Raw genomic sequence first — 57,671 nt, forward strand, 5'->3', positions numbered from 1 at the left:
ATGCAATATGCCAGCGCATTCATATCCAGCGCCAGCAGGGCATCCATGTTGTCTTCGAGCCATACAAAGAAGTCGGCATCCAAAATAATGCCGTATTTTATAACCTCTGCCATACCGGAAGACATCTCACGGGCGGGCAGAGTACGCAGGCAGTCGAGATCGACCACAACCGAAGCGGGTTGATAGAACGCGCCGATCATGTTTTTGCCAAGCGGATGGTTGACGGCAGTTTTGCCACCAACGGAGGAATCGACCTGAGATAACAGCGTGGTAGGCACCTGAATAAAGCGTACCCCACGCTGATAACTGGCAGCAGCGAAGCCGGTCAAATCGCCAACCACGCCGCCACCTAAGGCAATCAGCGTGGTGTCACGACCATGAGGTTTTTCCAGTAACGCTGAAAAAACCTCATTAAGAACAGTCAGGGATTTGTATTGTTCACCATCAGGCAGTATCACCTGATCAACACGAACGCCTGCCTGCTCCAGGACTGAGCGAACGGAGTCCAGATAGAGAGGTGCCAGAGTCTGGTTTGTTACCAGCATGACCTGATCACCCGCCTTTACAGGCATAAAAGAAGCCGGATCGTGGAACAATCCGGCAGCAATCGTAATGGGATAGCTACGCTCCCCTAACGTTACGGTAATCCTCTCCATTTCGTGCTCAGTGACCTTCTAAACTTACACTCTCAGGCAATAACAGAATGCCAAAAATCAGTTACTTTCCAACATGTTAATAATTTGGTTGGCAACTACTTTGGCGCTTTGATCGTCAGTACGGATAGTCACATCCGCAATTTCTTCATACAGCGGATTACGCTCTTTCGCCAGTGCTTCAAGCACTTCGCGTGGGGGCGCACTCACCTGTAATAATGGACGTTTTTTGTCGCGTTGTGTACGCGCCAATTGTTTTTCGATGGTAGTTTCAAGATAGACGACAACGCCACGCGCTGACAAACGGTTACGGGTTTCACGTGATTTAACAGAACCCCCGCCGGTCGCCAGAACGATGCCTTGCTTTTCTGTGAGTTCGTTGATCACTTTTTCTTCGCGGTCGCGGAATCCGTCTTCGCCTTCTAAATCAAATACCCAGCCTACATCAGCTCCGGTGCGTCGCTCAATTTCGTGATCAGAGTCAAAAAACTCCATATTGAGTTGCTGAGCTAACTGTCGACCAATAGTGCTTTTGCCGGCACCCATAGGCCCAACCAGAAAGATATTGCGTTTCTCTGCCATGTTTTTTGGTATTACTAAGACAATTCGTTGATGATAACCCGCCCCGCCAATCAAATTAGCGGCGGGACCTAAACTGAAACCTCATGAGCGGTAGTGCGAGATCAGACAAAAATTATCTCAACACTCTTGGTAGTTTGGCAACCGAATAAATTGCATCGCGCGCCGCAGGAGGGAAACCGTACGTTTTTATCGGCGTTTCAGCAGTCATTAAAAATCACGGTGCTCAATTCGGTAACCCTTGTAAGCTAAATCGGCCGCAGCGTCAAACTCAGAAGCCTTTCGTGACACAAAAAGTTGCATAAGCTCAACGCTATTATGCCATTTTAGTCACGCCAACTCCCCGATTAATGGCCGCTAATTAAGGTTGGAGTGATAAAAATCACCAATTCGCGACGCTTCATGCTTTTTGACTGCTGTTTGAATAAAGATCCCACCACGGGAATGTCACCGAAGACTGGAACTTTGTTTTCCGTGTTCTGATTATGGCGCTGAAAAATGCCGCCGAGCACAATAGTTTCTCCATCTTTGACGGTGACCTGCGTTTTAATTTCCTGTTTATCGATAGCCAGCGCTTCGCCTTCGGCCTGTTTGATAGTGCGTCCCGGCATGTTCTGGCTGATTTGCAGCGCCAGTGTGATGCTGCCGTTGCGCTGAATTTTAGGCGTCACCTCCATCCCCAGCACCGCTTCTTTGAATTCAATTGACGTACTGCCGCTGGCACCGCTCGACACCTGATAGGGAATTTCCGTCCCCTGTTTGATGCTGGCAGTCTGCATGTGCGCGGTGAGCAGGCGCGGACTGGCGATAATATCCACCTGATCTTCCTGCTCCAGCGCCGTCAGTTCCAGATCCAAAATCCGACCGCTGATATGCGCCAAATTAAACCCCGCTGTCACTATCGGATTTTCCACCGGCAACCCCATGCTAAAATTATTCATCCTGACCGACTTCGTGATCGGGTTATCGCCATTAAACCCCCAGCGCACACCAAGTTCACGCAGGCTTTCGCTGTTCATGGTGACGATATGTGCAGCGAGCTGTACCTGCTGTAAAGGCAGATCCATCTCTTTCAGCCAGGGCGTGACAATTTCCAGCGCTTGCCGGGTATCACGGATTAAGAGCGTATTGGTTCGCACATCCGCTGAGGCATGTCCTTTTTCAGACAATAGCGAGCCTTTCTGGGCATTCAGGCTGGCGGCAGTTTCGGTAGCGTCGGCGTACTGTAACGCCACAGTCAAACTGTCCAGTGGGCGCTGTTGCAACTCGCGTTCGCTCTCCTCTTTCTGTTTTTGCCGTTGGGCTGCGGGGTCGGCCTGGGGGAAGATCATCAGCACATTGCCCTGTTGCTGGCGGGTCACCTTGCCCATCTGCAGAATGATATCCATCGCCTGCTGCCATGGAACATTCTGCAGCCTGACGCTGAGCTTGCCTTCCACACCCGGCGCGGTGACCAGATTCATCTGCTGATGATCGGCCAAAGCCTGCAAAATCACCGTCAGCGGCGTCTCCTGAAACTCCAGGGTGATCGGTTTGGCGGCGATATCTGGCGCTGCCGACATGCCTGCGCTGCTGACTAACAGGCAAGTAAACATCACCAGAATCCGCCCTGTTTTCTTAAAATACTTCATTTTTTTTCCTTTCCCTGGAGGGTGCCTAACGACAAGTGTTCCGCTAGCGATGCAACGCCAACGTGTGCTGCCTGGCAGCACAAGGCGGCTGCTGTAAGTCGAAACTAATTTGTGCTGACTCAACGGCCACTGCCTGCCAGCCTGATAATTCATCACGCCACCCCACTGCCACTTTTTGCCAGCCGCGACCGGGCCAGAGTACCCAGCCCTGATGATGTTCAGTGTCTCCTACCACCCCACCAAGAATCACCTCGCTAAAAGCATCGTGGGTATCTGAACACGCCGAATTCGACATTGAAGAGAAGGGATCCCGCCCCACTGCATCAGCCGCCAAAAGGGGTAAGAATGCCGCAGAAGTGATGTTTTCTGCGGCTAAAGAGAAGGTGATGTTAAGAAATGACTTTTCTGCGTGGAGCTGTAGTTGGCTAAAAAAAGGCGCGGCAGGGTCGTCCAGTAAGCCGCCCATTAGCGACAGCAGCCCTTTGAAATCTGACTGCAATGTCAGTCGTCCTCTCTCATCTTTTACACCACCCGCACCAACCGGGACGTGTTGTTCAGGCTGCCACTGCACCAGCGTGCTGGCTGACTGGCGCAACGGCCCGGAGATTTTCTCCATCAGCGTCACGTTTACGGTTTGCCCAGATGCAAAAGTGGCCTGTTGCCGTAACAACGCCGCGAGGGAAGGTTGCGTCAGTAGGCGACGCTGCTGACCAGAAACGCTTTCCCGCAGGATGGCAGCCCGTTGTTGTTCCTGTTGCAGCTGCTGTAAGGGGGTTTTGAGCATGAGAAAATAGAGCAGACCCAGCAGGGTCAGCACGCCCGATATCTGCATTCCCCACTGCTGCCAGACGGGTCTTTCCATCATTTGCGTGAAAGCCCGCGAAAACGCAGTTTTCATCGAGATCTCCTTTATAAAATGTTGCGCGATCCGCTAAGCCGTACCTGTACGCCAAAACCCAGGCTTTGGGCTGGCAGACGTTGAATGTCGAGCAGCCGCACCTCCGTAAACAACGCGTCATCTTTCAGTGCCTCCGCGAAGATCATGATGGCCTGATATACGCCACTCTCTCCGCGCAGTTGCAGATCACCGTCCGGCTCTTCAGTGATTTCCGTCAGCCATACTCTGTCTGGGATATTCCCGGCGATAGACCTCAGCAGAGCCAGATAACCGAGGCTTTTCATCCGGCGCTGCTCCCTTTGGCTGGCTGCGCGTTGCAACCCTTGCAGTTGCAGCGTGGCGTCGTGAACTTTCTCAAGCTGTCGGGTAAGTCGCGTCTGGCTATCAGCCAGCGTTTGTACGTCACTCTCCATTGCCCGCACCGAGCGCTGGGTGATCACCATCCAGACGGACATGAGTGCCACCGCCAGCATGAAGAGCAACGTCGTCTGCCGCAGCCAAAAGCGTTGTTGTCGCCGCTGTTGAAGGCCGCGCCATGGCAACAGGTTGACCTGTAGCATCAGCGATCCTCCGGGCGCAGGGCTAAACCGGTGGCGAGAGCAAAAGCGCCGGGGTTGGCAGGAAGAGGCGGTGAAAGTTGCTCTATCGCGGTGAAAGGCGACCATGGGAGAACACCTGCCGGCAATGCCTCAGTATTGACGCTACTGAACAGACAGTGTTCGTCACACAGTTTTACCGCCCGGTATTGTTCACGGGCATAAAGTGCAAGTTGTGCAATATCACCGATCTCCTCTTGGTCGAATACGCCAAATTGAAAAGGTAAGCCATGGGGAGCAGCCCACAACCATCCGTCATCCAGCCGGTGCAGTAAGAGTTTTTCAGCACTAACACCTGCGGCACTGGCGGCAAGTTGCAGCGCGCAGGGGGCGAGTTCAAATACGTCGGCAAACAGTCGTGACTGTGCCAGGCAGTGTTGCCATTGCTGAATTTCGTGCTGCCTCGCTGCAGTGACAATAATATTTTTGTCACCGCAGGGATCGGTCCGGTAATCCATCACCAGTTGCTCAACGCTCAGCGGGAAATGGCGGGCTGCGCTGGCTAAAATAAAAGCGCTGCGTGCGGCGGCACTGAGCCGGGCATCGGGTGGTGAAAGGAGATGCTGCATAACACGCTGGGCGGGAAGGCAAACCCGTAACGAGATCTTGGTAGGCAAGGTATTGCGCCATGCAGATAAAATAGCGGAAAGCGACGCGCTCTCATGTAAAATCCCCCCGCGCAGCGTGAGGGCCGGTAACGGATGGTGCCACCAGTGCCGTAATTGCCAACCGTGGCGACGCCGTTGAACCGCGATCGCCCGGGCAAAACCGGCTTGAATATCCAGGCCTACCTGCCATGCTTGTAGTCGCATTTTCGCCCAATCTCCATATCGTCAAGTTAATAAAAGTACGTATCCATGTCGTAGGCTTGCCTTTATACTACCGCGCGGTTGTTTATAAACTGCCCAATTGACACTAAATGGGAAATCTCAGGTGAAGTTCGTAAAGTATTTTTTGATTCTTGCACTGTGTTGCATTTTGCTGGGAGCAGCCTCGATATTTGGCTTGTACAAATATATCGAGCCGCAGTTACCCGATGTCGCCACGCTCAAAGACGTGCGTTTGCAAACACCGATGCAGGTTTACAGTGCTGAAGGCGATTTAATCGCCCAATACGGCGAGAAACGCCGTATTCCGTTAAAACTCGGCCAGATCCCACCGGAGATGGTGCATGCATTCATCGCAACCGAAGACAGCCGTTTTTATGAACATCACGGCGTTGACCCGATCGGTATTTTCCGTGCGGCTTCCGTGGCACTGGTTTCTGGCCATGCTTCGCAGGGCGCCAGTACCATCACTCAGCAGCTGGCACGTAACTTCTTCCTGAGCCCGGAACGCACGCTGACGCGTAAGATCAAAGAAGCGTTTCTGGCTATCCGTATCGAACAGATGATGACTAAGGATGAGATCCTTGAGTTGTATCTGAACAAGATCTACCTCGGTTACCGCGCTTATGGCGTGGGCGCAGCGGCGCAGGTCTATTTTGGTAAGGATGTCAGCCAACTGACACTCAGTGAGATGGCCGTGATCGCGGGCTTGCCAAAGGCACCGTCCACGTTCAACCCGCTCTATTCCCACGACCGCTCGCTGGCGCGTCGCAACACCGTACTGTCCCGTATGCTTGATGAGAAATACATCACGCAGGAGCAGTACGACGCTGCACGTGCAGAACCGCTGATCGCCAATTACCATGCGCCACACATCGAGTTCTCAGCACCCTATCTGACGGAAATGGTGCGTCAGGAGATGGTGAAACGTTATGGCGACAACGCCTATAACGACGGCTATATGGTCTACACCACTATCACCAAGAAAACCCAGCTGGCAGCACAAGAAGCCTTGCGCACCAACGTTCTGAATTACGACATGCGCCACGGCTACCGCGGCCCGTCTAATCAGATGTGGAAAGTGGGTGAGACACCTTGGGATGAGAACAAAATTGTTCAGTCACTGAAAACTCTGCCCGTTTACGGACCGCTGTTCCCGGTGGTTGTGACACAGGTGGACGCTGAGCAGGCAACGGCAACCATGGCCAACCGCGCGGTGATTTCATTGCCGTTCAGCGGTATGCGCTGGGCGCGCCCTTATCGCTCTGATAACAGCCAGGGCCCGTCACCGAAGAGAGCATCTGACGTGGTGCAGTCCGGTCAGCAAGTCTGGGCACGTAAAGTAGGTGACGTCTGGTGGCTGGCACAGGTTCCCGACGTCAACTCAGCGATTGTCTCCCTGAACCAGAACACTGGCGCAGTTGAAGCGCTGGTCGGTGGTTTTGACTTTAACCAAAGTAAGTTTAACCGTGCAACACAGGCGCTGCGCCAGCTCGGTTCGAACATTAAACCGTTCTTGTATACCGCCGCGATGGACAAAGGCCTGACGCTGGCGACTATCCTCAACGACATGCCCATTACCCGTTGGGATGCCGGTGCGGGTCAGGACTGGCGGCCGAAAAACTCCCCACCAACCTATGTCGGCCCAATCCGCCTGCGTCAGGGGCTGGGTGAGTCGAAGAACGTCGTGATGGTGCGTGCGATGCGTGCGATGGGTGTCGATTACGCGGCGGAATATCTGCTGCGCTTCGGCTTCCCGGCCGCCAACATCGTTCACTCCGAATCGCTGGCATTAGGATCCGCATCCTTCACGCCGTTACAGGTCGTCCGGGGCTATGCCACTCTGACTAACGGGGGTTATCTGGTTGATCCTTACTTCATCACGAAAATCGTGGATGAGTCGGGTCAGGTTCAGTTTGAAGCTAAACCTAAAATTGCCTGCCGCACTTGCAACATCCCGGTGATTTATGGTGATTCGCAGAAATCAGCAGTGCTGTCTGATGACAACGTTGAGAACGTCGCGGTTTCCAGCGAAGGCAATAACAACAACAGCGTCCCTATGCCACAGCTTGAGCAGGTTCCTGCCGGCCAGACGCAGCAAGATGGAGAGCAACAGTACGCGCCACATGTGATCAGCACCCCGCTGTCGTTCCTTATCAGTGATGCATTGAATTCCAACATCTTCGGCGAACCTGGCTGGATGGGAACCGGCTGGCGTGCTGGCAAGGATCTGAAGCGTCATGATATCGGCGGTAAAACCGGTACAACCAACAACTCGAAAGATGCGTGGTTCTCTGGCTATGGTCCGAATGTGGTGACCTCAGTGTGGATTGGTTTTGACGATCATCGCCGTGATCTGGGCCGCTCAACGGCTTCAGGCGCCATTCCTGACCAGATTTCTGGCGCGGAAGGCGGCGCGAAGAGTGCTCAGCCAGCCTGGGATGACTACATGAAAGCCGTTCTGGAGGGCGTACCTGAAGAGAAACAAGTTCCACCACCGGGTATTGTGACGGTCACCATAGACAAACAGACTGGCAAGCTTTCTGATGGCGGTGGCGCAAGTCGCCCTGAGTATTTCATTGATGGCACGCAACCGACTGAACATGCCGTTCACGAAGTGGGTACCACCCTGATGGACAACGGCCAGGCGCACGAACTGTTCTGATGCGCTAAAACCAGAAGACAAAAAAGCCGGTCATGCACATTTCGCAGACCGGCTTTTTTATTGAGAAATTTTCAGGACGTTAAGAAGAGCAAAAACTAGAGCGGGTTATTCAGCAGAAATTCACGGGCAAGGAACAGTGCGCTGATGTTGCGGGCCTCGTTGAAGTCAGGCTCGTTGAGCAGCTCCATCATGCGGGCGATGGGCCAGCGGGTTTGTGGCAACGGTTCCGGCTCATCCCCTTCCAGGCTTTGCGAGTACAGCCCTTTGGCAATGACAATATTCATGCGACTGGAGAAATACGAAGGGGCCATAGTCAGTTGAGAGAGGAAATCGAAGTGCTGCGCGCCATAGCCTACCTCTTCCATCAACTCCCGGTTCGCAGCCTCAAGCACACTTTCTCCGGGATCAATCAACCCCTTGGGGAAACCCAGCTCATAGCTGTCGATACCCACGGCATATTCGTGAATCAACAGCAGGTCTTCGCCGATAACCGGAACAATCAGCACGGCTTCACGGTTCGATGGGCGCATGCGTTCATAGACGCGCTGCACGCCGTTGCTGAAAGTAAGATCGACGGATTCAATGGTGAACAATCGCGAACTCGCGACCGTTGTCACTTTGTGAATCTCAGGTTTTTGCAGGTGCTTATCCATGTGTTCCCCAATTTATTGTTCACCTGATACCGGTGACGCAATGGGTTTCAATTCGTTGTCACTTAATGGCATTGTGCGTTAATGCGAACCTTCATCGCAATATTTGTGCGACATAAATTCGGTATCGTCACCGTCAGCCAGGAAATTTCCGCATGGGAGTTCGGGATCCGCTTCTCAAATCCGAGAAATAACCCTTAACAAAAAGCTTCACGTATAAAAATAGGATTATACCGATACCCTCTACGTTGAGATTATTGGTATGATCGAAAATGGCTGTTTTTATGAAGCAATTAAACGAATAACTCATTCATAAACATGTCTTTCCAACGCGTCGATATCAGTCATCTTAGTCAGGGGATCGGATGAGCACAGTAGTCGTTACACTTTTTTTATTGTGTCTCACCGTCATTGCCGCAGGGGTATTCCTCTGGTTTATCGTCCGGCGCCGTAGTACGGCGACTTCCAATGTGCATTTTTCCAAGCCCAATCAACGCAAGCTGACGCAGCAGGAGCGCGACGCTGTCGAGCAATATCTGCGCCAAAATGAAAAGCTAAGCCAGACCCCGATCACCCATCGCAGTAATTTAATGCTCCAACGCGACAAGCTCACGCTGACGGCCAAAAGCGAAAGTGTCTACACCGTGACCCGCGCCATCACCCGCTATGGGGTTGCCAGCGAAGAACCCAATAAATGGCGTTATTTTCTGGAAACGACTGAAATCCATCTGCCCCCGTTTTGGGAGCAGTACATCGCCCATGAAAACCACGTTGAGCTGATCAAAACCCAAACGGTGCCGCTGGTGATTTCGCTCAACGGGCACTCTCTGGTCGACCATATTTACGAACGTTCTGCCCCCGGCCCCTCAGTCATACCCACACCACCACAAAATGCTTCGATCCGCCATGAAGAAAGTGAACATATTCAGCTGGTGAAGGTTCGCTACGAAACCCGCGAAGAGCATGCCCTTACCCGCTCCAACGGCGTGCGTGAAGCGCTGGCGATTTCCGCAGTGATGCTGTTGCTGTTTATCACCCTGGTAGGGCCGGCGGTGATTTTACCGTGGATGCTGGCGATAGCCGCCCTTCTGCTCGGATGGGTCGGCTGGCGTTTTCTGGCTGAGCGTCTGGGGAAAAACCGTAAAGAGATCCACTGCTTGCGCGGTCAGCCTAAACGCTGGGGCCTGTTTGGTGAATCAAAGCAGGGCGATATCAGCAATATTTCGTTAGGCGCGGTAGATCTGATTTATCCACCGCACTGGCACGCCTATATTGGGCGGGACCTGGGCCAGCCAACGGACGTCGAACTCTACATGAACAGCCAGGTCGTTCGTCAGGGGGCCTATCTCTCACTGCATGACGAAGTCAAAAACTTCCCGTTACAGCTGTGGGGAAAAAATCTGGTACTGGCGGCCAGTGCGTTAGTGTTGTTGGTGATGCTGCTGATTTACGTCCCGCTCGGTCTGCCACTGAAACTCAGCCTTGCCTGGCTACAGGGCGCGCAGAGCACACAGGTCAGCAGTGTGCAGGCGTTGGAGAAAACCCCGCTGCGCGTCGGTGATACGCTGAAAGTACAGGGTACCGGCATGTGTTACGTTCCACCGGCAAATGCCAGAACAGCGCCTACCGGGTTTATGCCGTTTGATTGCTCGGGGATTTACTGGAATGAAGCCGCGCCGCTGCCGATGCCGGAATCAGAATCTATTGATGCCGCGACGGCGCTGCTGACCACGGTCAACACCCAGTTGCACCCGGGTGACACCCTGGAACAAAATATCAACCCTCAGTTGGCAACGGCCATTGAGAAATCAGGCATGATTTTGCTGGATGACTTTTCTGACATCGTGCTGAAAACTCAAACACTTTGCAGCACCAGCGATGACTGTGTACGGCTGAAAAATGCGCTGGTCAATCTGGGCAACGCGGATAACTGGGCGACGTTAGTTAAACGCGCAAAATCTGGCACATTGAAGGGCATGAACGTGCTATTGCGGCCGGTGAGTGCACAATCACTCAGCGAACTGGTTAACACCGCGACCTCCTCCTTTTTCGCCCATGAAACACGCCGTGCAGCGGAAACGTTAAACAGTCCGCCGCCGGGCGGCTTCTTGATCAGTAATGACGAAGGTAAGCAGTTGGTAGAACAGCCTGTTCCGCCTGTGTCGTTATATGCCTACAACCCACTCGGCCAGTGGAAGCAGTTACAGAATTTATCCTCAATGTTGTTGCACACGCCATTCAGTGCGCAGGGCGTTATTACCAACATCAGTACTGATGCTAACGGGACGCGCCATATTTCACTGCACAGCGAGCCAGATATCTCCACTCTGTGGCGTTACCTTGGCACCAGTCTGCTGCTGCTGCTGCTGATTGTCTTCCTGCTGCTCAACAGCATTCTGCTGGTGAAGCGCCGCTTGAAAGATAAGTACCGCATGAACAATATTCAGAATTACTACAACAACTGCTTCAATCCGACACTGGTCACTACAACGGTTCGCAGTCTGGACTGACGACTTTCTGTGTCAGCGGCCCCTGTGCTACCCTGAAACCCTTTCCTGTGATTAAACATTCGCTCCCTGCGGTGGCTGACAAATGCCACCTGGCGGGCGATATGGAGCCTGCATGTCCCCGGATTTCGACTGGAACACTATTGATACCGTACTGCTTGATATGGATGGCACTCTGCTGGATCTGGCCTTCGACAGCCAGTTCTGGTTGCAGGACGTACCGCTGGCGCTGAGCCAGCAGCGCGCTATTGCCTTCGAGGAAGCGCGTCAATATATCCATGCCGAATATCTCGCCGTTCAGCACACCATGAACTGGTATTGCTTCGATTACTGGAGCCAAAAGCTGGATCTGGATATCTACCAGATGACCACCGATATCGGCAGTAACGCCAGATTGCGTGACGATACCCTGCCGTTTTTACAGCAGTTACGCGACAGTGGCCGCACAGCCATTTTGCTGACCAATGCCCACCCGCACAGCCTGGCGGTGAAATGTCAGCACACGGGTTTAGACCAGCACCTTGATTTATTACTTTCCACCCACACATTTGGTTATCCGAAGGAAGATCAGCGATTGTGGGCGGCAGTACAACAGCAAACAAGTTTTAACCCACAGCGCACCCTCTTTGTGGATGATGGTGAACCTATCCTCAATGCGGCAAAAACCTTTGGTATCCGCTATTGTCTGGGTATAGAAAACCCCGACTCCACTCTGGCGGATAAGTCCTTTGATGCGCACCCGTCGATCAGCGATTACCGCAGCCTGCTGCCTTTGATTCAACCGGTTGCAGGCAGGGTCGCGTAAACCTCGCTCACCCCTGGAGAGACGAATGAAGGGTAAAACGGACGAAGATGACAACGCAATCCGCCTCGACAAATGGTTGTGGGCGGCGCGTTTTTACAAAACCCGTGCGCTGGCACGGGAGATGGTTGATGGCGGTAAAGTGCATTACAACGGTCAGCGCAGTAAGCCCAGCAAGCTGATGGAAATGAACGCCGAAATTACCCTGCGTCAGGGAAATGACGAGAAAACGGTCTTGGTGTTGGGTTTAACCCTCCAGCGCCGCACTGCGGAAGAAGCGCAAAAGCTCTATCAGGAAACCGAGGCAAGCGTCGTCAAAAGGGAAAAAGTCGCCCTGGCACGCAAAATGAATACCATGCCTCATCCGGATCGTCGTCCTGATAAAAAGGAACGCCGCGACCTGATCAAATTTAAAAATGGCGACGCGGAATAACCGGCGTTAACCATTAAACAGAGAGAAATTATGTCTAATCACGACCAACTGCACCGCTATCTGTTCACTCACCACGCCGTGCGCGGTGAACTCGTATCACTTAGCGAGACGTTTCAACAGATCGTTGCAGGTCACGACTACCCTGCCGAAGTCCGTACTTTGCTTGGCGAGATGCTGGTAGCCACCAGCCTGCTGACGGCAACGCTCAAGTTTGACGGCGATATCACCGTTCAGTTACAAGGCGATGGCCCGCTGAAACTGGCGGTGATCAACGGCAATAACCGTCAGGAGATGCGCGGTGTCGCGCGTCTGCAGGGTGACATTACCGCAGACAGTACGCTGCGCCAGATGATCGGTAACGGCTATATGGTGATCACCATTTCCCCAACCGAAGGCGAACGTTATCAGGGCGTGGTCGGTCTGGAGGGCGAGACGCTGGCCGAGTGTCTGGAAAACTACTTTATGCAGTCGGAGCAGTTGCCAACGCGCATTTTCATTCGCACCGGGCAGTCTGAAGGCAAACCGGCTGCGGGCGGCTTGCTGTTGCAGGTCCTTCCGGCGCAGGAAACCGATCCCGAAGAGTTCAGTCACTTGTCTCAGTTGACTCACACCATCAAAGCGGACGAATTGTTCAGCCTGCCAGCCAATGAAGTGCTGTACCGTTTGTATCATCAGGAGGAAGTCACCCTGTATGAACCACAGGATGTCTGTTTCCGCTGCACCTGTTCACGTGACCGCTGCGCTGACGCGCTGATGACTCTGCCGGGTGAAGAAGTGCTCGAGATGCTGGAAGAAGACGGAAAAATCGAAATGCATTGCGACTACTGTGGCAGCGATTACATCTTTGATGCCATGGACATGGCGACGCTGAAAGCCAGCGGCAGTCTGCCGGACGCCGATGGCGCAGTCCATTAAGCACCATTAACTCCCCATAAAACGGAGCAATGTCTGACATTGCTCCACCTTCATTGCAGTCTTGTTCTTCTGTTACACCATTCACGTGCACTCTCTCGCAGAATTACCAAAAATCCCGTCACTGATACCATTCTTTGATAGCTATCGCGGATAAAACGCCATAAAACCCTACAATTACAGTCAATTTAATCATAGCGGCTGACTGGCCGTTCAGGTTTAACCATTCGATTGAGGAGCAGGGATATGCCAACACGTCATCTCAGTAAAGAAATATTGGCCACCTACGGCATCAACGACACCAGCGACATCATCTACAACCCGGATTACGACTTACTTTTCAAAGAAGAGACCGCGCCGGGGCTTGAAGGTTTTGAGCGCGGTCAGGTTACTGAGCTGGGTGCGGTCAATGTAGATACCGGGATTTTCACCGGCCGCTCACCGAAAGATAAATATATCGTGCGCGATGATACGACCCGCGACACCGTCTGGTGGGCCGATCAGGGCAAAGGGAAAAACGACAACCAGCCGCTGAGCCAGGAAGTTTGGAGTGCGCTGAAATCCCTGGTGACGGAGCAACTCTCCGGTAAACGCCTGTTCATTATCGACGCCTTCTGTGGTGCCAACCCTGATTCGCGCCTGAAAGTCCGGTTCATCACGGAGGTTGCCTGGCAGGCGCACTTCGTCAAAAACATGTTTATCCGCCCGACCGATGATGAGCTGGAAAGTTTCGAACCCGATTTTATCGTAATGAATGGTGCGAAATGCACCAACCCACACTGGAAGCAGCAAGGGCTGAACTCCGAAAACTTTGTGGCCTTCAATCTGACAGAGCGCATTCAGCTCATTGGCGGCACCTGGTATGGCGGCGAAATGAAGAAAGGGATGTTCTCGGTGATGAACTACCTATTGCCGCTCAAAGGCATTGCCTCGATGCACTGCTCGGCGAACGTCGGCGAAAAAGGCGATGTGGCGATTTTCTTCGGGCTGTCTGGCACCGGTAAAACCACGCTATCTACCGACCCAAAACGCAAGTTGATTGGCGATGACGAACACGGCTGGGATGATGACGGCGTATTCAACTTCGAAGGCGGCTGCTACGCCAAGACCATCAAGCTGAGTAAAGAGGCCGAACCGGACATTTACGGGGCTATCACCCGTGACGCGCTGCTGGAAAACGTCGTAGTCAGCGAAGACGGTAAAATCGACTTCGATGACAATTCCAAGACGGAAAACACCCGCGTCTCCTACCCGATTTACCACATTCACAATATCGTTAAACCGGTATCGAAAGCTGGCCATGCCACCAAAGTGATCTTCCTGACCGCCGATGCCTTTGGCGTTCTGCCGCCGGTATCACGCCTGACCGCCGACCAGACGCAATACCATTTTCTGGCGGGCTTCACCGCCAAGCTGGCAGGTACCGAACGTGGTGTCACAGAACCGACGCCAACCTTCTCTGCCTGCTTCGGCGCAGCATTCCTTACGCTGCACCCGACCCAGTATGCCGAAGTGCTGGTGAAGCGTATGCAGGCCGCTGGCGCGCAGGCTTATCTGGTGAACACCGGCTGGAACGGCACGGGCAAACGGATTTCGATTCAAAACACCCGAGCCATCATCGATGCCATCCTTAACGGAAAAATCGACGATGCCGAAACCTTCACGCTGCCGGTATTCAACCTCGCAGTTCCTACCGGGTTACCAGGCGTCGATACCCATATTCTTGATCCGCGTAACACCTACGCCAGCCGCGAACAGTGGCAGGAGAAGGCGCATGACCTTGCGCAGCGGTTTGTGACTAACTTTGATAAATATACCGATACGGAAGCGGGGGCCAAGTTAGTAGCGGCGGGACCGAAGCTTTAAAAGCTTCATCAAGTTTTTAGGTCAAGGTCAAAACCGTGGGCGTCGGCCCACACCGACCAAGGGAGCCGCGCGCGGCTCCCTTGGAGCCCTGCGCTAATCACTTCGCAGCTTCGCTAGTTGGGTGGCCGTGTTTCAGTTATTTCCGTTATATCCGCAAAATGTCGCCGCTTAGGCGGAGCCCTCACTTCAGGTTCGGCGTCATTTTTGAACGCGGCCTCGACATTTTAAAGGTCAACACCATGCAGGCTTTGAATTTGAATTTGAATTTGAATTTGAATTTGAAGAAGCTTCGGCCGCATTCAAAACGACGTCGAATAAGAGGTGGAAAACCGCGAGTCTTTTCTCGCGGGTTGTAACCCGCAATGAGAGAACCGCGGAGCGGCGGAGTTTGCGGCTATCGCTGTGGCACCTGAAACACGGCCATTGTGACCAGCGCAGCTGCTGTTTTTAAAAAGCTCGGAGTCCAGAGGGCCGAGCGACTGCGGCCCTCTGGTCGGTGTGGGCCGACGCCCACGATCTTGAATTTGAATTTGAATTTGAATTTAAAGATTTAAGCGGGGTAAAAGGGGCAAAGCCCCCCTAAATCAAACTGTTTTTTGCGGAAGGGCTAACGCTACAACCTTCTCCACCGGTAATGGCAGATAAGCACGAATGCGTAACCCACCCCGTGGGCTGCGGCCTATATCGAGGGAACCGGCATGAGCATCGATGATGCGCTGAACAATCGCCAGACCCAGACCTGTACCACTGGTGGTTCGGGCGCTGTCGCCACGTACGAAAGGTTGGAACAGGTGCTTAAGCTGACTCTGCTCAATGCCCGGGCCGTCGTCTTCCACCTGGAACCATCCACGGTGTAACTCTTTGCCGCTGCTGACTTTAATCCAGCCATTGCCATAACGGGCTGCGTTCACCACCATATTCGCCACGGCACGTTTGATGGAGAGCGGATGCACGTTAACCAGGACTTCACCGTCGATCAGGTCACTGTCAATTTCGCGCTCGTAGCCGCTTTCAGCGGCAATCACTTCGCCGAGGATCGCGTTCAAATCACACACTTCGGTCTGCAATTCCTGACCCGTGCGCAGATAATCGATGAATTGCTCGATGATGGCATTACACTCTTCGATGTCCTTGTTGATCGACTCCGCAAGATAGCCATCGCCGTCACTCATCATCTCAGTCGCTAAACGAATTCGGGTCAACGGCGTGCGCAAGTCATGGCTGACACCGGCCATCAGTAGCGTTCGGTCGTCGGCCAGTTGCTTCACACCAGCGGCCATCTGATTAAATGCCCGCGTCACGGAGCGTACTTCAGACGCGCCATATTCCCGCAGCGGTGGCGGAATAATGCCCTTCCCCACCTGCAAGGCGGCATGTTCGAGCTCAACCAGGGGTCGGTTCTGAATACGGATAAACAGCCACGCACCGCCAATCGCCAACAGCATGATGGCCAGCGTGTAGCGGAACAGCGGGGAGAAATCGCCCTGATGGATTTCGGTTAATGGCACGCGGACCCAGATGTCAGGAGACAGCCAGGTTTTGAGCCACACCACCGGGGTATTTTTATTCACTTCAACGCGAACGTCGGTCGGGCCACCAAGTTGCTGGGCCATTTGCTGACTGAGGAATTCGTAATGCTGCGCCCAGCGCAGGCCGCTCTCTTCAGCCGCAGAATTGGTATACAGAGAGATACCCAGCTCGCGATAAATTTCACGACGGAACGCCGGAGGCACGGCCAGCAGTGTGCCATCTTCCAGCTGCAACCGGTCGGTCATCAGCATACGAACTTCGTAAGCCAGCACCTTATTAAACTGTTGCAGACTGGGCAGGATGGCAAAGTTCAGCACCACCAGATAGGTCGTCACCAGGCTGACAAACAGCAAGGTGACGATCAACAGCAGGGTTCGGGCAAACGAGCTACGCGGTGAAAAGCGTATTCGTTTCATGCCTTACTGCCGTCCGGTACAAAGACATAACCCAAACCCCAAACGGTCTGGATATAACGTGGATGTGCCGGGTCTTCTTCCACCATGCGGCGCAGGCGGGAGATCTGAACATCAATAGAACGCTCCATAGCGCTGTATTCACGGCCACGGGCCAGGTTCATCAGTTTGTCACGAGACAGCGGTTCACGTGGGTGGCTCACCAGCGCTTTAAGCACAGCAAATTCACCACTGGTCAGCGGCATAGGTTCATCTTCGCGGAACATTTCGCGCGTTCCCAAATTCAGCTTGAACTTGCCGAAGGAGATAACCGCTTCTTCCTGCGAAGGCGCGCCAGGCAGCTCATTGGCTTGACGGCGCAAAACAGCGCGGATACGGGCCAGCAGCTCACGCGGGTTGAACGGTTTAGGAATATAGTCATCCGCGCCGATCTCAAGGCCGACGATGCGATCGACTTCCTCGCCTTTGGCAGTCACCATAATAATCGGCATCGGGTTGCTCTGGCTGCGCAGACGGCGGCAGATAGAGAGACCGTCTTCACCCGGCAACATGAGGTCAAGCACCATCAGATGGAAGGATTCACGGGTCAGCAGGCGATCCATTTGTTCAGCATTTGCTACACTACGTACCTGGAAGCCTTGTTCGGTCAGATAACGCTCTAAAAGTGCGCGCAAGCGCATGTCATCATCAACAACCAGAATCTTGTGATTCTCTTGCATTTTTATTACTCCCAAAGGCATTAATACCCAAGCGTCTATTGTTAGAAAAATGTGGTAAAACAGACAGCATTTAATGGTATATATTCTAGTCGAAATTGTTACAAAGCTTATGCTTTTCCTAATTTATCAACAATTTTCAAGCAGTATGCAAACTTTACAACCATCACTGGCTTCATCATCGTCATCACTGAGCAAGTTTGCACTCTTCTGTCTGCGCAACCTAACTTAATATCCACAGCACAACGCTCATGCAGCCCAAAGCCGCCGCTTTCTTTTTTGGACTGTGACGCTAACACTCCCCCGTTACCGTAGTTGTTTATTTTTAAAAACCTTAATTTTCCAGAAAATAATAAAACACCCAATAAATAATTTTCGTTAACTTTTAGCGAATGATCAATATTGCGAATATTAAAAATAAATTAATTAATATTTCATATAAATCATTAGATAAATTAATACAAATAATCTCACCCGCCTCGATTTTTTTTAGATAAAACGAACACAATATCGTTTCATCCCGGTCAAACCACTATGCTAGACTTCCTTTCGTGTGGTGCGGGTAATAATAAAATTCGGCACAACTCATCATATTCACTTAAGTTTTCCACTAACTTTAGAATGGATTCTCAGATGAAAAATAAACTTAGTTTTATTACAGGTGGTTTATTTATGGCGCTTTCGGCAAATAGCCTGGCGATAGATGGCATAATAAATTTCCACGGAAGTATTATTACGCAGGCCTGTGAAATAAATGGCGGTCAGGACGTTGACGTTCAACTGGGCACCTATTCTGCAGCTCAGTTCCGTAGCATTGGTGATAAATCCCCTAGCATTCCATTTACTTTACCCTTAACTAACTGTCCGGTGGCTACAGCAGAAGACCCTACCGTTCCACAGTTTCGTATCTGGCTCGAAGCTCCCACCGTTACCGACCACCCGGACCTGGTTCAGGTCACCTCCGCGTTTGATGATGACACCATCGCCGACGGTGTTGGGGTTAAAATTCTGGATGGCCAAACCAAAGCGGTTATGCAGCTCAATACCCTGCCAGAAATTATCTACAAAATATCTAAAGCAAGTATGAATGTCGATTTGATTGCCTACTACGAATCGTATAAAGCCCCTACAGACATCAAGGCTGGGCCGGCAGAAGCCAGCGTCAATGTCACTCTTGATTATCGTTAACAGGTGACTTATCACAGGCCGGGATTCTGGCCTGTGAGCCTCTTGGTTAACTCATGTAAGACACATATTTATCGTCGGCTTATTACAGGATGTAATATGAACATGCGTAATACAGTAAACTTTTTAATTAAAGGTTTAACATTATTGCTTATCACTACGCAGATAAGTCATGCGGGGGGCATTGTCATTGGCCAAACGCGAGTCATTTATGATGCCGATAAAAAAGAAGCGGCACTTTCTATCACGAACAACTCGGAGAGCAATCCTTTTCTAATTCAATCATGGGTTGATACCGGAGAGAGTAAAACGCACGGCCCCTTTGTAGTGACCCCACCGTTATTTAGAATTAATCCGCAGGAAGAGCATACGCTACGCATTTCATATACAGGTGCTCAATTACCCAAAGACAAAGAATCATTATTTTATATAAATGTGCGTGCTATTCCTTCGTCCAAAAAAGGGTCGACCAATGAACTGAAGCTGGTCGTTAAAACACGCCTCAAACTCTTTTACCGGCCGAAGGGCTTAGCAGGCTCCGCCGCTGAAGCCTATAAATTGCTGACATTCACCCGCTCAGGCGGGCAGTTGCATATCCATAACCCTACGTCCTTCTACGTCACCTTCAGCAGCCTCAAAGCCGGGAACAGTGTGCTTTCGCAGGTTGAAATGATCGCACCGCAAAGCGCAATCGACATTCCTCTTGATCGCAATAACAGCGGTAACACCGTCAGATGGAGTGCCATCACCGACTATGGCGGCGGCAACGTTGTCCAGCAGCGAACGTTATGAATCTAAATCAATAGATTCATCAACACCCTTTCCCCGAAAGCGACGGCCCCTCCTACAGAGACAGATGACGATGCTTAATAATAAAAATAATAAGTTAGCTGAATGGGAATCTGCATGTGCCCAACACGTCAGAAGCCCCGTCCTTTTAAAATGGTATCTTGCCTGCGCCATTCTGCCCGCTATCTGTTCCATCAGACCATCGTCTGCGGACGAAGTTTACTTTGACCCCAGACTGCTCGAATTAAATGACCAGACAAAAAGCCAGGTTGATCTCTCGATTTTCTCCAAGGAAAAGGCACAAATCGCGGGAACCTACGACACGGCTATTTTTGTGAATATGAAGCAGAAGCTGCAACAGAACATCCGATATGACGCAGCCCCCGACGGCAGGTTAGTTCCTGAGTTAACCCCCGATCTCCTGCGTGCGCTGGGTGTCAAAGTGGCAGCTTTCCCGGCTTTGATGAATCAGCCACAAGACAGCCCGCTCGGCGATCTGGCTCTCTATATCCCGGCGGCATCCGCCAAACTGGACTTCAACCTGATGCGTCTTAACATCAGTATCCCCCAGGCCGCGATGGAGACCAATGCGCAGGATTATGTCGACCCGGCAAGATGGGATGACGGTATCCCCGTGCTGTTTTCCAACTACTCGTTCTCTGGCGCACAGCGGAAAAATAACAACGGCAGCGACGACAACAGCCAGTATCTGAATCTGCAAAATGGTCTCAACATAGGGCCGTGGCGCTTACGTAATTATTCTACCTACTCTAACGGTGAGGGCGGGCAGCATTGGGATACTGTATCGACCTACATTGAGCGCGACATAAAATCGCTCAGGTCGAAGTTGTCGGTCGGGCAAAGTGCAACGAACGGCGATGTTTTTGACAGCGTGCAGTTCACCGGTATGCAGGTTGCCTCCGACGACAATATGCTGCCCAACAGCCAGCGCGGATTTGCCCCGACTATCCGTGGCATCGCCAATACCAACGCTGAAGTCACGGTCAGGCAAAACGGCTTTATTATCTATCAAAGCTATGTGGCGCCTGGCGCCTTTGAAATCAACGATCTCTACCCTTCATCCTACAGCGGTGATCTCGACGTCACGGTGAAAGAGGCCGACGGCACGGAGCGGCATTTTAACCAGCCATTTTCCGCCGTACCTATCATGCAGCGCCCTGGCAGGCTGAAATACAGCGCGACGCTGGGCCGTTACCGCGCCACCAACAGTGGGGACAAGGAACCAGAATTTGCACAGGGCACTGCAATCTATGGTGTCTCCAACGATGTCACCGCCTATGCAGGCTTACTCATGTCGCAGGATTATCAGTCCGGCGTCACAGGCGTTGGCTACAGTCTTCACGCTCTGGGTTCTCTCTCCCTCGATATGAGCCATGCCCGGACTAAGCAGGATCAAAGCCAGAGTCAGTCTTCCAGCGGTGAATCCTACCGGCTGCAATATGCGAAAAATATCGAAGCTACAGAGACCAATGTCACGATGGCGGCTTACCGTTACTCCTCCAAAGGCTACTATGATTTTGACGAAGCCAACCAGCAGCAAAACAGCGCAAATCAGAGCGAGCAGCAGGGGCATAAACACAGTAAGCAGCAGATCAACATCAACCAGTCAGTGACCGACAGTACAAGTCTGTATTTATCGGCTTATCAGCAAAGCTACTGGAACAGCCGGCAGACGGAAAAAAATCTCTCTTTTGGCCTAAACAGCAATGTAGACCGAATTAACTACAACCTGACTTACTCCTACAGCAAGCTCAGTGACACCAATGATCAGCAAATGGCCCTCAGCGTCCGCATTCCCCTGAGCCGCTGGTTACCCCGGGGCTGGGCGACCTACAACATCAGCCACGAAAAAAGCGGTGATACGGTCCAGCAAGTGGGGCTGACTGGCACCGCGCTGGACGATAACCGTCTGAGCTATTCATTAAGGCAAAGTCACTCTGATGGCAGCGGTGGAGACAGCAGCAGTCTGTACTCCTCCTACCACTCCGCGATGGCAGATATGAATGCGGGCTATTACTACGACAAAGAGTCCCAGCAGATAAGTTATGGACTTTCCGGTGGCATCGTTGCCCATCATCACGGCGTCACGCTCTCACAGCCGCTGGGTGAATCTTTCGCTCTGGTGGATACAAACGGTGCCAGCGGCGCACGCATTCGTAATATCCCAGGCGTTAAAACGGACTGGCGCGGCTATGCGATTGTGCCGTACCTGACCGCCTATAGCGAAAACCGGATAGCCCTCGATACCACCACCCTGCCCGCCAATGTAGACAGTAACAACACGGCCGAAACGGTTATTCCAAATAAAGGAGCGATGGTCAACGTGCATTTCGATGCCCGTACCGGCTACCGGTTACTGATCAAACTGGTGGGTAACAATGGCGCTCCCGTGCCTTTCGGGGCCATGGCGGTCAGTGAAGATCAGACGCTGGAAAATATTGTCGATGACGGCGGGATGCTTTATTTAAGCGGCGTGAAAAGCGGTGACAGGTTGCGCCTGCACGTCAAATGGGGAACGGCGGCCAGCCAGCAATGCTGGGCGAATTTCTTCGTAACGCCAACCGACGCCCCCATTCTCACAGGAACCAGCCAATGTATTTAAGGACTAACCATGAATAATCAGAACAGCCGGGTGGTAGCCGTCATGTATTCCGCTCACCGTAAGCCCCTTATTTACACCCTGTTGTGTGGAGCACTGCTTTGCTTTTCTCCCTACACATTTGCCGACTACGCGGCCTGTGAACCCGTGAGTTCCCCCGGTAGCTATGACAATAACCGCCATGACGATCTTCAGACATCACAAAATATCATTGGCTATAACTACGCCTCAGCATTCAATGCTTCACCCGAGACATACCAAATTACCTGCAGTTGCTCTGCGACAGATGCCTTAAGCAGCGGCGGCGTGGTGGTGATGTATAGCGTCAAAACACCGCTGCCTTCCGGCGGCGTCACTAACCAATACAAAATTAATGACCATTTGAATGTTTCAATGAAAGTCGACCTGCCCGACAGCGGCGGGGAAATGCAGGTGCCGATCGCCGCAACCAGCGACAGACAACATCACCGGGCCAAAGACGGTACCGGCGTGTGCGAACAACAAGAACCCAAAGCCAATATTAATGCGGGTTCTCAGGGTACGATCACGCTCTACATTACCCGGCCGTTTATCGGCCAGATTGAGATCCCCCCGACAGTGATTGCCGAGGTGTATGCCAGCTCAGGTAACAATGCCACCAGCCTGCCGCCTCTGGGCTCACCGGTGGCGAAAATCATCCTCAGCGGAACCCTGACTGTCCCACAAAGCTGTGAAATCAATAAAGGAGAGACCATCTCAGTCGATTTTGGTTATATCCCCGTCGGTAAATTCACCACCCGATCGCAGCCGCCGGAGGGATTCCGCCCCAGCTCATTCGACATCATTTACGATTGCACCCAAAACGGCATACCGACGATCCCTGTCGGCACGCGTCTGGCGATGACACTCGAGGGTAACGATGTGAAAGATCAATATGACCTGATCGCCAGACGCCGCCCGTCAGACAACGTTCCTGATATTGGTATCAAGGTGTATAACGCCTCGGGTACCGCCATCCCTTTTATTGCCGGCGATTTACCGATGGACCAGCTCGGCAGTGGCCGCATATCGCTCAAAGCCTATGTGATTAATCTGGTGGGCGGACCGCTGGATACCGGTGAATTTGATGCCACCGCGACCTTGAAAATCGATATCCGTTAACCTTTACGCCAGGCAGCGCAGGTCTCTCCAATTGAACGGGAATACCTGCGCTGCTATGTTGTCTGCTGATAGACTATTGCCACGCATCATCTGAATTCGTCGTGATTCTCGAAAGATATTTATTTCAAGGCAGGCATCGTTGAAAACCAAACTCATTACCCGCGAAGGCTATAACAAGCTTAAACAAGAACTGGATTTTCTCTGGCGCGACGAGCGGCCTGAAGTGACGAAAAAAGTCACCTGGGCGGCTAGCCTGGGCGACCGCAGCGAAAATGCCGATTACCAGTACAACAAGAAACGTCTGCGTGAAATCGACCGTCGCATCCGCTATCTGACCAAATGTATGGAAGAGCTGCGCATTGTTGATCACTCGCCGCAGCAGGATGGCAAAGTGTTCTTTGGCGCCTGGGTGGAAGTGGAAAATGATGACGGCGACGTTAAACGTTTTCGTATCGTCGGTTATGACGAAATTTTTGGCCGTAAAGATTACATCTCGATTGACGCCCCGATGGCGCGGGCCTTGCTGAAAAAAGAGGTGGGCGACAGCACCATAGTACAGACGCCTGTGGGTGACGCGCTGTGGTACATCAATGAAATCCATTACGGTGAAGAGCATCCAGATTCATAAAGCGTTCATAACTCTCAAAACGCCGGTCAGAAGGCCCGCAGCACTGGCATTTCTGACCTTCAAAACGTATAACTGTCCCCCTGCTTTTATGTCTCTTAACTAAAGAAAAACAGATACCAGACCTATGAATGATCAACTGAGCCGCATTATCGCAACTGAATTGCAGGTTCGCCCGGAGCAGGTTGCTTCCGTGGTGCGCTTGCTGGATGAAGGTAATACCGTGCCATTTATTGCACGGTACCGTAAGGAAGTCACCGGTGGGTTGGATGATACCCAACTGCGTCAGTTGGACACCCGTCTGAGTTATCTGCGTGAGCTGGAAGACCGACGCCAGACCATCCTTAAATCCATTGAGGATCAGGGCAAGCTAAGCGACGAACTGGCCAAAGCCATTACCACCACGCTAAGTAAAACCGAACTGGAAGACTTATACCTGCCCTATAAACCCAAGCGCCGCACCCGCGGACAGATCGCCATGGAAGCCGGGCTGGAGCCGCTGGCTGATCTGCTGTGGAACGAACCACAGCACGATCCTGACACCACCGCTGCCAAATTTATTGATGCCGACAAGGGCGTAGCCGACACCAAAGCGGCCCTCGACGGTGCGCGCTATATTCTGATGGAGCGTTTCTCTGAAGACGCCGCCCTGCTGGCAAAAGTCCGCGACTATCTGTGGAAAAATGCCCATCTCGTCTCACGCGTGGTTGAGGGTAAAGAGCAGGAAGGCGCCAAATTCAGTGACTATTTCGATCATCACGAACCCATTGCCAAAGTCCCTTCGCACCGCGCACTGGCGATGTTCCGTGGCCGTAACGAAGGCGTGCTGCAACTGTCGCTAAACGCTGATCCACAACAAGATGAAACGCCGAAAGAGAGCTACGCCGAACAGCTGATCATCGACCATCTGAAGCTGCGCTTAAACAACGCACCGGCTGACGTCTGGCGTCGTGCCGTGGTGAACTGGACCTGGCGTATCAAAGTGCTGCTGCATCTTGAAACCGAACTGATGAGTACCATCCGCGAACGCGCCGAAGATGAAGCCATCAACGTGTTTGCCCGTAACATGCATGACCTGCTGATGGCCGCTCCGGCCGGTATGCGCGCCACCATGGGCCTCGATCCGGGCCTGCGCACCGGTGTGAAAGTTGCCGTTGTGGATAACACCGGCAAACTGGTGGGTATTGATACGGTTTATCCACACACCGGTCAGGCAGCTAAAGCCGCGCAGCAGGTTGCCGCGCTGTGCATCAAACACAACGTCGAACTGGTGGCGATTGGTAATGGCACGGCCTCACGTGAAACTGAGCGTTTCTTCCTCGATCTGCAAAAACAGTTCCCGGAAGTAAAAGCGCAAAAAGTCATCGTCAGCGAAGCCGGGGCTTCGGTCTATTCCGCTTCTGAACTGGCTGCGCTGGAGTTCCCGGATCTCGACGTGTCTATTCGCGGTGCAGTGTCTATTGCACGCCGCCTGCAGGATCCGCTGGCAGAACTGGTGAAGATCGACCCTAAATCGATCGGCGTCGGCCAGTACCAGCATGACGTCAGCCAGACCCAACTGGCGAAGAAACTCGATACCGTGGTGGAAGACTGCGTGAACGCCGTTGGTGTGGATCTCAACACCGCCTCAGTACCGCTGCTGACCCGCGTCGCCGGTCTGACCCGTATGATGGCGCAGAATATCGTTAACTGGCGCGATGAAAACGGCCAGTTCCGCAACCGCGAACAGCTGCTGAAAGTCAGCCGTCTGGGGCCAAAAGCCTTCGAACAGTGTGCGGGCTTCCTGCGTATCAACCATGGTGATAACCCGCTGGACGCCTCCACGGTTCACCCGGAAACCTATCCGGTAGTTGAACGTATTCTGGCGGCGACCCACCTCGCGCTGAAAGAACTGATGGGCGATTCCAACGCGTTGCGTGGCCTGAAAGCCAGCGAGTTCACCGACGAACGTTTCGGTATGCCAACCGTCACGGACATCATCAAAGAGCTGGAAAAACCGGGGCACGATCCGCGCCCAGAGTTCAAAACCGCCACCTTTGCCGATGGCGTAGAGACCATAAACGACCTGATGCCGGGCATGATCCTCGAAGGCTCAGTCACCAACGTGACCAACTTCGGTGCGTTCGTGGATATCGGTGTTCATCAGGACGGTCTGGTACACATCTCCTCACTGGCGAACAAGTTCGTCGAGGACCCGCATACCGTGGTGAAAGCGGGTGACATCGTCAAAGTCAAAGTGATGGAAGTGGACTTGCAGCGCAAACGCATTGCCCTGACCATGCGTCTGGACGAACAACCAGGTGAAGCACCGGCGCGGCGTAACAGCAACTCAGCGGCACCGACGGCAGATAAAGGCCGCGATCAGCAAAAACGTGGCGCATCGAACAAACCTGCCGCACGCCCGTCGTCAAACAGTGCCGGTAACAGCGCCATGATGGATGCCCTGGCTGCCGCTTTGGGTAAAAAACACTAAAAACTCTCTGTGATCTGTTGTGCCGAAGCCGCTGAAATTCAGCGGCTTTTTATTTTCGTCTACTAACATCCATTTGCTGAATGATTACTAATCACATGATCACTGAGGTAAATCAATAAAACGGCAGGGATGACGGCATAGGATAGCCCTGCGATGAAGGCTATCGCGTGGGGTCTTTAGGGAAATGTCCCTTTTTTAATTCCACATTCACGTACTAATTATGATAACTATTCTCGTTTTTACTTCCGCGGATAGTTGATTTAATATTTAGTCAGCAGGCGCTTTCAGCGTCAGATAAAGATACGCAGTATTTCGCAACGACAAGTGGGAATCCGGGCACGGAAGCGCGGCGCATGAAATCCATGCCGCCCTTTTAACGCCTGAATGCTTCGCGAGGATCTATGCAACTTCTCTCTCAACGTGCTTACAAAATCACCGGTTTCTCCTCTGAGATAAGCCCGGCATATCGCCAGAAACTGCTGTCTCTCGGCATGCTGCCTGGCTCACTTTTCAATATTATCCGCGTAGCGCCGATGGGCGATCCGGTTCAGATTGAAACCCGCCGTACCAGTCTGGTCGTGCGTAAAAAAGATCTCGATCTGCTAAAACTTGAAATTCAGGCCTGTTGATTTTCCAGTGCGGGCCGTTCCGCTTGCCCGCCTCCCTTTACGTTATTCCCACGCAGAAACAAACGAATGAAAGCACTGACCATTGGGTTAATTGGTAATCCAAATTCCGGCAAAACGACACTTTTCAACCAATTAACCGGGGCGCGCCAACGCGTGGGCAACTGGGCTGGCGTCACGGTTGAGCGTAAAGAGGGGCAGTTCGCTACCCAGCAACATCAGGTCACGCTGGTGGATTTACCCGGCACCTATTCCCTGACCACCATTTCAGAACAGACGTCCCTCGACGAACAGATTGCCTGTCATTACATCCTCGGCGGCGAAGCAGACCTGATGATTAACGTGGTCGATGCTTCCAATCTGGAACGTAATTTGTATCTGACGCTGCAACTGCTGGAGCTGGGCATTCCGTGTATCGTCGCGCTGAACATGCTGGATATCGCCAAAACTCAGAGCATCACCATCGACATTCCGGCCCTGGCCAAACGCCTTGGTTGCCCGGTGATCGCCCTGGTGTCTACCCGCGCCAGCGGCATTAACGAACTTAAAGCCGCTATCGACCAGCGCCCGGCAGCTTCAAACCTTACCCGCGTGATCTACCCGCCAGTTCTGCAACAGGCGGTTGACCAACTGGCCGATGAGATGCCCGCTGGGATGCCGTTGCAGCAACGGCGCTGGCTGGCTCTGCAAATTCTCGAGGGGGATATCTACAGCCAGACGCACGCCGGTAATGCTGAAGCTCTCCTGCCGCAGGTCCGTGCCCGACTGGCCGAACAGCAGCATGAAGACCCGGCACTGCTGATTGCCGATGCCCGCTATCAGAGCATCGTCAGCCTGTGTGAAGCGGTAAGCAACGCTCACCTGACTGCACCGAACCGCATGACGCAACGCCTCGATCAGGTGATCCTCAACCGTTTCCTCGGTGTGCCTATTTTCCTGCTGGTGATGTACCTGATGTTCCTGCTGGCCATTAACATCGGCGGTGCGCTGCAACCGATTTTCGATATCGGCTCGGCGGCTATTTTCATTCAGGGTACCCAGTGGCTGGGCTTCACCCTGCACTTCCCGCAGTGGCTGACTATTTTCCTTGCTCAGGGCGTCGGCGGCGGGATCAATACCGTTTTGCCGCTGGTACCGCAAATCGGCATGATGTATCTGTTTCTGTCGTTCCTGGAAGACTCCGGCTACATGGCGCGTGCCGCCTTTGTGATGGACCGTCTGATGCAGGCGCTGGGCCTGCCGGGCAAATCCTTCGTTCCGCTGATCGTAGGTTTTGGCTGTAACGTGCCGTCAATTATGGGTGCACGCACACTGGATGCCCCACGTGAACGGCTGATGACCGTCATGATGGCGCCGTTTATGTCCTGCGGTGCACGTCTGGCGATTTTCGCCGTATTCTCCGCCGCGTTCTTCGGACAGAGTGGCGCATCGGTGGTCTTTTCTCTTTACCTGCTGGGTATCGTGGTCGCCATTCTTACCGGCCTGGTGCTGAAGTACACCATCATGCGCGGTGAAGCCTCGCCGTTCGTCATGGAGTTGCCGGTTTATCACATTCCCCACCTGAAAAGTCTGCTGTTGCAGACCTGGCAACGCCTGAAAGGTTTTGTACTGCGGGCCGGTAAAGTGATTGTCATCGCCAGTATTTTCATTGGCGCACTCAACAGCTTCTCCTTCAGTGGCAAAGCCGTCGACAACATTAACGACTCAGCGCTGGCGACCGTCAGTAAAGTGCTGACGCCAATCCTCAGTCCGATGGGTGTGCATGAAGACAACTGGCAGGCCACCGTCGGGCTGGTCACCGGTGCGATGGCAAAAGAAGTGGTGGTCGGTACGCTCAACACCCTCTACACCGCCGAACACATCACCAAGCAACAGTTCGACGCTGCCAATTTCGATCTGCCGGGCGAACTGAACGGCGCAATGCGTCAGACCTGGCAGGGACTGAAAGACACCTTCAGTCTGAGCGTGCTGTCCAACCCGATCGAAGCCAGTAAAGGCGACGGGGAAATGGCCGCGACCTCAATGGGCGTGATGAGCAGTAAATTTGGCACCGCCATTTCGGCCTACAGTTATCTGATCTTCGTGCTGCTTTACGTTCCCTGCGTCTCAGTCATGGGGGCTATCGCGCGTGAAACCAGCCGTGGCTGGATGACATTCTCCATCTTCTGGGGGCTTAACGTGGCCTACTCACTGGCGACGCTGTTCTTCCAGGTCGCCACCTTCAGCGACCATCCGGGACGCAGCGCGGGTATCATCCTGACAGTGATTATTTTCAATACGCTGGTACTGCTGACCCTGAGAAAAATGCGCAGCCGCGTCAGCGTCACGCTGAAACCGCGCAAAGCTGCTGCCTGCTGTAGCTCACCTTCGGGCGACTGCCACTAGGAGTAAAGGATGACCTCATTGATTGCCGTTCGCGACGGCGTAGCGCTGGCGGGTAGGGTTGATGCCCGACAACTGAGCCATCAGTTACAAGCTCCGCAGCCCCTGGTACAGGCGATGCTCGACCGTCTGGTTGCGATGCGCAAAGTGGAAGCCATAGAACCCGATAACAGCTGCCTGAGCGGCAGTTGTAAAAGCTGCGCCGACGGTCAAAAGTGTCTGACTGTCAGCTACCGGCTGATGCATGATTGATAGTGAAATCACCTTCCGTAAGCTGGAAATCTTCATCGCTTACATGGAAAAACTCAACATCACCCGTACGGCTGAACATCTGGGCCTGAGCAGCGTCAGCGTTCACCGTGCACTGCATTCACTGGAGGAGGGTTTACGCTGCCCGCTGTTTATTCATAAAGGCCGTAACCTGCTGCCACTTCCCGCCGCCAAAGCGCTGCTGGAGCACGCCGCGTTAGTGACTGAGCAGATGGAGCACGGCATTGAGGCCACGCGCCTTGCCGCCGGATTTGGCCAGAAACGGCTGAAGCTGGGCACACTCTATTCCCTCACGCTGCAAACTATTCCGCGTCTGATCATGGGCCTCAAACTGCGTCGGCCCGAACTGGAGCTGGAGCTGGTGATGGGGTCAAACAGTCATTTACTGGACAGAATGGAAGAGGGCCAGTTGGACGCCGTGCTGATCTCCACCAGCGACTCTGCGGTGGATCCCCTGCGCTATGACCAGATACCGCTGTTTCAGGATGATATCTTCCTCGCCGCCCCCGCCAGTTCAGTGATAGCCACAGAAGGTCCTGCCGATTTACGTGATTTCAGGCATCAGAAATTTGTGGCGCTGGCCGAAGGGTTTGCCACCTACCACGGTTTTCAGGAAGCTTTTCAGATAGCGGGTTTCGACCCGGACATTGTCACCCGGGTGAATGATATTTTTTCGATGCTCAGTCTGGTGCAGGCGGGCGTGGGCTATACGTTGATTCCGGGCCGCATGAAAGGGGTGTATGAAAACACCGTGCGCCTGATGCCGCTGGCCGAACCTTATCAGATGCGACAAACCATCGCGCTGGTCTATCCGCACAGCCGCGAGCGCGACCCGAATCTGCTGGCACTGGCGGCTGAATGCCGGATGTATGCGTTAGGGAATGCGGCTGGCTGACGTTTTGTCGCGGTTTTGAGCAATAAAGACGACTGAGCTGTGCGTTTTATCCGGGTGCGGGCTCCAGATAGCTGACTCGGGAATACTGACGCCGTCGTAACGCATTTTCGTACCATCGTATGGGTAGAACTGCCTTTTATCAGTATCCAGCACAAAAACGACTAATTCGCTCGAGTCCTGCGCCAGGCGCTGCCACAAGGCCTTACCGCCAGCATAGTGGTCATTGTCACTCATTAAAGTCAGTTTCTTTTTAATCACTAATGTTTCATACAGTAAAGTTGCCAGGCGGAAATCCCGCATTTCAGGATTAACGACTACGCCTTCAATTTGAAACACCTGCTCGTCTTCCCAAAGCTGACTCACATCCAGAATCTCATCATCATTTTTTCGGCGGGTAAGTTCCAGCGTGGCAACCACGTGGTGTCGTTTTTCACCCCGGTTGTCGATTCTGGTTTCTGCTTCTGCGATAGCGATAAACGGAATTTTTTCATCATAAATGATTAACATATCGATATTGTTGAATCGTATCTCATCAATGATTTCAAACCGTCGGGCCAGAGTAGCTGTGCTATAAGATCTTTCGAGCACGATCATTTGTGAATCCCCGCGAATCAGAACTGGCATGATATCCCTTCATACTAAAAGATAACTCATCAGATACCGCTGATGAGTGGCTGGATTAAAGCATAGTGCTCAATATACCAACAAAATAGAAGAGCAATTTTGCTTCCCTGACGCTGCCACAGTGTTCGCATTACATGAACATATAATGCCTGCCGGTCATGCGTTTGCGGACCAACCTACCACGCCTTTTATTGCCGTTCCTTTTCCCGTAACCGCATTGCGAGAGTCCTCGCAAGCTGTATGCCTGACTGGCACAGCGACAGCGCTTCGCCCTGATCCATCGCACGTCGGGTCAGGCCGGTGAGCACGCTGCCCGGCGGCATTTCTATCGCCAGACGCACGTCCCGCTGGTAGGCCGCCACCATGGCATCGCGCCAGTTAACGGTACGCGCCATGTTCATCGCCAGATCGTCGGCAATCTTTTCCGGCTGCCAGTAAACCCGGCCAGTGGTGCCGCTGAGATAACCGCAGGTTGGGCGCTGTAACGTGACGGACTCGAAGGCGTTAACCAGTCTGGCGGCAGGTGCATCCAGCAAAGCGCAGTGAGAGGGTACGCTGACCGCCAGCCGGTGGGTTTTCTGCGCTCCCTGCGCTTTGGCTAAATTCAATACCTGCTGCATAGCGACGTCGCTGCCGGCGATCACCATCTGATCTTCCGCATTGATATTGGCCAGATACACCGGCGTTTGCGGACTGTTCACCTGCTCCAGCAGCGCGGAAACCTTATCCTGGCTCAGTCCGGTGATGGCCGACAAGCCAAACCCCTGCGGATAAGCCTGCTGCATCAGCTCGCCGCGCAGCGCCACCAGCCGCACGGCATCGTCAAAGCCTAAAGCACCGGCTATCACCGCCGCCGGAAACGCACCAATCGACAGACCACTGCAAAAATCCGGCTTCACCCCTTCGGTTTCCAGCTGCTTTGCCCAGACTACCCCGGCAATCAGCAGGCACAGCTGCACCGCACGGGTGGAACGCAGTGCATCGGCAGTATCCAGCAGATAGATATCTTCACCCAGCGCGGCACTGGCCTGGGTTAGCAGATCATGGGTAAGAGCGTTTTCCGGCAGGCGGTGCAACATATCAGGCACCTGTGGCCCCTGGCCGGGAAAGGTAAACAAGATGTTCATAACACTCCTCAGACTGCAGGCTTGCTCCACGGGTCAGTGATCAGAACCGGGCCTGAGTCAGTTTTCAGCATAAATTCCCCGCCGCGCAGCCATTCCGTCAGCGAGAAACCGCCCTGCGGCGTGGTGATTTGCACATCGACGCGGCACGGCATCTCTTCAAGGCGGGTGTGGAAAGCGGAAAATTCAATGGAATCCACCGGCTGGTCACAGCGGATGAGTAAATCGAGATCGCTCTCTGCGTGCATGACCGGAATATCGCTGGCCATGGCATAGGCACAGCTACCGGTCACGCCCCACTGCCAGGGCAGTTTCAGGCTGGCGAGAGTGATCAGCGCCTGCATGGGTTGCAGGGAGATAAAGCGTGAATGCAGCAGCGTAACCGGGTCGGCCACCAACGATTCTGGCGTCACCACGCGCAGCACGTCTTCGGGTTTTATCCAGGCGGCGGCGCGCTGAATTTTGGTCATGCCGCGTATCCCGACCGGGATGGCGCCATCGTCGCGCCGGTCACGACGCACCACCAGCGGCAGATGCGGCCGCCAGTTGCTCACCCAGTCAGGTAAGCCCTGGGCGTTTTCCAGCGAAGCTCGGTCGGCAATCCAAATCAGATCATGGGCACGCGGCAGACTCATCGTTACGGTTCCTTATTCATCAGTGCAGTGAAGCGGTCAGTGTTATAAACAGCGGTAACGTAATGATACACAACACTGAACTGATCAACAGTGACGCTTCTGCATCTGGCGACTGCACGCCGAACCGATTACCGAACACGATGCCGAAGAAACCGGCTGACAGTGCAATCATCAGAATGGCCGTCACCGCCATCTGGCCACTGAGGCCAAAGGCCAGCACCAGACCCCAGGCAATAAATGGCTGAATCAGGTTTTTCGCCACGCAGGAGACCAGCACCGGTCCGTTGATTTTCAGCTGACGCGCCGACAGGATCACACCGGTCAGGAACAGCGCTGATGCCGTGGCGGACAGCCCCAGCGGTTTAATCGAGGCCAGCACAATTTCCGGCATTTTGATGCCGATGGCTGACAGCACCACCCCCAGCAGCGGACCCCAGACAATCGGTTTTTTTACCGAACGCCACATCAGTACCGGCAACAGCGCCAGCGAAGAACCCTGGCCTTCACCGCCGAGACGCGCTTTTTCACGCTCGAGGATCAACAGACAGAACGGCGTCATCAGTACCGAACCGCAGGCAATCGCCACCGCGACCGACAGCGAGGTGGTGGAAGACTCCCCCAATACGCTGCCGAGAATCGGCAGACCGAGTGCCGCATAGTTTGGCAGCGCGACGGTCAGCGTCAGCACCGCGGCGTCCTGCGGGGACTTGTGAAAGACCCGGGTGCAGGTGAAGTAAATCGCCGCATAGGTTATCCACATCGCCAGAACCAGCACCACAATCAGCGGCGTCTGTTCAACAATCCCGGCCCACGGGGTCTGTACGGTGGCAGCAAACAGCGTAGCGGGCAGAGCAAAATCCATCACAAATACGTTCAGTAACGAGACGTTTTTGTTATCCACCATTTTCGCCTTCCCGGCAAAATAACCGAGCAGCATGATGACGAAAATCGGGGCGAGTGCGTGCAAAATTACATAAGTCATAGCGATGTACCTGAGGTAAATAAAAAGGAATTACCCAGCCCGCCGGTTACGATGTTTTTTATAAATTCCAGTCGGATGCAGCACGTTGAACTCTGTGCCGCATCTCGCTGTATGCAGGTGCCTTTACCGGCTGAAAGACTGAAAAGTTAGCGAATTACCACGCCTGGCGCATACGCTCACGAACGTGTAGCGAACTGGCGCGGTTGTCGGCGCCTAAGCGATTTTTAAGGCCAACCCCCTCCTGACGCGCTTGCTGGATGTTGTTCCACAGCGCCGACTGCACATTGACGATATCGTCCGGCGTCGCGCTGTCGGGATTGCCGATCTCCATCAGTTGCGCCAGCAGACCGAGGGTGGCGTAGTTTTCGATGTCATAGGCCATCGGCGGGATGGTCGCCGCCAGTTTCTCCAGCGCCTCGACCGAGCGCAGCGTAATGCGCGCCGCCGATTCTTTGCCCATCGCGTGGATCATCACATCCGGGTTATTGAAGGCGATAAGCTTATTGGCCTGATAGCCGTGGGCCAGAAACGCGCCGGACATGGCTTTGCCAACAATCAGTCCAATCACCGGATGCCCGGCCAGACGCGCATTGGCATAAGCCCCGGCCGCCCCGGCCAGCGCCTGATGAATACCAAAAGCTTCTTCGCGGCGGCCATAAGCCTGACTCGGCACGTCAATCACTGCCACAATTGCCCGCTTGGTAGATTTTCCGGCATCTTCGGCGATGGTCTGGCTGACCACTTTGGCCAGCGTCCAGCCCTCGAGCAGGCCGACTTCGCCGCCCGCCGCACGTGGATAATGGTTATTGGCATCAGGCACCACGACGATATAACGCACGTCCTGATCGTTGATTTTCCCGTCTGCCGCTTTCACCGACGGGCACAATCCGGTTAACGGCGTGGCGTCTTTGGTCAGCTCTGCAAACCAGTAATCACCGCGGCTGACGGCGTTTTTAGCAATATTTTCAAGCGTGCTCATGCGAGGTCCTCCCGTTTGAACAAGGTTTGCGTGACGTCTCGGCTGGCCTGCTGAGTGGTATCAAAGCCGGTGAGTTTTGGCAGGTAAACGTCGAATTTATCGGAACGATGCTGCGCCGGAACACCTTTGGCGATAAACGCCAACAGGTTGCTTTTCACTTCACTCAGCGAATCTTTCACCAGCGCGTCAACAAAACCGGTGTGATAGCGTACGTCGCCACCGGTGATACTCCAGATAAACGGCCGGTCACGGGAGTCATACTCTTCGATACCCGCTTCCTGCTCGATAACTTGCGGGCCGTTCAGGCCCAGACGCGCTTCACGGGTCACGATGAGGTAACTGCACAGCGCAGCGGCAATCGACATGCCACCAAAGCAACCGACGGTACCGGCAACCACGCCAATCACCGGCGTATAGCGGCGTAAATCTACAATCGCGGCGTGAATATCGGCGATAGCAGCCAGGCCGAGATTGGCCTCCTGCAAACGCACACCGCCGGTTTCCAGCAGCAGCACGGCCTGCGTCGGGATGCCGTGGCGATTATCTTCGGCCGCCAGCTCTAACGCCGCGGCCATTTTCGCACCGGAGACTTCCCCCATGCTGCCGCCCTGGAATGCCCCTTCGATAGCCACTACCACTGCTGGCTGGCCTTCGATAGTGCCTTTGGCGACCACCATGCCGTCATCGGCCTGCGGCACGATGCCCTGCGGTTCCAGCCACGGTGACATAATGCGTTCGAACGGCCCCAGCAGTTCGCGAAACGTCCCGGCATCGAGCAGGTTGCACGCACGCTGGCGGGCATTCAGCTCAATAAAGCTTTGATCAGTTGGCATAACCCGCCTCCTCAAATACCTGTTCAATCCGCAGACGCGCCACGCCAGGCGTAGCGCCGAAGTCATTGATGTCGAGCTGGCCTGCGGGCAGTTCACGCAGTTGGCTCAGACGGTCAAAAAAACGTTGCCACAAGGTGTGGCTGCCATCGACGGAGGTCGTGACGGTGACGTGCAGCTTGTCGCCATTTTTCGGTTCATACAGCGCTTCTAAATCGCCTGAGCCGACCACGCCAGCCTGCGCGCATCCGGTCAGCGATGTTTGCGCCGGGTAAGTAAATTCAAAACGTTCCATAACACCTCTTTATACCCATCATGATGTTAATAATCGGACCGGTCACGCCAGTGAGACGCGATCGAGAAACAGCGTGGCAGCCAGTAAATCCGCAGCGCCGCCGGGTGAGGCGTTGTCGCTCAGCATGCGGTTTTCCAGCGCCTGAAGATGCCTTCGTCCGGCAGCCGTTTGTGTACCGCCGGCATTCAGCACCGCGCGGGAACCGCCGTGCATCGCCTGCAAAGCGGGCAGCCCGCCACGCGACAACACGCAGGTATCCGCCAGCCGGGTCATTACCGCCAGCAGCGCATTGAGCTGCGACTGGCTCTCCGTCGCCCCGGCCTTGCGGCTGCTACGCAACTGCGGCAAGGCGAGCTCCAGAATGTGCGGAAAACCGCCCTGCGCTTCTTCCCGTGCGCCCGGCACCTGATAGCGCTGAACAGCATGCGAACCTTTGCTGAAACTTTTCGGGCTGAAGGCATCGGGCAGCGCCGCCAGTTTTGCCGCCCGCCGGGCAATGGTCTGCGGGCTGAGGGTTTCAGGCTGCATCGCGACGGCGCTGACCAACAACCCCAGCGCCCAGATAGCGCCCCGGTGAGTGTTCACTCCGCCGGTGGCCGCCATCATGCGGGCCTCTCCTTCGCGCCCCAGACGCCCCACTTCCTGACGCAGCGCGACATCCGCCGGGCGCTGAAAACTGTGCAGCGCCAGAGCATAAAAGGTGGAAGTCAGGCTGTGCGCCGAACGCTCCATCAGCGCCAGCGTCAGGTCCTGATGCGCCCCTGAACCCCGTCGGTCCACCAGACCCGGTTTCGGGCTGAGCCGCGCTTCATCGATCAGCGCCTGCGTCGCTTGTTGCGCCAGCCCTGCGGCCAGCTGTTCAGCGGCGCTTTCGCCCCTGATCGCATGAATCTGCGGCATCGTCATTACCAGCTCCTGAATTTGGCTGGCGGGTTGTACAGACCGCCAGACCAGTCAACCAGATCGCTGACGCTGCCGGCGGCCAGCAGTGAACGGGTGGCATCGGTACGGCGAATACCCATATCTTCCGGGAACACCACCAGCTCCTGACGGCGCAGTTCGGCAACGCGTTTGGCGTCAACGCCCAGCCCGATGTCCGTGATACCGGCGACAGCGGCCACCATGGCGCGACGCTCTTCCAGCGTTCGTGCCCGGTGCAGATAGGCGATGCCCTCTTCGGTCAGCACGTGGGTTACGTCATCGCCGTAAATCATCACCGGTGCCAGCGGCATACCGGACTCTTTACCGACGTCCACCGCTTCGAGTTTCTCCACGAAGGTCGGTTTGCCACCGGCCTGATAGGTTTCCACCATCTGCACCACCAGCTTCTTACCGCGCGCCAGCGGGTCCGGCTCTTCAATCATGTCGAGCCAGGCGGGTGTCGCGTGACGGCGGCCGTGCGGGTCATGGCCCATATTCGGTGCACCGCCAAAACCGGCCAGACGCCCACGGGTCACGGTGGAAGAGTTAGCCAGACCGTCGACCTGCAACGTCGAGCCGATGAACATATCGACTGCGTACTGACCGGCCATCTGGCAGAAGGCGCGGTTGGAACGCATCGAGCCGTCCGAACCGGTGAAGAACACGTCCGGACGGGCGCGGATATACTCTTCCATCCCCAGTTCACCGCCGAAGCAGTGCACGGTGTCGACCCAGCCGCTTTCGATGGCCGGGATCAGCGTCGGGTGCGGGTTCAGCGTCCAGTGTTTACAGATTTTTCCGCGCAGACCGAGCTGTTCGCCGTAGGTTGGCAGCAGCAGTTCAATGGCCGCGGTGTTGAAACCAATGCCGTGATTGAGCGACTGCACGTTGTGTTTGGCGTAAATGCCCTTGATCGCCATCATCGCCATCAGGACGTGAACCGGTTTGATCAGGCGCGGGTCGCGGGTGAACAGCGGTTCGATAAAGAACGGACGGTCGGCGACCACCACAAAATCAATCCAGTCGCCGGGAATATCCACGCGCGGCAGGTCGCAGCCCTCTTCGACCAGTTCATTGACCTGCGCAATCACAATGCCGTTTTTGAAAGCGGCGGCTTCCACCAGCGCGGGCGTATCTTCAGTACTCGCGCCGGTATAAAGATTGCCTTTGCGGTCAGCTTTGAAACCGGCAATCAGCGCGATGTTGGGCACTAAATCCACATACAGGCGGGAATAAAGCTCGATATAGGTGTGAATCGCGCCGATCTCCATCTGCCCGTCTTCCAGCAACTGCGCGATGCGCAGACTTTGCGGACCGGAGAAGGCGAAATCCAGTTTGCGGGCGATACCCCGTTCGAAGAGATCCAGATGCTCAGCGCGGCTGACGCTCGGCATGATCATATGCAAATCATGCAGCTTTTCAGGATTCACTTTTGCTAATGAACGGGAAAGAAAATCAGCCTGCTTTTGGTTATTCCCTTCCATGACGACGCGGTCGCCGGGAGCAATCAGCGTTTCGAGGATCGGGATAATCTGGTCGGTGGGTAACACTTTGCCCTGAGCCACGGCCCGGACACTCTCTATTCGCCGTTGCTTTTCAGTGCGGCGGGTGTCCCAAGCTCTGGTGGACTGCGGATGTTGCGTCATGCCTGAACCTCCCTGGGTTAACTTGCTGAGCGGCAGGTGGCTATCAGTACAAACGCGGGCTCAGACAAGTGGCGGTGCATCATAAATGCGTAGGATAGTTAACCCGTTAAGTGTAGGAAGGGAGGCGGATTGCATCAATCAAGGGCAGCAACCGATCGTTACCCTGAGAGTAATGATTGATTTTTTAATCTTAAAAACAGAGAGATAGAGAATAATAAAGTGATGGGACGCACACAATTAGCATAAAAAAGGGACGCCCGCAGGCATCCCTCTTCTATGATTTATTCACGATATACCCACAGCCATTCGAGTTGCCGAATAACGGGTATAAAGGATGTTATTTGAAGACTTCAGCCGTTGCGCTGATCTTCTTCTTCTCCTGGCCACCGATGATCACGAAATACTTGCCGCCTTTCTTATCAGCCAGCTTGGACAGCTCTTCACGGGCATCCATCGGTGCAGTGAATTCACCGCTGGTGCTGACCGTACCGATGCTGGTGTAGCCTTTCTCTTTCGCTACTTCTTTGGTGATCATTTCAGCTGACATTGCGCTCACTGAAAATAAGCCAGCCACCAATGCCACTGCCATAATTTTATAAGATTTCATGAAGTTACCTCTAAAGAGTGATTATTATTAATGAAATTCCCGCGACAGTAACGCCAGTGAAGCCCGCGCTGGCGTGAACCTTCCCGGTCAGACACCAAAGTTTCCCCAGAAACGCAGCTTTTATCGCAATGGCCGGAACGCAACCATTCAGTCACTAAGCGGTATTATCCTCTTCAGTATTAATCACTTCTAAAAATTAGCCAGCCGAAATGTGCAAAATAATTACATTACATTTCAATTTGTGACCATGAACCGCATAATTTCTTCACAAAAGGCATCCGGATGAGACACAAATGGCGCGTGTGCGGCTTTTTCCATTATCCGGGAGGTGGAATCCGGCCATAACACATCAAGTAATCCCGCCACCTTGCGTGGCACCAGACCGTCCAGCGCGCCATAAATGCGCAGTAAAGGCATCGGCAACTGGCACATCGCCTGACGTAAGTCAGCCTGGCGCAGGATCTCCAGCCCGCCGTTCAGCACCTCCACCGGCGGCATTGGCAGTTCAAGCACCACAGCCTTCAACATACGGGCGTCCTGACGGGCACTGTCGCTGCCCAGGGTTTGCAGCGCCAGAAAGCGCTCAACGGTGCGCTGAAAATCTTCGCTGAGCTGATGCTCAAACCCGTGCAGCACTTCCGGGCGGATACCCGGCCACTCATCCTGCGCGGCAAAACAGGGCGAAGAGGCCACGGTGATCAGTTTCTCCACCCGCTGGGGTGCGGTCAACGCAATCTGGCTGGCCACCAGCCCACCGAGTGACCAGCCAAGCCAGACCGCTTTTTCCGGTGCTGCAGCCAATACCGTATCGGCCATCTGTTCAAGGCTCATAGGCCCAAAGCCTGCGCTGCGCCCATAGCCAGGCAAATCCACTAAATGCAAACGAAATTGCGGCGCAAGTCGCTCCGCCGTGTAACGCCATACCTCAGCATTCAGCCCCCATCCGTGAAGCAGCACAAGATTGCGATCGCCTTCGCCAAAGGTCTGCCAGTAGAGCCTGTTCATAAGGTAATGTCCGTTAGATTTCACAAATTCAGGGGAAGTGATAGATATGACGTTAAGGATAACAATTCGCGGCCTTTGCTGGCTATGCCAACAACCGTTACATCTTGCCCGCCACGGCATTTGCAGTGTGTGCGTCAAAAATTTACCCCAGCCGCCCCCGTGTTGTCCGCGTTGTGGATCACCCAGCGCCAGCCAGAAATTCGAGTGCGGACGTTGCCTGAACAAACCCCCGCCGTGGGATGCAATGATTTATACCACTGATTATCTGCCGCCGCTGAGCGGGCTGGTGCTGCGGCTAAAGTTTTCCCGTCAGCCTGAACTGGCCGCCACGTTGGCGCGTCTGCTGCTGCTGCGCTGGCTTGCCCGTTTTCGCGCCGGTGACGTGGTACGCCCCGAGATTGTGCTCAGCGTGCCGCTACACCGGCGGCGCTATTTTTCACGCGGCTATAATCAAAGTGAGTTACTGGCCACACCGCTGGCGCGCTGGCTTGGCTGCCAGTATCGCCCGCACGCCCTGCGGCGTATCCGTTCCACCCCACCGCAACAACGGCTGTCAGAAGCGGCACGGAAACTGAATTTACGTAAGGCATTCCGGTTCACAGAGGACTTCCGTGGAAAACATGTCGCGCTGATCGATGATGTGGTGACCACCGGCAGCACATTGCGTGAAATCAGTAAACTGTTGCGCAATCAGGGTGTTGCATCATTACAAATTTGGTGTATCTGCCGGACGCTGTCGCGTTGAGCACATGCTGCTAACTCTGCGGTAACGGGAAGGATGACGGGTAAAAGCAAAGGGCGTATTATAACCAACTGAAGTAGTCAACTATTGAGCCAATACTATGATCCTTATTACCGATGCTGCCCAAGAGCACTTTGCCAAACTGCTGGCAAACCAGGAAGAAGGCACCCAGATCCGCGTATTCGTGATTAACCCCGGTACGCCTACCGCCGAATGCGGTGTCTCCTACTGTCCACCTGACGCGGTGGAAGCGACCGATACCGAACTTAAATTCGAGAAACTGTCCGCCTACATCGATGAACTCAGCAAGCCGTATCTGGCTGAAGCCGAGATCGACTTTGTGACCGACCAGCTCGGTTCACAGCTGACGCTGAAAGCCCCGAACGCCAAAATGCGCAAAGTGGCCGATGACGCGCCGTTGATGGAACGCGTTGAATATCAGTTGCAGTCACAAATTAACCCGCAGCTCGCCAGTCACGGCGGCCGCGTGTCATTGATGGAAATCACCGATGACGGCATCGCCATTTTGCAGTTCGGCGGCGGTTGTAACGGCTGTTCTATGATCGATGTCACCCTGAAAGACGGCATTGAAAAAGATCTGCTGAAAAACTTCCCGGAACTGAAAGGCGTTCGCGATCTGACCGAACACCAGCGCGGCGAGCACTCATTCTACTGATCAAACCTTGATTGGCTTGAATGCAAAAAGCCCCCCTTTAACCGGGTGCTTTTTTTATTGTTTATTCATTCGTTCAGGCTTTTCTTCTGCGGCCCAAATCCTTAATCAGCCGGTTTACCCAGGCGTCGCTGAACATCTCATCCAAAGTGTGAGTCAGTTTTCGCTGCCAGTTTGGGTATTCGGTGTTGGTACCGGGAACATTCACCGGCGTCGCCATATCCAGCCAGTCTTCCGGTTGCAGGCCAAGTAAGGCGCTGGCGCTGTCGGCCAGATAGCGTTGCAGGCCACGGTTGAGCGCAGGCGTCATCGCCATTTTATCCGCCCGATGCCCGACACTTTTCGCCACGCAGCCATGACGGTGCAGTGCGTCAAGCAACGCTTGTTTATTGGCTTCCCGCGCACCACGCAAGGCCGCCAGCACGGTTGGGTCAGGGTAAATACCCAGCGTTTCACCGAGGGTTAAATCCCCGGCCTCCCAGTAACCGCGCAGCGTCGGTAAATCGTGGGTCGTGACGGTCGCCATCGCCTGCACCACATAGTCCTCCGGCGCACGGTAAACACCGTTTTTCTCCTGCTCGAAATAGAGCACTTTGTAGGAGTAAACGCCGCTGTCATGCAGGCTGGCAACAATCTCTCTCGGTACCGTACCGAGGTCTTCACCAATCACCATGCACTGATGGCGCTGACTCTCCAGCGCCAGCACGCCGAGCAGATCGTCGAGCGGATAACGCACGTAAGCGCCCCTGCCCGCGTGTTCATGCGCCGGGATCCACCACAAACGCAGCAATCCCATTACATGGTCAATGCGCAGCGCACCGCACTCCGCCATGTTTGCCCGCAATAAATCGATAAACGGCTGATAGGCGCGCTCTTTCATCACATGCGGATCAATTGGCGGCAGCCCCCAGTTTTGCCCCTGAGGCCCAAGAATATCCGGCGGCGCGCCAATGGTGGCCTTAAGACAATAAAGAGCAGGATCAGACCAGGTTTCCGCCCCTCCCTCAGCCACACCGACCGCGAGATCCCGGTAGAGTCCGAGCGGCATGCCGAGCGCAACGCTGGTCTGATAACAGTCGGAAAACTGCACATGGGCCAGCCACTGCAACCACAGATAGAATTCGATTTCGTCAGCATAGCGTTGGCAAAACTCGTCGACGTCCGGGCTTTGAATATCACGATAAGCCTCCGGCCAGACCGGCCAGCCCCACAGACCTAAATCGAGATCGCGCAGATGGACATGCAGCGCATCGAACACGCCCTGCTGTCGCAGGCTGTCGCCGCCAAGCAACACGAAACGGCGAAAATCTCGTTTACGCTGGCTGGCTTCGGGCACATCGCAAAAGGTTTTCCACGCCAGTTTCAGCGCGTCGGACTTCAACTGCATCACCTGCGGGTAATCGACATACTCCACACTTCGCGCCTGATGCAATGCGTCGCGGGTTTGCGGCAACTGCCACCAGCGCTGAGCCTCCTCACTTTGGGCGAACTCCTCCACCTGATTAACGTCGATATAGGTGACGTTCAGCCAGCGGCGCGATGACGGACTGTACGGACTGGCACTCAGCGGATTCGCCGGATAGAGAGCGTGAATCGGGTTGAGGCCGACAAAGGCTCCGCCGCGCAGACCGACTTCTTCCACCATCCGCTTGAGGTCACCGAAATCACCCACGCCCCAGTTATGCTCAGACCGCAGGGTGTAAAGCTGCACGGTTGCGCCCCACAACTTTTCTCCTGCCTGTAATTGAGACGGTTCATAGCAGCGGCGTGGCGCAATAATAATGCGGCACCCGCACTGTTTTTCGCCCCAGTTCAGGGTCAGATGGTGATAACCCACGGGTAAATTGGCCGGCAGCTTCAGTTTTGCCTCCGCTGCCAGCTTGCCTTCCAACTGGTCGCCATTTTCCTGCGTCAGCTGCCAGCGAAAGGCCTGACCACCCTGCGGCGTGAGCACCACCGGCTCAGCCAGGTAAAACACCTTCACGAAAGGCAGCGGCAAGGCCTCGTCAGTGCTGGCCTCCCCGCGCCCCATCGCGGCTAAAAGTGCCTGTTTGGTATCGTCGGAAACCGACTGAACCTCATCCCGCATGTTAATAAAACTGTCTAAAATTCCTGCCTGCTGTGCTGCCTGTTCGAGTTGCTTGCCCTCCATGCCTGCTCCTAACGTTTGGCCTGCCAGATACGCTGCTGGTAATCGCGGATTGAACGGTCTGCGCTGAACATCCCCACGCGCGCGGTATTGAGGATCGCCCGGCGAGTCCACTCTTCGGCATCGCGGTACAGCGCATCGACTTTCTTCTGCGCTTCGCAGTACGCCGCAAAGTCCGCCAGCACCAGATAAGGGTCACCGCCCTCTTTGAAGCTGTTGAGCATGAGATCGAAAGCGTGCTTGTCGCCATGGCTGAAAAAGCCGCTGGCCAGTTCGTCCAGAATCGCTTTCAGGTGTTTATCTTTTTTCACCACGCTTTGCGGCTTGTAGCCTTTCTTTTGCAGCGCTTTGACGTCATCAACATCGAGACCAAAGATAAAGATATTCTCATCACCGACCTGTTCGGCGATTTCGACATTCGCGCCGTCAAGCGTGCCGATGGTCAGTGCGCCGTTCAGCGCCAGCTTCATGTTGCCGGTTCCCGAGGCCTCTTTGCCGGCGGTGGAAATCTGCTCAGACACGTCAGCCGCTGGGATCATCATTTCCGCCACGGACACGCTGTAATCGGGGATAAATACCACTTTCAGACGATCGCCGACGATCGGATCGTTGTTGATCTTCTCGGCGACCTGATTGATCGCATAGATAATATTTTTGGCCAGGTAGTAGCCCGGGGCGGCTTTGGCTCCGAACAGGAATACGCGCGGCACGATATCCAGTTTCGGGTTATCGCGGATTTGCCGATACAGCGACAGAATATGTAGCAGGTTGAGGTGCTGGCGTTTGTATTCGTGCAGGCGTTTGATTTGTACATCGAAAATAGCCTCTGGGTTGAGTTTAATCCCCATGCGATGCCACACGTATTCCGCCAGCCTGATTTTATTTTCATGCTTGATTTTGCGGTACTGTTTACAGAATTTTTTGTCTTTTACGCCGCTTTCCAGCCCTTTAAGCAGGTCGAGATTTGTCACCCAACTGTCGGTTTTCAACCGTTCATCAATCAACGCTGACAGCGCCGGATTGCACTGTTTAATCCAGCGGCGCGGCGTAATGCCGTTGGTGACATTATGGAATTTCTCCGGCCACAGCTGGTGATATTCCGGGAACAGATCTTTGACCACTAAGTCAGAATGCAGTGCGGCGACGCCGTTGACCGCAAAACCGGCCACCACGCACAGGTTGGCCATGCGCACCTGTTTGTCATGATGCACCGCCAGTTTTGCCCAGACTGCGTCATTCCCCGGCCACTGTTTGCTGACCAGCTTCTTAAAGTTGGTGTTGATCTGTTTAATTATCTGGAAGTGGCGCGGCAACAGGCTGCGCACCAGTTTTTCATCCCAGGTTTCCAGGGCTTCCGGCATCAGCGTGTGGTTGGTGTAGGCGAAGGTGCGGCTGGTAATGTGCCACGCATCTGTCCAGCTCATCTGATGTTCGTCGAGCAATACACGCAACATTTCAGGAATGGCGATGGTCGGATGGGTGTCGTTGAGCTGAATGACCTCATAGTCCGGCAACTCAGCAATTTTCCGCCCGAGGAAGTGGTGGCGGCGCAGGATATCGGCCACCGAGCAGGCACACTGGAAATATTGCTGCATCAGGCGCAGGCGTTTACCGGCCTGATGGTTGTCATTGGGGTAGAGTACTTTGGTCAGTTTGGCGGCATCCACGCCCTGCTGTTCGGCTTTGAGGAATTCGCCGTCGTTAAACTTTTCCAGATCAAACGGGTGCGGATGGGTGGCTTCCCACAGGCGCAGCGGCTGAGTGATACCGTTGCGGTAACCGAGCACCGGCAGATCCCAGGCTTCGCCGCGCAGGGTAAACTCTGGCTCCCAGCGCAGTGTTCCGTTGTCATTCTTTACCACTTTGCCGCCGATACCGACGCTCACCGCCAGCGAACTGTTGTGGCGAAACCACGGGTATTCACTGCGGTGCCAGTCGTCCGGCGACTCTTTCTGATGCCCGTCAACAAAGCGCTGGCGGAACAGACCGTATTGATAATTCAGACCGTAGCCAATACCCGGTTGGCCGACCGACGCCATAGCATCCAGGTAACAGGCAGCCAGACGCCCAAGCCCGCCGTTGCCGAGCGCGGGGTCAATCTCTTCTTCGAGCAGATCCGTCAGATTGATATCAAACGGTTCCAGGACGCTGGCAATTTTCTCATACCAGCCCAGGTTAATCAGGTTGTTGCCGGTCAGGCGCCCGACCAGAAATTCCATCGAAATATAGTTAACATGGCGGGTAATTTTTTTGCTTTTACTGCTGACGGTATCGCTTTGCGGCGGCAGTTGTTCTGCGACGGCGGCGCTGACTGCATGCCACCATTGGTGCCGGGTCATGTCCCTGGCTGAAGTGAGTCCAAACGCTTGCCAATGGCGAGCTAACGCCGCCAAAAAAACATCCTGCTTGAGAGTGGGCTTGGTCATAAGGCAGCTCTTTCCTTTTCGTTAATCAACCGGGAGAAGAAGTCTGTTCTGGCTATATTCAGGGATCAAAGCGTGATCTGTGATCACATATAGGTATAAACCCTATAATGCAAAAAAGCTCATCATGTGAATACGATGAGCTCGGGGATTTGTCGATATACCCGTCATCTTTCAAGTGGCCTCTTTGTTGGCTGCGCTCACTCACCCGACAAATCTGCTGTAAGTAGATTTGACCGCTGCTAGCAGCGGTCCCGAAGGGGTTAGGCCCATTAATGGGCCTAATAATCACTTACTTGAGTAAGCTCATCGGGATTTGCTCTCATGCCGCCTCAATGCAACTTGAAATCTTTTGGGTATAAATAGTAATGATATTGGGCTTATTTCTGCCCGTAATAGGCATCCGGCCCGTGTTTACGGCTGAAGTGTTTATGCAAAAGATAACCGTCCATCGGCGACATCTGCCGGTTAAGTGTGCCGGTGATCCACGCCATTTTTGCCACTTCTTCCAGCACCACGGCGTTGTGTACTGCCAGCTCCGGTGTACTTCCCCAACAGAACGGACCGTGTTGCGACACCAGAATCCCCGGCATATGCAGCGGGTCCGTTTCACCCAACGTTTCGGCGATCACTTTGCCGGTTTCCAGTTCGTACTGACCGGCCACTTCTTCACGGCTCAACGGACGCGTGCAGGGAATGGCCCCTGCAAAGTAATCCGCATGAGTTGTGCCCAGCGCCGGAATAGGCACACTGGCCTGCGCCCATGAGGTCGCGTAGGTCGAGTGGGTATGCACAATGCCGCCCAGTTCGGGGTACCGCGCATAGAGTTCGAGGTGGGTTGCCGTGTCGGACGAAGGTTTGAAGTGCCCCTCCACCACTTCGCCCAATGCGTTAACCACTACCATGTCGTCGGCAGTCATGGCTTCATATTCCACACCGCTGGGTTTGATGACCACCAGTCCCGAGGTTCTGTCGATGCCGCTGACGTTACCCCAGGTGAACGTCACCAGTCCACGGGCGGGAAGCGCCATATTGGCGGCGAAGACCTGCTGTTTGAGCTGCTCTAACATACGGACTCCTTCATGTTCAGCCCGGCTTTCTGCATCTTGTCAATCACCCATGCACGCGCCTCACGCACCTCTTTTAGCGGGTCAGCCGCGGTTTCGCTCCACATTTCGATCAGGTAAGGGCCGCGATAGCCGCTTTTAAGCAAGGTGCTGAAGCAGCGTTCGAACTCCACCACGCCGCTGCCAAACGGGACATTTTTGAACACGCCAGGTTGGGTATCTTTGATATGTACGGCGACGATATGTCCGGCGCCACTTGCCAGTTCCATCTGTACGTCGTTGTCCCAGGCGGACAAATTGCCAATATCAGGATAGAGCTGGAACCACGGATTATTCAGGTAATGGGCATAACCCAGCGCCTTACTGATGGAATTCATCAGCGGGTAATCCATGATTTCCATCGCCAGTGTGACCTGCGCACGGCTGGCCATTTCGACCGATTCCTGCAAACCGTCGCGAAAACGTTCGCGGGTATGGTCGTTGGCATCCTGATAATAGACATCGTAACCCGCTAACTGAATCACCCGGATACCGAGGTCTTGCGCTAATACGATGGCCTTGCGCATGATCTCAAGACCCTGAGCACGGGTTTTGTCATCTTCAGACCCCAGCGGGAACCGGCGGTGCGCACTGAGACACATCGACGGAATGCGGATCCCGGTGCGGGTGACGGCGTCAACCACCGCCATCCGCTGCTCGCGGCTCCAGTCAAGCCGTGCCAGCCGGTTATCGCTCTCATCAACTGACATTTCGACGAAATCAAAACCCAGCTCTTTCGCCAGACTCAGGCGTTCGAACCAGTCTTCGCCCGCAGGCAGGGCCTTTTCATAGATACCGAGTGGCACGGCTTTATGCATCATTGCGCGTTCCTTAGCTCCAGAGCTGGCTGATTGATTTTTTGAACTGACGGGCGGCGTCGACGGGATCTTTGGCATCGCGGATGCTGCGACCGGCGATAAAGACGTGGATCGGAATGCCTTTAAACAGCGGCAAATCTTCCAGCGCCAGGCCACCCGTCACGGTCACTTTGAAGCCCATATCAGACAGACGTTTGATGGCGGTGATATCGGCGACGCTCCACGCTACGCCTGCCGCCTGTGCGTCACGGCTGCGGTGATAAACCACCTGCTGAATACCCGCATCCCGCCATTCCTGCGCCTGTTCCCAGGTCCAGTACCCGGTGAGTTCAATCTGCACATCACCGTTGAACTCTTTGGCAACTTCCAGCGCGCCTTTGGTGGTATTGATGTCAGCGCAGCAAATCACGGTTACCCAGTCAGCATTGGCTTCAAAACACATGCGCGACAAAATCTTGCCCGCATCAGCGATTTTGGCGTCAGCCAGCACGATTTTTTCCGGGTACAGCGCTTTGAGGTCACGCACCGCGCGCACCCCTTCGGCAACGCACAAAATGGTGCCGACTTCGATAATGTCCACTTCGTTAGCAATCAGACGGGTGGTTCTGTAGGCGTCGTCCATGGACTGGTTATCCAGTGCGACCTGCAACATCGGTAATGAGTGAGACATAATGCCTTCCTTATTGTTAATGGGCCGCGGCCGCAGAAGTTTGATCAATCAAATCCAGTACCTGTTGAGATGTCGTACAGGCACGCAGCCGGTCAAAGTTCTTTTCATCTTCAAACAGGTTCACCACCTGCATAATGCCGACTTCCTGATGCGCGTTAGCGTCAACGGCGGCCAGGGTGATCAGGATATCTACCGGGTCGTTATCTTCATGGTTGAAGACCAGCGGTTTTTTCAGGGTTACCAGCGCAAAACCGGTTTTCAATACCCCTTCCTCCGGGCGGCCATGTGGCATCGCCAGGCCGGGTGCGATAACAAAATAGGGGCCAAAACGCTTAACACCCTCCAGAATCGCCTGGTAATAACGTGGTTCCACCACACCGGCATCCGCCAGTAAATCGACGCCAATTTTCACCGCATCCTGCCAGGTTTCAGCTTCAGCATTCAGGCAGATCGACTGGTTTTCAGCCAAAGAGTCACGCAGTTTCATGGAGAGATCCTTATTTCTTCAGGTCTTTGGAGAAGTGCGCGTTAATCACTTCCATCACTTTCGGGCCAAAGTCGGCGGCGGAGAGCATATTGCGCACACCCACTACGTATTTGTTGCCGCTAACGGTGATCTCGTCCGCCACGTGAGTCGAAGCGACAATAATGTCTGCCCCACTCAGTTCAGATTTGTACTCGCCCACTGCGCAGCTGTTCATGGTGTGATCCACCCCTTCCTGGGTCAGGAACTGGCCGATCTTCATCTTCATGATCATCGAACTGCCTTGCCCGCAACCGCATACCGCCAGAATTCGTACTGTCATGGGAACCTCGTTGATTAGTGAGACGTGGATTGATTAAGTGCTTGTTTTTCAGCGTCCTCTTCGGCACGCAATGTGCGCCCCGCAAAGAACATATAAAGCAGTGCAATGACCACGATGACGCCCATAAAGGCCATGCCTATGCTGAAGAAGCCCTGCATCATCGGTGGTGCGAGAATTGACCAGTCCGCCATGCCCATCCAGGCACTGAGGCCAGTAAGTTTAATGGCCCAGACGCAGCCGAAGATTTCGATCATCCCCATAACCAGACAGATTTTCAGCGCAGCACGCCAGCCGCCGAAGTGGTTGGCAAAGACGCCAATGGTGGCATTAGAGAAGAACATGGGGATAAAACCAGGAATGATCATGATAGAAGAGCCCATGGCGAACAGAATGCCGACGGCAAGCAGTTGACCAATGGTGCCCCACATAAAGCCCCAGACCACGGCGTTCGGCGCGAAGCTGTAAATTGCCGCGCAGTCGATAGCCAGAACGGCACCGGGTATTAAGCGCTGAGAAATACCGTTAAAGGCTTCGGTCAGCTCGGCGACGAACATGCGCACGCCCTGAATGATGATAAAGATCGCCACCGCAAACATCAGACCGGTTTGCAGAATGTAGATAGTCCAGTGCGTTTTACCGGCCATCTTTTGCAAGGTATCCAGACCAAAGGAGCAGAGGATGATGCCAAAGAAAACGGTCATGACAATAGCGGTGGAGACTATATTGTCATGGAAAATGTTCAGCCAGCCCGGCAGCTTGAGGTCTTCCACGCTCTCTTCTTTTTTACCCAGATACGGCGCAATTTTATAGGCGACCCACGAAGCAAACTGCTGTTGGTGGCCAATAGAGAAACCGCTGTTTTCGGTGACGGCTTGTGTCGGTTTGTACATCATGTTGGAGGTGATCCCCCAGTAGAGCGACACCAGAAACGCCGTCGACCAGATAGTGGTCCACATCGGGTAGCCTAAGATGTAGAAGAACACGGCAATGATCCCGGCTTGTTGAAACATAATGTGGCCAGTGAGCATGATGGTGCGGATACCGGTAATGCGGCGAAACACAACGTAAAGAATATTGAGGCCGAGGGCGATCAGCACCGAATATCCGACCCAGCTATAGGCATCGCCCATGCGCTCAACCGTTGCCATCATTGAAGCGTAGGTATCAGAAATGGCGCCGTTAATGCCATACACTTCCGACAGTTTGGCCACCACCGGCTTGAATGTTCCGGTCAAAATACCCGACCCTGCCTGCAGCAACATAAAACCAATGATGGTTTTGATGGTGCCTTTGATGATCACACTCGCGCTTTTCCTCAGCAGGATGTAACCCAGCATCGTGACAATGCCCAGCAACAGCGGCGCGTTGGTCATCACCTGATTAAAAAATACGGTAAATACGGTGTAGAGGAATTCCATAAAACTCTCCGTTAACCTTCGAGAGACTCGCCCGGACTTTCCACCCTGATGGAACAGCCACAAACGATGTAGGGACGTAAGAACTCTAATGCTCACGACAAATCAGTAAAAGATTCAAAATGATTATTTGTGAGCGCACTCGCAAGATATCGTCTGACGTTGCAATGATGACTTATAATATCCAGATAAATATCTGAATAAATTCATGCAAATAAATGAAATATTCTTTCATATCTGACATCTAAAAAAATGACTTACTGATTATCTCTCTGCGTTATACACGTGTTTTTGTGTCAATTTTGGCATTGTGCATCACTAAAATCAGTGCTAATTTCCTCACAACAAAGTCATAAACAATCATTTAATGATCGAATGTGATTTGAATTCGCACTTCAACACATAACGAGGGAAGATCATGAGCAAAGTAGAAACCATCAGCCGCGAGTCCTGGATCCTCAGCACCTTTCCTGAATGGGGCAGTTGGCTGAATGAAGAAATTGAGCAGGAGCGTGTCGTCCCCGGCACCTTCGCTATGTGGTGGCTGGGCTGCACAGGTATTTGGCTAAAGTCTGAAGGTGGCGCGAACATTTGTGTCGACTTCTGGTGTGGCGTGGGCAAACAAAATCACAGCAGCCCGCTGATGAAAAACGGCCACCAGATGCAGCGCATGGCCGGTGTGAAGAAACTGCAACCAAACCTGCGCACCACGCCGTTTGTGCTGGATCCGTTCGCCATCAGAGAGATCGACGCCGTACTGTCGACTCATGATCATAACGATCACATCGACGTCAACGTGGCCGCGGCGGTGATGCAAAACTGTGCCGCAGACGTGCCGTTTATCGGCCCGCAGACCTGTGTGGATTTATGGATGAGCTGGGGCGTTCCGGCGGAGCGCTGCATCGTGATGACGCCAGGGAAAGTCGTGCGGATTAAGGATGTGGAAATTCACGCGCTGGACTCGTTTGACCGCACCGTGCTCATCACCTTGCCAGCAGACCAGAAGGCGGCGGGCGTACTGCCGGACATGATGGACCAGCGCGCCGTGAACTACCTGTTCAAAACGCCAGGCGGTAATCTGTACCACAGCGGCGACTCCCACTATTCCAACTACTACGCCAAACATGGCAATGAATATAAAGTCGACGTGGCACTTGGCTCTTATGGCGAAAACCCACGAGGCGTGACCGACAAAATGACCAGCGTGGATATGTTGCGCATGGCCGAATCGTTGAAAACACAGGTGGTTATTCCATTCCACCATGATATCTGGTCAAACTTTCAGGCCGACCCGCAGGAGATCCGTGTGCTGTGGGAAATGAAGAAAGATCGCCTGAAATATGGTTTCAAACCGTTTATCTGGCAGGTTGGCGGCAAATTTACTTACCCGGATGACAAAGATAATTTCGAGTACCACTATCCGCGCGGTTTCGATGACTGCTTCACCACCGAAACGGATCTGCCTTTCAAATCATTCTTGTAGTGCTAAATATTTTTCCCTAAATCATCCGAGCCGCATCCAGGCGGCAAGCGCTGGCCCGAAGGGTGAGCCTCAGGGAGGAGGCTCATAATCCCCGGGAGCATACACAAGTATGTGACCGGGGTTGGCGATGGCAGCCAACGCAGAGGCAGCTTGAAGGATGACGGGAAAATGATGATTGAATGCTATAAATGCTCGTTTATAATCACGCGGTAATCATTATCCCCGCGGAGACACCATGACAGAACCACAACGCCACAATGCGATCCTTGATCTTTTACAACGTCAGGGTCAGATTTCTGTCTCGGATGTGATCGACAGTTTTGATATTTCGCCTGCCACGGCGCGCCGTGATATCACCAAACTCAATGAACTTGGCAAGCTGCGTAAAGTGCGTAACGGTGCCGAAGCGGTGAGCTCCCCACGCCAGAACTGGACGCCGCTCAATATTCACCAGACGCAAAATCTCAATGAGAAAATGCGTATCGCCCAGGCCGCTGCGCAACTCTGTCAGCCGGGTGAAAGCGTAGTGATCAACTGCGGTTCCACCGCTTTTCTCCTGGGCCGTGAAATGTGCGGCAAAGATATTCAGGTGATCACCAACTATCTGCCGCTGGCCAATTATTTGATTGAGCAGGAACACGACAGCGTGGTGATCATGGGCGGTCAGTACAATAAAAGTCAGTCGATAACGCTGGCCCCGCAGGATGGCGATGCCAGTTTGTATGCCGGTCACTGGATGTTTACCAGCGGCGCAGGGCTGACCAGCGATGGCCTGTATAAAACCGATATGCTCACCGCCATGGCCGAGCAGAAGATGCTGAATTACGTCGGAAAATTAGCTGTTTTGGTAGACAGCAGCAAAGTCGGCCAACGTGCCGGTATGCTGTTTAGCCGTACCGAGCAAATCGATGTGCTGATCACAGGGCTGGACGCCGACGAAGCAATCCTCGAACAGTTACGCAGCAAAGGCGTGCAGGTGATATTGGTTTAAACGTTATCCCTAATGTTTGTCTGGTCTTGACTGACGAATAATTAGGTAGAATGCGCGGATAACTGATCAACGAGGCCTGCCCTAATGGAACAATTTGAAGCAATCAGCGTAGAACTTGCGCATACCCGCCTGAAATCAGGCGACGCGGTCATGGTCGATATCCGCGACCCGCAAAGTTTTGGCGCCGCACACGCGCCGGGCGCATTCCATCTGAGCAATGCAAGCATGGCGGCTTTTATGCAAAACGCCGATGCCAAAACGCCGGTATTGGTGATGTGCTATCACGGCATCAGCAGCCGGTCCGCAGCACAATTTCTGATCGGGCAGGGTTTTGAGTCAGTTTACAGCGTCGACGGCGGTTTCGAAGCCTGGTCAAAAACCTTTCCTCAGGACATCGAAGCCTGATTTCAGGTGTTTCCCCTCCCTGTTTACCCCAAATCCAGCTGACATCAGCTTGCAGTTATAACCATTGGTTTGGTCTGGGCGTTAAATGTTCTTAAGCGGAATCAGCTGCACCTTTTAAGTATTGGTATAATTTATCTCTAATATTTATAGGATATGAAGATGAAACACCTGGAAAACTCCCGCCCGCTGGGCATGCGTACACTGGCGGTTCACGCTGGCCAGCAACCTGATAAGTTAACCGGCGCGATTGCCACGCCGATCACAGCCACCTCGGCTTTTTCCTACGACGATTTCGACAGCGGTGCACGGCGTTTTAGCGGCGAAGAACCGGGCTACTCCTACAGCCGCTTTGCCAATCCGACCGTCGCCGTCGTCGAGCAAAAAATGGCAGCCCTCGAAGGCGGAGAAAGCGCAGTAGCCTGCGCCAGCGGCATGGCAGCCATCAGTGCTGTGCTGTTTGCCCTGCTGTCGCCGGGCGATGAGATTATCCACGTCGGCACACTGTACGGTGGCACCGAAGGGGTGATCCGCAATCTGTTGCCACGTTATGGCATCAAACCGGTGTTCGTGGCAGACACGAAAGATTTGCAGGCGGCGCTGACGCCACAAACCAAAATGGTGTTCGTCGAAACCCCGGCTAACCCGGTGCTGGGCATTGCGGATATCGCTGAAATCGCGCGCATTGCGAAACAAGCCGGTGCGGTCAGCGTGGTGGATAACACCTTCGCCACCCCTTATCTGACCCGCCCGCTGGATCTGGGCATCGATATTTCCCTGCACTCTGCCACCAAATACATCAGCGGTCACGGTGATGCGACCGGCGGCGTAGTGGTTGGCAGTAAAGCGCTCATTGACCCGATCCGCACCCTGTGCCTGAAACAGTTTGGCGGCTGCCTGAGCCCGTTCGAAGCCGCGCTGCTGACCCGTGGGCTGAAAACCCTGCCACTGCGCGTAGAGGCCAGTTCGCTCAGCGCGGCGCACATTGCAGAAGTGCTGAACACGCACCCGGCGGTGTCGCAGGTATTTTATCCGGGGCTGAAAAGTCATCCTGGCCATGAGATTGCGGCGCGTCAGATGAAACTGTTCGGCGGCATTATGGCGATTGAACTGCGCGGCGGCCGCGATGCGGCACGTACCTTCCTCGATAAACTCACGATTATCACGCAAGCCGTGTCGGTCGGTGACACCGACTCGCTGGCCTGCCACCCGGCCACGACGACACACAGCGCGGTATCACCGGAAGTACGCCGTCAGAGCGGCATTACCGATGGTCTGGTGCGTATCAGCATCGGCATCGAAGATGTGGAAGATTTGGTGGACGATATTCAGCAGGCGCTTGAAGGGCTGTAAAAACCGCTGTGACTCTTCTTTTAGGGTATTGAACGCCAGGGCGTCAGAGAGCATTAACGCTTCTGCCGCCCTTTTTTGTTTTATAGCGCGACGGTGATCGGTTTTTTCACAAACAGGCCGTAACTAAACGCCCCCAACATCAAGAGTCCCGCGCCCAGCAAGAACACATTGGTGAACTGCCCCGTCATATCGAGGATCACCCCGGTAATGATCGGGGCCATTGCGGCGCCCAGGAAGCCGCCAAAATTCTGGATAGCCCCTAGTGAAGCAACCTGATCTTTCGGCGCGATATCCGTCGCCAGCGTCCAGATCACTCCTGACGGTAATTGCGAACAAAAATATCCCAGCGATAACAACAAAATACACAAGGGTGTACTGTCTACAAACGGGATCGGTGCAACGAAACACGCGGCCAGTGCAGCACCACCGACGATCGGAATCTTACGCGCGGTAATGGTCGCCACACCACGGCGGATCAAACGATCGGAAATCGCTCCGCCACACAGTACCCCCAGAATACCGGCAAAGAAGGGGATCGAGGCGATCCAGCCCGTTTGCTTCAGGCTGAAACCGAGGGAATTTTCCAGATAACTCGGCAACCACGTCAGGTAAACCCAAATGGTAAACATGATGGAGAAATTACCCAAAATCATAAACCAGGTGGTTCTGTGCCGGAACAGAGATCCCCAACTGCCTTTTGATGCATTACCGGCGATCGCTTTCTCAGCAGCACGTTGCTCGGCATGAATTAATGCTTCTTCACGCGCTGTCGGATCACGATAAAACTTCAACCACGCCAGCAACAGCGGAATACCGGCCAAACCAATAGCAATAAACATCCCACGCCAGCCAAGCGTCAGCAGTAACACGGTCAGAATAGGCGGTGCGACAGCATTAGCGATCTGCGAACCCGTATTGATGATTGACGTCGGGAGGCCACGCTCTTTTTCTGAGAACCAGCGATGGGTGATCTTAATTCCTGAGGTAAAGAACGGCGATTCCGAGACACCCAGCAGCATGCGCAGTCCATAAAACATCGAATAGCTGTTAACAAATGCGGCCATCATGGTGAATGCCGACCACAGGCCCAGGGCCCAGGAGAACATTTTTTTCGGTCCAAATTTATCGACCAGCCAGCCTGCGGGCAGGTTAGCCAGCGCATAAGGCCACAGAAAAGCTGAAAGCAGTAAACCCATTTCGGTAGATGAGAAACCAAATTCCCTCGCGATCGTGGTGTTGGCGATACTTAAGTTGGCGCGATCGAGATAATTCACAACGGCAGCCAGGAGCAGGATCAGAATGATCCCCCACCTTATACGGGAAATGGGTGTGGCCTGTGCAAGCGTATTTGGACTCAGAGGTGCCACTATATCTTTCATAATGGTTCCTCCCTATAGAGGTTGATTTCTCCGGGTTGCAGCGTAGAAAAATCCGTGCATTCAATAAACGTAATAGCCTGGCGGTGCGCGTTTTTCGCGCGAATCCAATCCTGTAGATTATAAATCATCATGATGTCGTTTCTTCCCGTGTAATGATTGTTTTAGCGGGTATTTTAGGTACAGCGGTATTGTGGTACGACGATGAAGCGGTGCGGCAGGAGAAGACGGCGCCTTATCACCGCAACCAATCAGCCTGCAATTTTTCCCTGATAGAACTCAGTCCCGGTACGGATTTGCTCCAGCAGCACACCCAATCCCCAGAATTTTTCCAACACGTTATCTTTATTTACCCGGCATGCTTCGCTGTCAAAAGTGCCCAGACGCTGGTGATAGATCTTGGCATTTTTCGGGTAGCCCAGTGTTTCGGTGACTGCGGCCAGGGACAGGAACGTCGCCAGTTCATCCGCCAGCTGTGGAGCGTGGGAAGCATGGTGGTATAACCAGCTATACAGTTCAGGATGGAAGTTGGTAAATACGCCACTGAAACCTTTCGAGCCGGCTTTCATTGCCGGATAAGCAATCGCCGCATTCGCGTTAATGATGTTTAACGGCGTGTGGGCAACCAGTTTCACCCGGCGCGTAACCGTCGGCAGATCACAACTCACATCTTTCAGCACGACGAAACGGCCGGTATTCGCGCAATAACTGAGCTCTTCGTCGCTGAGTAAACGGCGATAAGGTGCCGGACATTCGTACAAACCGAGCGGCATGGTGACTGGCAATGCTGCCAGCAGAGTTTCCAGCGTACTAAAAAACGTGGCACTGCCCTGGTTGTGCGGATCCAGATGATTGGTGACCAGCACCAGCGCATCGACACCGGTTTCAGCCATCGCTTTCAGCTCGTGAACTTGCTGATCAATATCGTCACTG

General features: G+C 53.9%; 53 protein-coding genes (2 of these 53 running past the window's edge). 22 read left to right on the forward strand and 31 right to left on the reverse strand.

Annotated features, from left to right (window positions below; all coding sequences use genetic code 11):
• The 6 genes from aroB to pilM all read right to left on the reverse strand — a co-directional run.
• Positions 1 to 656, reverse strand: partial view of a 3-dehydroquinate synthase gene (gene aroB / locus EAH77_RS17760; RefSeq protein WP_140474150.1) — the 5' portion only. The gene continues 427 nt to the left of window position 1, outside the view; the window shows 656 of its 1,083 coding nt (coding positions 1–656); it begins with the start codon at positions 654 to 656; the stop codon falls past the left edge of the window.
• Positions 657 to 713: 57 nt separating this feature from the next.
• The gene (gene aroK, locus EAH77_RS17765) at positions 714 to 1,235 is read right to left on the reverse strand and encodes a shikimate kinase AroK (RefSeq protein ID WP_104923635.1); all 522 of its coding nucleotides are present in this window, start codon (positions 1,233 to 1,235) and stop codon (positions 714 to 716) included.
• A gap of 344 nt (positions 1,236 to 1,579) precedes the next feature.
• Positions 1,580 to 2,863, reverse strand: a complete 1,284-nt coding sequence (hofQ, locus tag EAH77_RS17770; RefSeq protein WP_140474151.1) for a DNA uptake porin HofQ — start codon at positions 2,861 to 2,863, stop codon at positions 1,580 to 1,582.
• Positions 2,864 to 2,906: 43 nt separating this feature from the next.
• Positions 2,907 to 3,761 carry a hypothetical protein gene (locus EAH77_RS17775; RefSeq protein ID WP_140474152.1) on the reverse strand — a complete coding sequence of 285 codons (855 nt, stop codon included), beginning with the start codon at positions 3,759 to 3,761 and terminating at the stop codon, positions 2,907 to 2,909.
• A gap of 11 nt (positions 3,762 to 3,772) precedes the next feature.
• The gene (locus EAH77_RS17780; RefSeq protein ID WP_161985821.1) at positions 3,773 to 4,321 is read right to left on the reverse strand and encodes a PilN domain-containing protein; all 549 of its coding nucleotides are present in this window, start codon (positions 4,319 to 4,321) and stop codon (positions 3,773 to 3,775) included.
• Positions 4,321 to 5,169: a pilus assembly protein PilM gene (gene pilM, locus EAH77_RS17785; RefSeq protein WP_140474154.1), complete on the reverse strand. Its 849-nt coding sequence runs from the start codon at positions 5,167 to 5,169 to the stop codon at positions 4,321 to 4,323. Before pilM ends, EAH77_RS17780 begins: the two co-directional genes overlap by 1 nt.
• Before the next feature lie 121 nt (positions 5,170 to 5,290).
• Here pilM and mrcA point away from each other — a divergent pair, with 121 nt between their 5' ends.
• Positions 5,291 to 7,849 carry a peptidoglycan glycosyltransferase/peptidoglycan DD-transpeptidase MrcA gene (gene mrcA / locus EAH77_RS17790; RefSeq protein ID WP_140474155.1) on the forward strand — a complete coding sequence of 853 codons (2,559 nt, stop codon included), beginning with the start codon at positions 5,291 to 5,293 and terminating at the stop codon, positions 7,847 to 7,849.
• Between the two features lie 95 nt (positions 7,850 to 7,944).
• Here the strand turns inward: mrcA and nudE are convergent, their stop codons facing one another.
• Positions 7,945 to 8,502 carry an ADP compounds hydrolase NudE gene (gene nudE / locus EAH77_RS17795; protein WP_140474156.1) on the reverse strand — a complete coding sequence of 186 codons (558 nt, stop codon included), beginning with the start codon at positions 8,500 to 8,502 and terminating at the stop codon, positions 7,945 to 7,947.
• Between the two features lie 362 nt (positions 8,503 to 8,864).
• Here nudE and EAH77_RS17800 point away from each other — a divergent pair, with 362 nt between their 5' ends.
• From EAH77_RS17800 to pckA, 5 genes are all read left to right on the forward strand, one after another.
• The gene (locus tag EAH77_RS17800; protein ID WP_140474157.1) at positions 8,865 to 11,009 is read left to right on the forward strand and encodes an intracellular growth attenuator family protein; all 2,145 of its coding nucleotides are present in this window, start codon (positions 8,865 to 8,867) and stop codon (positions 11,007 to 11,009) included.
• Between the two features lie 112 nt (positions 11,010 to 11,121).
• Positions 11,122 to 11,811 carry a GMP/IMP nucleotidase gene (yrfG, locus tag EAH77_RS17805; protein WP_140474158.1) on the forward strand — a complete coding sequence of 230 codons (690 nt, stop codon included), beginning with the start codon at positions 11,122 to 11,124 and terminating at the stop codon, positions 11,809 to 11,811.
• 25 nt (positions 11,812 to 11,836) lie between these two features.
• On the forward strand, positions 11,837 to 12,241 hold the full coding sequence (gene hslR / locus EAH77_RS17810) for a ribosome-associated heat shock protein Hsp15 (protein ID WP_140474159.1): 405 nt from the start codon (positions 11,837 to 11,839) through the stop codon (positions 12,239 to 12,241).
• Positions 12,242 to 12,271: 30 nt separating this feature from the next.
• On the forward strand, positions 12,272 to 13,156 hold the full coding sequence (gene hslO / locus EAH77_RS17815; RefSeq protein WP_140474160.1) for an Hsp33 family molecular chaperone HslO: 885 nt from the start codon (positions 12,272 to 12,274) through the stop codon (positions 13,154 to 13,156).
• A gap of 243 nt (positions 13,157 to 13,399) precedes the next feature.
• Positions 13,400 to 15,019: a phosphoenolpyruvate carboxykinase (ATP) gene (gene pckA, locus EAH77_RS17820; protein ID WP_140474161.1), complete on the forward strand. Its 1,620-nt coding sequence runs from the start codon at positions 13,400 to 13,402 to the stop codon at positions 15,017 to 15,019.
• Positions 15,020 to 15,603: 584 nt separating this feature from the next.
• Here pckA and envZ read toward each other — a convergent pair.
• From envZ to EAH77_RS25390, 3 genes are all read right to left on the reverse strand, one after another.
• Positions 15,604 to 16,965 (reverse strand): two-component system sensor histidine kinase EnvZ, encoded by a 1,362-nt coding sequence (gene envZ, locus EAH77_RS17825; RefSeq protein WP_140474162.1) that lies wholly within the window; start codon positions 16,963 to 16,965, stop codon positions 15,604 to 15,606.
• Positions 16,962 to 17,681, reverse strand: coding sequence for an osmolarity response regulator transcription factor OmpR (gene ompR / locus EAH77_RS17830; protein WP_009635740.1), 720 nt, complete (start codon positions 17,679 to 17,681; stop codon positions 16,962 to 16,964). Before ompR ends, envZ begins: the two co-directional genes overlap by 4 nt.
• 107 nt (positions 17,682 to 17,788) lie before the next feature.
• A complete protein-coding gene (locus tag EAH77_RS25390) occupies positions 17,789 to 18,043 on the reverse strand; it encodes a hypothetical protein (RefSeq protein ID WP_140474163.1) in 255 nt (84 codons plus the stop codon).
• A gap of 268 nt (positions 18,044 to 18,311) precedes the next feature.
• Here EAH77_RS25390 and EAH77_RS17840 point away from each other — a divergent pair, with 268 nt between their 5' ends.
• From EAH77_RS17840 to EAH77_RS17885, 10 genes are all read left to right on the forward strand, one after another.
• On the forward strand, positions 18,312 to 18,866 hold the full coding sequence (locus EAH77_RS17840) for a fimbrial protein (RefSeq protein ID WP_140474164.1): 555 nt from the start codon (positions 18,312 to 18,314) through the stop codon (positions 18,864 to 18,866).
• Positions 18,867 to 18,968: 102 nt separating this feature from the next.
• On the forward strand, positions 18,969 to 19,655 hold the full coding sequence (locus EAH77_RS17845; protein WP_140474279.1) for a fimbrial biogenesis chaperone: 687 nt from the start codon (positions 18,969 to 18,971) through the stop codon (positions 19,653 to 19,655).
• Positions 19,656 to 19,725: 70 nt separating this feature from the next.
• Positions 19,726 to 22,275, forward strand: a complete 2,550-nt coding sequence (locus tag EAH77_RS17850; RefSeq protein ID WP_140474165.1) for a fimbria/pilus outer membrane usher protein — start codon at positions 19,726 to 19,728, stop codon at positions 22,273 to 22,275.
• A gap of 9 nt (positions 22,276 to 22,284) precedes the next feature.
• Complete coding sequence (locus tag EAH77_RS17855) at positions 22,285 to 23,412, forward strand: fimbrial protein (protein WP_140474166.1); 1,128 nt, start codon at positions 22,285 to 22,287, stop codon at positions 23,410 to 23,412.
• A gap of 139 nt (positions 23,413 to 23,551) precedes the next feature.
• On the forward strand, positions 23,552 to 24,040 hold the full coding sequence (gene greB, locus EAH77_RS17860) for a transcription elongation factor GreB (RefSeq protein WP_140474167.1): 489 nt from the start codon (positions 23,552 to 23,554) through the stop codon (positions 24,038 to 24,040).
• A gap of 124 nt (positions 24,041 to 24,164) precedes the next feature.
• Entirely contained in the window at positions 24,165 to 26,510 is a 2,346-nt protein-coding gene (locus tag EAH77_RS17865) for a Tex family protein (protein WP_140474168.1), read from the forward strand.
• Between the two features lie 401 nt (positions 26,511 to 26,911).
• On the forward strand, positions 26,912 to 27,139 hold the full coding sequence (gene feoA, locus EAH77_RS17870; RefSeq protein ID WP_140474169.1) for a ferrous iron transporter A: 228 nt from the start codon (positions 26,912 to 26,914) through the stop codon (positions 27,137 to 27,139).
• A gap of 66 nt (positions 27,140 to 27,205) precedes the next feature.
• On the forward strand, positions 27,206 to 29,521 hold the full coding sequence (gene feoB, locus EAH77_RS17875) for a Fe(2+) transporter permease subunit FeoB (protein WP_140474170.1): 2,316 nt from the start codon (positions 27,206 to 27,208) through the stop codon (positions 29,519 to 29,521).
• Positions 29,522 to 29,530: 9 nt separating this feature from the next.
• On the forward strand, positions 29,531 to 29,770 hold the full coding sequence (locus EAH77_RS17880; protein WP_140474171.1) for a FeoC-like transcriptional regulator: 240 nt from the start codon (positions 29,531 to 29,533) through the stop codon (positions 29,768 to 29,770).
• Positions 29,763 to 30,683, forward strand: a complete 921-nt coding sequence (locus EAH77_RS17885) for a LysR family transcriptional regulator (RefSeq protein ID WP_140474172.1) — start codon at positions 29,763 to 29,765, stop codon at positions 30,681 to 30,683. Before EAH77_RS17880 ends, EAH77_RS17885 begins: the two co-directional genes overlap by 8 nt.
• Here the strand turns inward: EAH77_RS17885 and EAH77_RS17890 are convergent.
• The 11 genes from EAH77_RS17890 to bioH all read right to left on the reverse strand — a co-directional run bounded on the left by EAH77_RS17890 (position 30,663) and on the right by bioH (position 40,331).
• Positions 30,663 to 31,277: a hypothetical protein gene (locus tag EAH77_RS17890; protein WP_241673486.1), complete on the reverse strand. Its 615-nt coding sequence runs from the start codon at positions 31,275 to 31,277 to the stop codon at positions 30,663 to 30,665. The two genes, EAH77_RS17885 and EAH77_RS17890, sit on opposite strands and share 21 nt — an antisense overlap.
• Positions 31,278 to 31,495: 218 nt before the next feature.
• Positions 31,496 to 32,434, reverse strand: a complete 939-nt coding sequence (mdcH, locus tag EAH77_RS17895) for a malonate decarboxylase subunit epsilon (protein WP_140474174.1) — start codon at positions 32,432 to 32,434, stop codon at positions 31,496 to 31,498.
• An 8-nt stretch (positions 32,435 to 32,442) separates the two neighbouring features.
• Complete coding sequence (locus EAH77_RS17900; protein ID WP_140474175.1) at positions 32,443 to 33,066, reverse strand: malonate decarboxylase holo-ACP synthase; 624 nt, start codon at positions 33,064 to 33,066, stop codon at positions 32,443 to 32,445.
• 19 nt (positions 33,067 to 33,085) lie between these two features.
• Positions 33,086 to 34,048: an AEC family transporter gene (locus EAH77_RS17905; protein ID WP_140474176.1), complete on the reverse strand. Its 963-nt coding sequence runs from the start codon at positions 34,046 to 34,048 to the stop codon at positions 33,086 to 33,088.
• 154 nt (positions 34,049 to 34,202) lie between these two features.
• Positions 34,203 to 35,027, reverse strand: a complete 825-nt coding sequence (gene mdcE, locus EAH77_RS17910) for a biotin-independent malonate decarboxylase subunit gamma (RefSeq protein WP_140474177.1) — start codon at positions 35,025 to 35,027, stop codon at positions 34,203 to 34,205.
• Complete coding sequence (locus tag EAH77_RS17915) at positions 35,024 to 35,860, reverse strand: biotin-independent malonate decarboxylase subunit beta (protein ID WP_140474178.1); 837 nt, start codon at positions 35,858 to 35,860, stop codon at positions 35,024 to 35,026. The genes mdcE and EAH77_RS17915 overlap by 4 nt, the downstream gene beginning before the upstream one ends.
• A complete protein-coding gene (locus tag EAH77_RS17920; RefSeq protein ID WP_140474179.1) occupies positions 35,850 to 36,152 on the reverse strand; it encodes a malonate decarboxylase subunit delta in 303 nt (100 codons plus the stop codon). Before EAH77_RS17920 ends, EAH77_RS17915 begins: the two co-directional genes overlap by 11 nt.
• A gap of 42 nt (positions 36,153 to 36,194) precedes the next feature.
• The gene (locus tag EAH77_RS17925) at positions 36,195 to 37,058 is read right to left on the reverse strand and encodes a triphosphoribosyl-dephospho-CoA synthase (protein ID WP_431306777.1); all 864 of its coding nucleotides are present in this window, start codon (positions 37,056 to 37,058) and stop codon (positions 36,195 to 36,197) included.
• Positions 37,058 to 38,719, reverse strand: coding sequence for a malonate decarboxylase subunit alpha (gene mdcA / locus EAH77_RS17930; protein WP_140474180.1), 1,662 nt, complete (start codon positions 38,717 to 38,719; stop codon positions 37,058 to 37,060). Before mdcA ends, EAH77_RS17925 begins: the two co-directional genes overlap by 1 nt.
• Before the next feature lie 337 nt (positions 38,720 to 39,056).
• Complete coding sequence (locus EAH77_RS17935) at positions 39,057 to 39,326, reverse strand: DUF1471 domain-containing protein (protein WP_140474181.1); 270 nt, start codon at positions 39,324 to 39,326, stop codon at positions 39,057 to 39,059.
• 234 nt (positions 39,327 to 39,560) lie between these two features.
• Positions 39,561 to 40,331: a pimeloyl-ACP methyl ester esterase BioH gene (bioH, locus tag EAH77_RS17940; protein ID WP_140474182.1), complete on the reverse strand. Its 771-nt coding sequence runs from the start codon at positions 40,329 to 40,331 to the stop codon at positions 39,561 to 39,563.
• A 46-nt stretch (positions 40,332 to 40,377) separates the two neighbouring features.
• On the opposite strand from bioH, the gene gntX reads away from it, so the two are divergent.
• The gene (gene gntX / locus EAH77_RS17945; RefSeq protein ID WP_140474183.1) at positions 40,378 to 41,076 is read left to right on the forward strand and encodes a DNA utilization protein GntX; all 699 of its coding nucleotides are present in this window, start codon (positions 40,378 to 40,380) and stop codon (positions 41,074 to 41,076) included.
• A 97-nt stretch (positions 41,077 to 41,173) separates the two neighbouring features.
• A complete protein-coding gene (nfuA, locus tag EAH77_RS17950; RefSeq protein ID WP_140474184.1) occupies positions 41,174 to 41,749 on the forward strand; it encodes a Fe-S biogenesis protein NfuA in 576 nt (191 codons plus the stop codon).
• A gap of 73 nt (positions 41,750 to 41,822) precedes the next feature.
• Here nfuA and malQ read toward each other — a convergent pair whose 3' ends face one another.
• The 8 genes from malQ to ulaA form a co-directional block, all read right to left on the reverse strand.
• Positions 41,823 to 43,898: a 4-alpha-glucanotransferase gene (gene malQ, locus EAH77_RS17955; protein WP_140474185.1), complete on the reverse strand. Its 2,076-nt coding sequence runs from the start codon at positions 43,896 to 43,898 to the stop codon at positions 41,823 to 41,825.
• Between the two features lie 8 nt (positions 43,899 to 43,906).
• Positions 43,907 to 46,321 (reverse strand): maltodextrin phosphorylase, encoded by a 2,415-nt coding sequence (gene malP / locus EAH77_RS17960; protein WP_140474186.1) that lies wholly within the window; start codon positions 46,319 to 46,321, stop codon positions 43,907 to 43,909.
• A 377-nt stretch (positions 46,322 to 46,698) separates the two neighbouring features.
• Positions 46,699 to 47,388, reverse strand: a complete 690-nt coding sequence (locus EAH77_RS17965; protein WP_140474187.1) for an L-ribulose-5-phosphate 4-epimerase — start codon at positions 47,386 to 47,388, stop codon at positions 46,699 to 46,701.
• Positions 47,382 to 48,245 carry an L-ribulose-5-phosphate 3-epimerase gene (locus EAH77_RS17970; protein ID WP_140474188.1) on the reverse strand — a complete coding sequence of 288 codons (864 nt, stop codon included), beginning with the start codon at positions 48,243 to 48,245 and terminating at the stop codon, positions 47,382 to 47,384. Before EAH77_RS17970 ends, EAH77_RS17965 begins: the two co-directional genes overlap by 7 nt.
• A gap of 10 nt (positions 48,246 to 48,255) precedes the next feature.
• Positions 48,256 to 48,912: a 3-keto-L-gulonate-6-phosphate decarboxylase UlaD gene (locus EAH77_RS17975; protein ID WP_140474189.1), complete on the reverse strand. Its 657-nt coding sequence runs from the start codon at positions 48,910 to 48,912 to the stop codon at positions 48,256 to 48,258.
• A 16-nt stretch (positions 48,913 to 48,928) separates the two neighbouring features.
• The gene (ulaC, locus tag EAH77_RS17980; RefSeq protein WP_140474190.1) at positions 48,929 to 49,399 is read right to left on the reverse strand and encodes a PTS ascorbate transporter subunit IIA; all 471 of its coding nucleotides are present in this window, start codon (positions 49,397 to 49,399) and stop codon (positions 48,929 to 48,931) included.
• 10 nt (positions 49,400 to 49,409) lie between these two features.
• Positions 49,410 to 49,718: a PTS ascorbate transporter subunit IIB gene (gene ulaB, locus EAH77_RS17985; RefSeq protein ID WP_140474191.1), complete on the reverse strand. Its 309-nt coding sequence runs from the start codon at positions 49,716 to 49,718 to the stop codon at positions 49,410 to 49,412.
• Between the two features lie 14 nt (positions 49,719 to 49,732).
• Positions 49,733 to 51,136, reverse strand: a complete 1,404-nt coding sequence (gene ulaA / locus EAH77_RS17990) for a PTS ascorbate transporter subunit IIC (RefSeq protein WP_140474192.1) — start codon at positions 51,134 to 51,136, stop codon at positions 49,733 to 49,735.
• A 415-nt stretch (positions 51,137 to 51,551) separates the two neighbouring features.
• Between ulaA and ulaG the strand changes: the two genes are divergently transcribed.
• The 4 genes from ulaG to EAH77_RS18010 all read left to right on the forward strand — a co-directional run bounded on the left by ulaG (position 51,552) and on the right by EAH77_RS18010 (position 55,362).
• On the forward strand, positions 51,552 to 52,616 hold the full coding sequence (gene ulaG, locus EAH77_RS17995) for an L-ascorbate 6-phosphate lactonase (protein WP_140474193.1): 1,065 nt from the start codon (positions 51,552 to 51,554) through the stop codon (positions 52,614 to 52,616).
• A gap of 235 nt (positions 52,617 to 52,851) precedes the next feature.
• Complete coding sequence (ulaR, locus tag EAH77_RS18000; RefSeq protein WP_140474194.1) at positions 52,852 to 53,607, forward strand: HTH-type transcriptional regulator UlaR; 756 nt, start codon at positions 52,852 to 52,854, stop codon at positions 53,605 to 53,607.
• Positions 53,608 to 53,691: 84 nt separating this feature from the next.
• Positions 53,692 to 54,012 carry a thiosulfate sulfurtransferase GlpE gene (gene glpE / locus EAH77_RS18005; protein ID WP_140474195.1) on the forward strand — a complete coding sequence of 107 codons (321 nt, stop codon included), beginning with the start codon at positions 53,692 to 53,694 and terminating at the stop codon, positions 54,010 to 54,012.
• Between the two features lie 159 nt (positions 54,013 to 54,171).
• Positions 54,172 to 55,362 (forward strand): trans-sulfuration enzyme family protein, encoded by a 1,191-nt coding sequence (locus EAH77_RS18010; RefSeq protein WP_140474196.1) that lies wholly within the window; start codon positions 54,172 to 54,174, stop codon positions 55,360 to 55,362.
• Between the two features lie 80 nt (positions 55,363 to 55,442).
• Here the strand turns inward: EAH77_RS18010 and EAH77_RS18015 are convergent, their stop codons facing one another.
• Positions 55,443 to 56,741, reverse strand: coding sequence for an MFS transporter (locus EAH77_RS18015; protein WP_140474197.1), 1,299 nt, complete (start codon positions 56,739 to 56,741; stop codon positions 55,443 to 55,445).
• Between the two features lie 248 nt (positions 56,742 to 56,989).
• On the reverse strand, positions 56,990 to 57,671 hold the 3' portion of the coding sequence (locus EAH77_RS18020; RefSeq protein ID WP_140474198.1) for a dihydrodipicolinate synthase family protein. The gene runs 242 nt beyond the window's last position; 682 of the gene's 924 nt are visible here — the last part of the coding sequence; its start codon lies beyond the right edge, outside the window — the gene reads right to left on this strand; its stop codon occupies positions 56,990 to 56,992.

This window comes from Ewingella americana, from assembly GCF_006438725.1.
GTDB lineage: Bacteria > Pseudomonadota > Gammaproteobacteria > Enterobacterales > Enterobacteriaceae > Ewingella > Ewingella americana_A.

Coding starts and splice junctions, on each gene's coding strand:
- aroK (WP_104923635.1), bottom strand. CDS start 1,235: ATGGCAGAGAAACGCAATATCTTTCTGGTTGGGCCTATGGGTGCCGGC.
- hofQ (WP_140474151.1), bottom strand. CDS start 2,863: ATGAAGTATTTTAAGAAAACAGGGCGGATTCTGGTGATGTTTACTTGC.
- EAH77_RS17775 (WP_140474152.1), bottom strand. CDS start 3,761: ATGAAAACTGCGTTTTCGCGGGCTTTCACGCAAATGATGGAAAGACCC.
- EAH77_RS17780 (WP_161985821.1), bottom strand. CDS start 4,321: ATGCTACAGGTCAACCTGTTGCCATGGCGCGGCCTTCAACAGCGGCGA.
- pilM (WP_140474154.1), bottom strand. CDS start 5,169: ATGCGACTACAAGCATGGCAGGTAGGCCTGGATATTCAAGCCGGTTTT.
- nudE (WP_140474156.1), bottom strand. CDS start 8,502: ATGGATAAGCACCTGCAAAAACCTGAGATTCACAAAGTGACAACGGTC.
- EAH77_RS17800 (WP_140474157.1), top strand. CDS start 8,865: ATGAGCACAGTAGTCGTTACACTTTTTTTATTGTGTCTCACCGTCATT.
- yrfG (WP_140474158.1), top strand. CDS start 11,122: ATGTCCCCGGATTTCGACTGGAACACTATTGATACCGTACTGCTTGAT.
- hslR (WP_140474159.1), top strand. CDS start 11,837: ATGAAGGGTAAAACGGACGAAGATGACAACGCAATCCGCCTCGACAAA.
- hslO (WP_140474160.1), top strand. CDS start 12,272: ATGTCTAATCACGACCAACTGCACCGCTATCTGTTCACTCACCACGCC.
- pckA (WP_140474161.1), top strand. CDS start 13,400: ATGCCAACACGTCATCTCAGTAAAGAAATATTGGCCACCTACGGCATC.
- envZ (WP_140474162.1), bottom strand. CDS start 16,965: ATGAAACGAATACGCTTTTCACCGCGTAGCTCGTTTGCCCGAACCCTG.
- ompR (WP_009635740.1), bottom strand. CDS start 17,681: ATGCAAGAGAATCACAAGATTCTGGTTGTTGATGATGACATGCGCTTG.
- EAH77_RS17840 (WP_140474164.1), top strand. CDS start 18,312: ATGAAAAATAAACTTAGTTTTATTACAGGTGGTTTATTTATGGCGCTT.
- EAH77_RS17845 (WP_140474279.1), top strand. CDS start 18,969: ATGCGTAATACAGTAAACTTTTTAATTAAAGGTTTAACATTATTGCTT.
- EAH77_RS17850 (WP_140474165.1), top strand. CDS start 19,726: ATGCTTAATAATAAAAATAATAAGTTAGCTGAATGGGAATCTGCATGT.
- EAH77_RS17855 (WP_140474166.1), top strand. CDS start 22,285: ATGAATAATCAGAACAGCCGGGTGGTAGCCGTCATGTATTCCGCTCAC.
- EAH77_RS17865 (WP_140474168.1), top strand. CDS start 24,165: ATGAATGATCAACTGAGCCGCATTATCGCAACTGAATTGCAGGTTCGC.
- feoA (WP_140474169.1), top strand. CDS start 26,912: ATGCAACTTCTCTCTCAACGTGCTTACAAAATCACCGGTTTCTCCTCT.
- feoB (WP_140474170.1), top strand. CDS start 27,206: ATGAAAGCACTGACCATTGGGTTAATTGGTAATCCAAATTCCGGCAAA.
- EAH77_RS17880 (WP_140474171.1), top strand. CDS start 29,531: ATGACCTCATTGATTGCCGTTCGCGACGGCGTAGCGCTGGCGGGTAGG.
- EAH77_RS17885 (WP_140474172.1), top strand. CDS start 29,763: ATGATTGATAGTGAAATCACCTTCCGTAAGCTGGAAATCTTCATCGCT.
- EAH77_RS17890 (WP_241673486.1), bottom strand. CDS start 31,277: ATGATCGTGCTCGAAAGATCTTATAGCACAGCTACTCTGGCCCGACGG.
- mdcH (WP_140474174.1), bottom strand. CDS start 32,434: ATGAACATCTTGTTTACCTTTCCCGGCCAGGGGCCACAGGTGCCTGAT.
- EAH77_RS17900 (WP_140474175.1), bottom strand. CDS start 33,066: ATGAGTCTGCCGCGTGCCCATGATCTGATTTGGATTGCCGACCGAGCT.
- EAH77_RS17905 (WP_140474176.1), bottom strand. CDS start 34,048: ATGACTTATGTAATTTTGCACGCACTCGCCCCGATTTTCGTCATCATG.
- mdcE (WP_140474177.1), bottom strand. CDS start 35,027: ATGAGCACGCTTGAAAATATTGCTAAAAACGCCGTCAGCCGCGGTGAT.
- EAH77_RS17915 (WP_140474178.1), bottom strand. CDS start 35,860: ATGCCAACTGATCAAAGCTTTATTGAGCTGAATGCCCGCCAGCGTGCG.
- EAH77_RS17920 (WP_140474179.1), bottom strand. CDS start 36,152: ATGGAACGTTTTGAATTTACTTACCCGGCGCAAACATCGCTGACCGGA.
- EAH77_RS17925 (WP_431306777.1), bottom strand. CDS start 37,058: ATGACGATGCCGCAGATTCATGCGATCAGGGGCGAAAGCGCCGCTGAA.
- mdcA (WP_140474180.1), bottom strand. CDS start 38,719: ATGACGCAACATCCGCAGTCCACCAGAGCTTGGGACACCCGCCGCACT.
- EAH77_RS17935 (WP_140474181.1), bottom strand. CDS start 39,326: ATGAAATCTTATAAAATTATGGCAGTGGCATTGGTGGCTGGCTTATTT.
- bioH (WP_140474182.1), bottom strand. CDS start 40,331: ATGAACAGGCTCTACTGGCAGACCTTTGGCGAAGGCGATCGCAATCTT.
- gntX (WP_140474183.1), top strand. CDS start 40,378: ATGACGTTAAGGATAACAATTCGCGGCCTTTGCTGGCTATGCCAACAA.
- nfuA (WP_140474184.1), top strand. CDS start 41,174: ATGATCCTTATTACCGATGCTGCCCAAGAGCACTTTGCCAAACTGCTG.
- malQ (WP_140474185.1), bottom strand. CDS start 43,898: ATGGAGGGCAAGCAACTCGAACAGGCAGCACAGCAGGCAGGAATTTTA.
- malP (WP_140474186.1), bottom strand. CDS start 46,321: ATGACCAAGCCCACTCTCAAGCAGGATGTTTTTTTGGCGGCGTTAGCT.
- EAH77_RS17965 (WP_140474187.1), bottom strand. CDS start 47,388: ATGTTAGAGCAGCTCAAACAGCAGGTCTTCGCCGCCAATATGGCGCTT.
- EAH77_RS17970 (WP_140474188.1), bottom strand. CDS start 48,245: ATGATGCATAAAGCCGTGCCACTCGGTATCTATGAAAAGGCCCTGCCT.
- EAH77_RS17975 (WP_140474189.1), bottom strand. CDS start 48,912: ATGTCTCACTCATTACCGATGTTGCAGGTCGCACTGGATAACCAGTCC.
- ulaC (WP_140474190.1), bottom strand. CDS start 49,399: ATGAAACTGCGTGACTCTTTGGCTGAAAACCAGTCGATCTGCCTGAAT.
- ulaB (WP_140474191.1), bottom strand. CDS start 49,718: ATGACAGTACGAATTCTGGCGGTATGCGGTTGCGGGCAAGGCAGTTCG.
- ulaA (WP_140474192.1), bottom strand. CDS start 51,136: ATGGAATTCCTCTACACCGTATTTACCGTATTTTTTAATCAGGTGATG.
- ulaG (WP_140474193.1), top strand. CDS start 51,552: ATGAGCAAAGTAGAAACCATCAGCCGCGAGTCCTGGATCCTCAGCACC.
- ulaR (WP_140474194.1), top strand. CDS start 52,852: ATGACAGAACCACAACGCCACAATGCGATCCTTGATCTTTTACAACGT.
- glpE (WP_140474195.1), top strand. CDS start 53,692: ATGGAACAATTTGAAGCAATCAGCGTAGAACTTGCGCATACCCGCCTG.
- EAH77_RS18010 (WP_140474196.1), top strand. CDS start 54,172: ATGAAACACCTGGAAAACTCCCGCCCGCTGGGCATGCGTACACTGGCG.
- EAH77_RS18015 (WP_140474197.1), bottom strand. CDS start 56,741: ATGAAAGATATAGTGGCACCTCTGAGTCCAAATACGCTTGCACAGGCC.